A 55925-nucleotide genomic window follows, 5' to 3' on the forward strand; every position below is an offset into this window, starting at 1 on the left:
GCTGCGGGGCGACCATCGAGCGCACCGCATCCATCACGCGCTTGTAGTTGGCGAGCGGCTCGCCCATGCCCATGAAGACGATGTTCGAGACGCGCTCCATCGAGTGGTCGTCGGACTTCTTGCCACCGAGGCCGCCCTCGGCGATCAGACGGTTGGCGCGGACGATCTGCTCGATGATCTCGGCCGTCGACATGTTGCGCGTGAGGCCGGCCTGGCCGGTGGCGCAGAACGGGCAGTTCATGCCGCATCCGGCCTGCGACGAGACGCAGAGCGTGATGCGACCGGGGTAGCGCATCAGCACCGACTCGACCAGGGCGCCGTCGTGCAGACGCCACAGGAACTTGATCGTGTCTCCGCGGTCGGTCTTGAGGCGACGCACCTCGGTGAGCAGCGGCGGCAGCATGCCGGTGACGAGCTGCTCACGGGTGTCGGCGGGGAGGTCGGTCATCTCCGCGGCATCCGACGTGTAGTGGCGGAAGTAGTGGGTCGAGAGCTGCTTCGCGCGGAAGCCGGGGAGGCCGAGCTCCTTGACCTTCTCGATGCGCTCAGCCGGCGTGAGGTCGGCGAGGTGCACCGGAGGCTTGCCGCGCTTGGGGCTCGCGAACTGCAGCAGCGGGCGCCCCTCGGCATCCTTCTGCTGGGTCCATCCCTCGGTCGCCGGACGCACCTGGGCGACGCCGGTGGAACGGACGGCCCCCGAACGGGACGACGCGGGTGCCGTGGCGGGGCGCGTCTCGCGCGTGCGGGAAGTCTCGGTCATACCTCCAGGGTACGCGGTGCCGGGTGGGAAGGCCCTGGGGCCGGCGCGCCCGCATCCCTAGACTGAGCGAATGGACATCATCATCGCTGTCGGCGCGGTCATCGCAGCTGTCGTCGTCGGAGTGGTGATCATCGGCGCAGCGCTGCGGTCGATGCGCCCCCAGGCGCCCGAGCCCCACGTCTTCACCCCTTCGCCCACGATGGCCCGCTCGGTGGCCTCCACGTCGACGTCGACCGCCTCGGCGTCGCAGCTGACTCCCGCGGCGATCGCCGAGATCGACCGGCTCGTCGCGGCGGGGCACAAGATCAACGCCATCAAGCTCTACCGGCAGCACACGGGCGTGCGCCTGCAGGAGGCGAAGGATCGCATCGACCACTGGTCGGTCAGCACCACGGCCCCGCATCTCGCGGCCGTGTCGAACGCCTCGGCCGTGCACTCGTCGATCACGGCGACGCCGTCGTCGGTGCGCGGGGCACTGCCGGCGTCCGTCTCGTCGGAGGTCGACCGGCTCGTGTCCGCCGACCAGAAGATCCAGGCGATCAAGCTCGTGAGGGTGCACACGGGCCTGGGACTCAAGGAGTCGAAAGACGTCGTCGAGGCGTGGCCACGACCGCGTCAGTTGTAATTACAGGTTGCGGTCGGGGAGAATGGATGCGATCCCCCCACTGAAGGAGCACCGATGTCCGACCGTCTCTCCCGCGCCCGCGCCACCGGCGTCCTCGCCGTGCTCCGCGCGCCCTCCCCCGAGCTCGCGCTCGAGGCGTCTGAGGCGATCATCCGCGGCGGCGTGACCGGCATCGAGGTGACCTTCTCGACACCCGACGCCCCCGCCGTGATCCGCGAGCTGATCGCTCGCCACGGTGATGCCGCGTACATCGGCGCCGGCACCGTCACCACCGCCGCGCAGGCCGCACTCGCCGCCGACGCCGGTGCGGAGTTCCTCGTGAGTCCCGGCACCCTCCCCTCGCTGACGCGCGCGATGCTCGACACCGGCCGCGTCGTGATGACCGGCGCGATGACCCCGACCGAGGTCATGGGCGCGCTCGAGCTCGGCGTGGATGTCGTCAAGATCTTCCCCGCCTCGCTCGGCGGCCCCTCCTACCTCGGTGCATTGCGCGGACCCTTCCCCGACGCCCCGCTGATGCCGACCGGCGGCGTCAGCCCCGATAACCTCGCCGAGTGGTTCCGCGTCGGTGCCGTCGCCGTCGGCGCGGGTGGCGACCTGGCGAACGGCGCCTCGCTCGCCGCCTCCGACTGGGCCGACATCGAGCAGCGCTCGGCTCGATTCGCTGCAGCGCTCGCCGCCGCTCGCCGCTGATGTGATCGAACTCGCACCCCTGGCGTGGGCCGCGCTCGGCCTCGCCGCGGTCACGATCGGCATCTCGAAGACCGCGCTGCCCGGTGGCAGCATCCTGGCGATCGCCCTGTTCGCGACCGTGCTGCCCGCGCGCACGTCGACCGCCGCGATGCTCCTGCTGCTCATCGTCGGCGACGTGTTCGCCCTGATCACCTACCGCCGCCATGCGCACTGGCCGACTCTGCTGCGCCTGGCGCCGGCCGTGCTCGCGGGGCTGCTGGCGGGGTTCGCGTTCCTCGCGATCGCGGGCGACGGGATCGTCCGACGAGCGATCGGGGTGATCCTTCTCGCGATGATCGCCGTCACCCTGTGGCGGCGCTGGCGACAGAATCGGGCGGATGCCGTGGCGCCCGCGCCGGGCGGCATCGTGCTCTCGGGCGTCTACGGAACGCTCGGCGGGTTCACCACGATGGTCGCGAACGCCGGCGGCCCGGTCATGTCGATGTACTTCCTCGCGACCCGCACACCGGTGCAGGTGTTCCTCGGCACCTCAGCCTGGTTCTTCGCGATCATCAACCTCGTCAAGATCCCGTTCCTCGCGGGACTCGGCCTGTTCGAGGGGCACGTGCTGCTGATGGATGCCGTGCTCGCGCCGCTCGTCGTGCTCGGCGCACTGGCCGGCATCCGGCTGGCGAAGCGCATGAACCAGGTGCTGTTCGACCGCATCGTGATCGTCCTGACGATCGCCGGCGCCGTCTACCTGCTGTTCTGAGCATCCCGCCGGAGCACAAGCGCCTCAGTCGAGGAAGATGTCGGGGAACAGCCGGTCGTCGGGGGTTCCCGGCACGGCGGCGTACTGCGAGAAGTCGGTGACGCCGTCGGCTTCGAGCACGTCCTCGACGATCAGCGTCTGGCCGGTGTACTCGGCCGCGGGCTTGAGCAGCACGGCGTAGGCGGCATCCGCATAGATGTCGGGCGTGCGGCTCGCGGCCATGACCTTGTCGCCGCCGAGCAGGTTCTGCACTGCGGCGGTGGCGATCGTGGTGCGCGGCCACAGGGTGTTCGCGGCGATGCCGTCACGGGCGAACTCCGACGCGAGGCCGAGCGTCACCATGGTCATGCCGAACTTGGCGAGCGTGTACCCGGTGTGCGCGCCGAGCCACTTCGGCGAGGGGTTCAGGGGCGGCGACAGCGACAGGATGTGGGGGTTCTCCGCATCCTTGAGGATCGGGATCGCCGCGCGGGACAGCATGAAGGTTCCCCGCACGTTCACGTCCTGCATGAGGTCGTACTTCTTCGCGCCGAGGTCGAGCGAGCGGGAGAGGTCGATGACGCTCGCGTTGTTGATGACGATGTCGATGCCGCCGAACTCGCCCTGCGTCTTCATCACGGCCTCGGTGATGTCGTCGTCGTCACGCACATCGCCGACGATCGGCAGCGCCTGCCCGCCGGCTGCCCTGATCTGCTCGGCCGCCGAGTGCACTGTGCCCTCGAGCTTCGGATGCGGGGTGTCGGTCTTCGCGAGCATCGCGATGTTCGCGCCGTCGGCCGCTGCACGCAGCGCGATCGCGAGGCCGATGCCGCGGCTCCCGCCGGACATGAGGATGGTCTTGCCTGCCAGTGTGCTCATCGGCCGCCTTCTGGTTTCGAATCGCGTGAATTGCTGTATCCGGGGCTCGAATCGGGTGAGTTGCCCGATTCGAACGCCGCAGGGGTCTACTTCGGTGCCATGCGGATCGCGCCGTCGAGGCGGATCGTCTCTCCGTTGAGATAGCCGTTCTCGACGATCTGCTGCACGAGGGCGGCGTACTCGTCGGGGCGTCCGAGGCGCGAGGGGAACGGCACCTGCTGGCCGAGCGAGTCCTGCGCGGCCTGCGGGAGACCCATCAGCATGGGCGTCTCCATGATGCCGGGGGCGATGGTGCAGACGCGGATGCCATAGCGGGCGAGCTCGCGAGCGACCGGAAGGGTCATCGCGTGCACGCCGCCCTTGGATGCCGAGTACGCGGGCTGACCGATCTGACCGTCGAAGGCCGCCACGCTCGCGGTGTTCACGATCACGCCGCGGTCACCGTCATCTGTCGGCTCGTTCTTCGCGATCAGGGCGGATGCCTGCGAGAGGACGTTGAAGGTGCCGACCAGGTTGATGCGCACGATGCGCTCGAAGTCGGCGAGCACCGCGGGGTTGCCGTCGCGGTCGAGCACCTTGGCCGGCGGGGCGATGCCGGCGCAGTTGACCACGATGCGCAGCGGCGCTGCCGCCTGAGCTGCGGCGACGGCCGCGGCGGCATCATCGGCGCTCGTCACGTCGCCGCCCGCGAAGACTCCGCCGAGCTCGTCGGCGATCTCGGCTCCGGCCGAGGACGGCAGGTCGAGGATCGTGACGACGGCGCCCGCGGCGGCGAGGGTTCGTGCGGTGGCGAGGCCCAGACCGGACGCACCGCCGGTGATGAGAGCACTCGAGCCCTGGATCTGCATGCGGTTCTCCTTCGAAACGTGTGCGACTCAGTGTCAGTTTAGCTGATTCCGAGTTTCAGGCGACACGTCAGGAGTGTGGCATCCGTCGACAGTGTCGATCCCGAGCCTACGCCGCGCACGCCGAAGGGGCGGAGCCGTCATGGCCCCGCCCCTTCCAGGCGACTCGCGAGATCAGACCTCGATCTGCGCGGCGATGCCCTTCAGCTTGTGACGTGCGAGCGCGAGGTTCGCCGACGCGCTGTTGAGCACCAGGTAGATGAAGAGACCGCTTGCGCCGGTGGCGTTGAGCACGTTGATCAGGTGGTACTGCGAGCTCAGGGTGATGAGGATGTCGTCGATCTCGTCGGTGACCCCGAGGTCTCTCATGGTCGCGAGCTTGGCGCGCACGACGTTCGAGTTGCCGGCCGCGGCGATCCCCAGATCGAACGAGGGGTTGCCGCCCTGGGCGAGGGCCATTCCGCTGCCGTAGTCGACGATCGCGGCGCCCGTGGCGCCCTCGATGGCCAGCAGCTGCTGCAGGGCGTCGTCAAGTGAACTCATGTTGTACTGCTCCTCTATGGTGATGCGTGCGCCGGTGTCGTCGGGCGCGGATGCGGATGCGGATGCCGGCACGGATGACTCGGCGTCCTCACTCCAGATCCACTGCACGAACTGGTCGAGATCCCGTTCACCGGACTCCTGCGACGAGATCGCCGGAGCCTTCGGCAGTCCGAACGCGGCAGCCTGAGCGGCGCCCGGACCGGGCACCTCGGATGCGGACGAGGCGGCGTCGGCATCGCTGCCGTGCCGCCGCCACCACTGCGACCGAGACGAAACGCGCACGAAGACCTCTGGGTGTCGAGTGGGATGGATGATGCGGCCGCCGACGGCGACCGGGACTGACACTAACCGCGCATGGCCTCCGAGAACCGGGAAAATACGTGCATTCCGATATACGTTCAGACACGAGGTGAGCGACCCATGAGCATCCCATCCGCCACGACGGACATCCCGCCGATCGTGCGGTCCCTGGCCGCGGGCGCCACGCTGACGCCGGTGTGGCTGAACGGCATCGGCGGGGTCACATTCCGCACCGACGACGGGCGCTACATCAAGTGGGGGCCGCACGACGCCGAGGCGAACATGCGCGATGAGGCTGAGCGGATGCGGTGGGCAAGGCACTGGATCACGGTTCCCGAGGTGATCGATCAGGGCGAGGACGCCACCCACGAGTGGCTCGTCACCGTCGCGCTGCCCGGCCGCAGTGCGGTGGACCACCGCTGGATCGACGACCCGGAGACCTCGGTGCGCGCCGTCGGCGCAGCCCTGCGGACGATGCACGACTCGCTTCCCGTCGAGCAGTGCCCCTGGACGTGGGACCCGGCCTGGAGGATCGCGAACGCCGAAGAGCGGGGCGTCACCGTGCCCGCCGATCTGCACGAGCCGCCCCCCGCCGACAGGCTGGTCGTGTGTCATGGCGACGCGTGCATGCCGAACACGCTGCTCGACGATGCCGGTCGACCGCTCGCACATGTCGATCTCGCCGCGCTCGGCACTGCCGACCGCTGGGCCGACATCGCCGTCGCCTCGATGAGCACCGAGTGGAACTTCGGTCCCGGCTGGGCCGACGTGCTCATCGAGGCCTACGGCATCGCCCCCGATCGGGAGCGGCTCGAGTACTACCGGCGACTCTGGAACGAGACCTGAGCCTCAGCCCTTCGGCGCAGAGGCGCCCGGATCGGCATCCGCGGCGGCATCGACGTCGACGTCCTCGTGCAGAACCACCCGGATCTCGGCGATCCGTCGCCGATCGACCGCAGTGACCCGGATCGTCGCCCCAGGCACCTCGACCGAGTCGCCGACCACCGCGAGGCGCCCGAGCATCTCGGTCACGAAACCGGCGACCGTGTCCGACGCGCCTCGGGGCAGGGCGATGCCGGTGATCTCGGCGAAGTCCTGCAGGTTCAGGCGTCCGTCGAGAGCACCGCCGGCATCCTGCATCCGGTCTTCCGTGTCGTACTCGTCGAAGATCTCGCCGACGACCTCCTCGACGAGGTCCTCGAGGGTCACGATGCCGTCGGTGCCGCCGTACTCGTCGACGACGACCGCGATCTGGTGCCCGGCCGCCCGCATGCGGGTCAGGGTCGGCAGCACGCCCGCGGTCGACGGCACGTACTCGACCGGGCGCATGAGGCCGAGCACCTCGCGCGTCGCGTCGTCGGCTGCGGCCTCGAAGAGATCGCGCACGTGCACGAAGCCCACGATGTCGTCGAGCGACGCGTCGATCACGGGGTACCGCGAGAACGGCAGCTCCCTGACCTGCGAGATCGCCTCGGCCAGCGTCGCCGCACCGTCGAGTGCGACGACCTCCGGACGAGGCCGCATGACCTCGCTCACCTGGCGGCCACGCAGCGACAGCACGTCGTCGAGAATGCGTCGCTCATCGTCGGGGAGGCTCTGATGCGTCGCGACGATGTCGCGCAGCTCTTCCTCGCTGAGCTCGTCGGCGGCCTTGTGCGGATCGCCGCCGAGCAGGCGCACCACCGCGTTCGTCGACACCGAGAGCAGCCAGATGACGGGCCGCATGACGGTGGCGAAGCCGTCGAGCACCGGCGCGACCGCGTACGCGAACTGCGCGTTGCGCTGGATCGCGAGGCGCTTGGGCACCAGCTCGCCCAGCACGAGCGAGAGGTACGCGATCACCAGCGTCAGCAGCACGGTCGCCAGCGTCAAGGCCAGCGGCGCCGCGACGCCGAGGTTCTCGAGCAGCGGCGCGACCGACGGGGCGATCGAGGTCGCACCGTATGCCGCCGACGCGAAGCCGGCGACCGTCACGCCGATCTGCACCGCCGAGAGGAAGGTGTTCGGGTTGCGAGCCAGGCTCGCGACCTTCTCACCTCGTCTGCCGCGGGCGGCGATCGCGTTGATCTGGCTCTCACGCAGCGTGACGAGCGCCATCTCGGTCGCGGCGAACACGCCGCCGACGAGGACGAAGACGAACACCAGGGCGATGTTCACCGCGAGGTCGCCCATCAGCGGGTCACCTCACGAGGTGCGGGGGTGCCCGAGGTCATTCGGGCGCCGGATCTGTCGGGGTCTGCGGACGCGTCGGAGCGGCGCGACTGGTTCACGAGTGTTCCTTCTGGGTGTGGGTGGTGCCGGTGTCGGAGGAGGAAGCGGAGGTCGAAGCGGAGGTCACCGTGGAGTCGGCATCCGAGGCTCCGGGGAGCGCAGCTGCGGCTTCGGTCTCGAGCGCGGTGCGCTTGTCATCGCGTCGCGTCTTCATGAGGCTCGCGATGGTGGCGACGGCGATGGTCGCGCCGATGAAGACCAGCGAGAACCAGATCGGGATCTCGGGCACCCACAGCAGGGGCTCGCCGCCGTTGATGAACGGCAGCTCGTTGACGTGCAGGGCGTGCATCACGAGCTTCACGCCGATGAAGGCGAGGATGACCGCGAGACCCTGGGCGAGGTACACCAGGCGCTGCAGCAGACCGCCGATGAGGAAGTACAGCTGACGCAGACCCATGAGGGCGAACGCGTTGGCCGTGAAGACGATGTACGCCTCTTCGGTCAGACCGTAGATCGCGGGGATCGAGTCGACCGCGAAGATCAGGTCGACGAAGCCGATCGCGATGATCACGAGGAACATCGGAGTGAAGAAGCGCTTGCCGTCGCGCTGCACGGTCAGGCGATCGCCGTTGTACTCGTCGCTCACCGGCAGGACGCGGCGTACGAACCGCATGAAGCGGCCGTTGGCGGGGTCGGACTCGCCGTGCGCGAAGGCCTGTCGGTAGGCGAGGAACAGCAGCAGGGCGCCGAACAGGTAGAAGATCCACGAGAAGTTCTCGATCAGCGTGGCGCCGAGCGCGATGAACCCACCGCGCATGATCAGCGCGATCACGATGCCGATCATCAGCACCTTCTGCTGATAGATGCGCGGCACGGCGAAGCCGGTCATCACGATCAGGAAGACGAAGAGGTTGTCGATCGACAGGGCCTTCTCGGTGAGGTATCCGGCGAAGTACTCGCCGCCGTAGGTCCAGCCGGACACGGTGCCGATGCCGACACCGAACAGCAGCGCGAGGCCGATGTAGAAGGCGGACCAGCGGGCGGACTCGCCGATGGTCGGCTCATGGGGCTTTCGCACGTGGGCGAAGAACTCGTACACGAAGAAGGCGATCGTGACGGCGATCGTGATGATCCACACGAGAGGCGTGATGTTCAAGAGGTCTCCAGAAGACGTAGGCGTGACGATGTCGACGCCAAGGTCTTCTCCATCCTCGAGAACGAGAACCGGGGACCCGGGATGCAGGGACATCCGTAATGACGAGCCGCCCGTGGTGGAGTACTCCCCTTGGGTTCACTCGATGCTAGCGAATACATCGGCATTCCAGCTATGAGAAAGCTGAGTGGATGCTGCGGGTCCGTCTCGTTCGGGCGCCTCAGGCGGTCGGGCCGAGGATGAAGTTCCACGCACCGGTGAGCACAGCCACAGCGATCGCCACCGCCGGGATCACCGCCGCGACGACGACCAGCACCGTGTCCCGTCGATCCCACCTCGACTCCCTCGCCCACGAGCGGGGCGCTGTGCCGCCGAAACCACGCGCTTCCATCGCGGTGGCCAGGGAGGATCCGCGTCGGATGGCCAGCACGAACAGCGCGAAGGCCATGCCGAACGCTCGGCGAACCCGCCCTTCGTCGGCGACGCCGCGAGCCCTCCGCGCGAGTGCCAGTGCGCGCCAGTCATCGGCGAGCAGGCCCAGCATCCGCATTCCCGCGAGCGCGCCGACGACGAACCGCGCCGGCAGCTTCACCCGTTGAGCCAGATCGTCGGCGAGATCGGTGGGATCGACCGTGACGAAGAGCACCACGGCCGGCAGCCCGATCGCGAGAACGCGCACGGCGGTCGCTGCGGCGAGGGCGAGCGACCCATCGCTGACGCGCATGACCAGCCACTCGAAGTGCACCGTTCCGCTGGTCGCGCCGTAGAGCGCGATGGTGACCGCGCTCAGCGGCGCTGCGATCCACAGCACGGCGGTGCGGGTCCAGAATTCCTTGGCCCGCAGGCCGGCGAGAAGGAGCAGCGGGATCTCGAGCAGCAGGGCGACGGATGCCGAGACGACTTCGATCGTCAGCACGAGCGGCAGCGCGATCAGCAGCGCCGCGGCGAGCTTCGCGAGCGCTGAGCGAGGGGCGATCGGCCCCGGTCTCTCGATGCGGGCGGTCAGCGGATCGATCATCGGCCGACCTCCAGGCGCCGCGCATGCAGGGCCTTCAGCACGGCCTCGTCATGGCTGATCGCCACGATCGCCGTGCCCTCGTCACGCAGGCGTGCGATCAGGCCGACGAGTTCGGCCCAGGTCGTGGCGTCCTGCCCGAAGGTGGGTTCGTCGAGCACCAGCATTCGCGGCCGGGTGGCGAGGGCCGCGGCGACCGTGAGCCGCCGCTTCTCCCCGCCGGACAGCGTGTACGGGTTGGCTCCGGCGAGCGAGGTGAGCCGCAGTCGTTCGAGGAGGTCGTCGACACGAGCGGTGATCTCGGGCTCGGAGAGCTTCAGAGCTCGGGGGCCGACAGACAGCTCGTCGCGCACGGTCTTCGCGAGCAGCTGGTGCTCGGGAGTCTGCATGACCGATGCGATGCGGGTGAGCAGCGCGCGCGACGACCAGCGGATGGGGTCGGGCTTCTCTCCGGCGGCGAGCGCGGGCAGAGCCGCGACCCGGCCGTCCTCGGCGGGGATGAGCCCTGCGAGCGTGAGTCCGAGCGTCGACTTTCCTGCGCCGTTCGCGCCAGTGACGCCGAGCACCTCGCCCGCGCGAACCTCGACATCGAACGGCCCGGCGACCGCGAGCCCCCGTCGCCGAGCGACCGTGAGGCCGCGCGCTTCGAGGAGAGACTCCCCCGGCTGGTGCGCCGGCGCGGGCGGAACGGCGGGCGGGTGGCCGGGAACCCACACACCGGATGCCGCGAGCTCGGCCCCTCGCGCGCCGAGCACCTGCTCAGGGCTCCCGTCGGCGAGGACGACCGTGCCCTCCGGCTCGGCGCCGAGCACGATCACCCGCGTGACGAGCGGCAGCCAGACGTCGATGCGATGCTCGATCACGACGAGGGTGGCGCCCGTGGCGTCGAGGGCGGCGGCGACGGCATCCCGCACGTCCTGCACTCCCTCGGGGTCGAGGTTCGCGGTCGGCTCGTCGAGCAGGATCGCGCCCGGTCGCATCGCCAGCACGCCGGCGAGCGCGAGACGTTGCTTCTGACCGCCCGACAGCGCGGCCGTCGATCGATCGAGTGCGACATCGAGCTCGACGGCGTCCAGCGCCGCGCGCACCCGCTGCCAGATCTCCTCGCGGGGGACGCCGAGGTTCTCGCAGCCGAATGCCACGTCGTCGCCGACCCTCGCGAGGATCGTCTGCGTGTCGGGGTCCTGCAGCACCATGCCGACTCGACCACGCGCCTGTATGGGCGGCACGCCGTCGACGAGCAGCCCTCCGTGCGTCTCGCCCTCGTCCGCCCCTCCCAGCACCCCGCCGAACCCCTGCAGCAGGGTCGACTTGCCCGAGCCCGACGCCCCCAGCAGCAGCACCCGCTCGCCCGGTTCGATGCGCAGGTCGACGTCGCGCACCGCCCACCGCAGTCGCGTCGCGTACCGCCACCCCCAGCCGCGGGCTTCGAGGGTGGCGGGCGTCGTGGTCGAGGTCACACCCGTGCGGTGACCTCGCGGCCGGCGGCGAACCGGCTGAGGGCTCCCGTCGCCGCGAGTCCTCGGGCGATCAGCCACGCGCCGAGTCCGGCGATCACCGCACCCGAGATGGTGGTCGAGACGATGTAGACGGTGGTGAAGAGCGTGTCTGCTCCGGCGTACCAGAGGATGCGGTCGTTGATGCCGCACGCGAGTCCCGCTCCGGCACCCGCCAGCATCGCGACGGGCAGACGCCAGACGCCGTAGAGGAACACGAGGAAGATCAGTTCGGCACCGAGACCCTGCACGAGCCCCGAGACGATGGTCAGCGGACCCCAGGCGTTGCCGACGAGGGCCGAGATGATCGCGGCGACCAGCTCGGTGTAGAGCGCGGCGCCCGGCTTGCGGATGATCAGCGCGCCCAGCACACCGGCGATGAGCCAGGGGCCGGCGAGCAGGCCCTGCACGCCGGGGAGCAGCGGCTTCAGGATGCTGCTGGGCACCTCGTAGCCGACGTTCCAGAGCAGGAAGATCAGCGCGCACGCGACGGCGATGACGCTGGCGACGACGATGTCGACGACCCGCCAGCGCCAGAGCTCAGGGCGACCGAGGCCCTTCGAGGCGCGCGAGACGGCTGCGGATTCCGTGGTGGATCCGGACGTGGATGTACTCATCAGTGACTCCTCCCTGCGCTGGCATTACCCAGATCAGGTTCGACGGTCGAAGCGCGATTCGCTCCCTCTCAGCCCGGCTCGCCGGACTCCCGTGGTTGTTCTGACGATCTTACCCAGTGACGACACTCACGTCTGCTCCTGTTGCAGCGACACTGATCCCTGCGCGAGTTCGGTACCGTGAGGAGGTGACCGCTCCTGACTCCGCCGAGGCCACCGCCTCCGCCGTTCCTGCGGGCGATGCGTCGACGCCCGATGCGACAGCGCCTCATGCGTCAGCGCCTGCCGGTGCCACGGCTGACTCGTCGGAGCCCGCCGGTTCGCCTGCGGCGCTTCCTGATGCCGACGTCTCGTCGGCCGGCACGACGGATGCGGCGCCCAGAACAGATGCGGATGACGACGCCCCCGGGCTCATCGCTCTCGAGGCGGCTCTCGAGACTCCCGAGACGACTCCCCACGCCCAGTGGGCAGAGGGTGCCAGCGGTGGGACGCCCCTGACGTGGGTCGACGCGGTCGAAGTCGCGCGGCACCCGGCGACCGAGGCGCTCGATGACACGCCTCCCGCCGCGAGCGGCGGCGCACTTCTGACCGGAGCCCATCTGCGCCCGGCGATCACCCGCCCCGGCGTGCTGGTCCCGCTCGGCGTTCTCGTCGGATTGCTCGGCACCTATGTCGGGTCGGCCATGCTGTGGCCGTTGCACGAGGTGGCGCCGACCGTGCAGGCAGTGGAGCTCTCCACGGTCGCCGCGCCCGCAGCCGCCATCACCTGGCCCACCCAGGGAAGCGCCGCCGTGGGAATCGGCGGCATCGGCACGACGTCGTCATCGCTCGATGCGGCGGCGATCGCGAGCGTCACCAAAGTGGTCTCGAGTCTGATGGTGCTCGATCGGATGCCTCTCGCCGTGGGCGAGCAGGGCCCGGAGTTCTCGTTCACGCGGGCGGACAACCTGGCGTACTGGGACTACCGCCGCTCCGACCAGTCGGCGCTCGACGTGCCCGTGGGCGGCACTCTCACCGAGTTCCAGCTCCTGCAGGGAACGCTGCTCGGTTCGGCGAACAACTACATCGACCGCCTCTCTCAGGAGATCTGGGGCTCCCCCTCGGCGTTCACCGCTGCGGCGGAGGTGTGGCTGCGCGACCGTGGCCTCGACAGCATCACGATCGTGACCCCATCGGGGTTCGACGCCCGCAACACGGCCACGCCCGAGTCGCTCGTCGCGCTGGCCGAACTGGCGATGCAGAACCCCGTGTTCGCCGGCATCGTCGGCACTCCGTCTGTCGATCTTCCGGGCGCCGGCACAGTGGTGAACACGAACGGGATGCTGGCGGATCCTGGCGTGGTCGGAGTCAAGACCGGCACGCTCGGCGACAGTTGGAACCTGTTGACCGCGAAGGTCATCACAATCGACGACACGACCGTGCACCTCTATGCGTCCGTTCTCGGGCAGGCCGACGATGAGCAGCGCCTCGCCCAGACCCGTTCGCTGTTCTCGCAGGTCGAGACGGCATTGGAGCAGCAGGCCCCCGCTGTCGCGGCCGGCACGGTCGTCGGCACGGTCACGACGCCGTGGGGCGCTACCGCCGATGTGGTGACGGATGCCGACGCCGACATCGTGCTGTGGAACGGCGCGATGGCCGAGGCCTCGGCGGACTTCTCCCTGGGCGACAACCGCGAGTCGGGCGACGAGGTCGGCACGTTGACGAGCTCAGGACCGTTGAACACGGTGACGACGTCGCTGTCGCTCGCCGATGACGTCGATGCCCCGAGCCCGTGGTGGCGCCTGACCCATCCGCTCGAGCTCCTCGGCATCACCGAAGCTCAGCGCTGACGACAGCAGAATGCCCCGCCCCCGGATGAACGGGAGTCGGGGCATTCTGCTTCTCGGCCGTCGTGCTTCCCGGCCGACGTGCGGGTCGGCCGTCGTGCGGGTCGACCGTCGTACGGATCAGCCCTTCTGGCCCCCGTCATCCGAGCGTTCGACGACGGACTGTGCCGCAGCGGCTTCGGCGGCAGGAACCTGCGCCCCCACCGAGACCCCGACCTGTGCCGCCGCCGCAGCTTCTTCGGCGTCGCCGCTGACGACGACAGGGGTCGAACCCGTGAGTGCGTCCTCTGCGTCGATGTCGGTGGCCGCCTGCTCGAACTGCGACTGGTAGAGGCGCCAGTACGCGCCCTGCGCCGTGATGAGCTCGTCGTGCGTGCCCTTCTCGACGATGTCGCCGTGTTCCATCACGAGGATGAGGTCGGCGTCGCGGATCGTCGACAGTCGGTGAGCGATCACGAACGAGGTGCGTCCCTGTCGCAACGCCGCCATCGCGTGCTGCAGCAGCACCTCGGTGCGGGTGTCGACCGCCGACGTCGCCTCGTCGAGGATCAGGATCGACGGCTGAGCGACGAACGCTCGCGCGATCGTGATCAGCTGACGCTCACCCGCCGAGACGTTCGACGCGTCCTCGTCGAGCACCGTGTCGTAGCCCTCGGGGAGCGAGCGCACGAAGCGATCGACATACGTCGCCTTCGCCGCCTCGAGAACCTCGTCGTCGGTCGCCGTGGAGCGTCCGTATCGGATGTTCTCGCGGATGCTGCCGGCGAACAGCCACGGGTCCTGCAGCACCATGCCGGTGCGTGAGCGCAGCTGCTCGCGTGTGACCTCGGAGATGTCCTGACCGTCGAGCAGGATCCGCCCGCCGTTCAGTTCGTAGAACCGCATGATCAGGTTGACGAGCGTCGTCTTGCCCGCTCCGGTCGGACCGACGATCGCGACCGTCTGACCGGGCTCGACCCGGAAAGAGAGGTCTCTGATGAGCGGACGCTCGGGCGTGTACGAGAACGCGACGTTCTCGAACTCCACGACGCCCTTGCCGTCGGCGAGCTTCGGAGCATCTGCCGCGTCGGCCTCCTGCTCTTCGGTGTCGAGCAGCTCGAACACCCGCTCGGCGGACGCCGTTCCCGACTGCACTACCGCGGCCATTCCACCGAGCTCCGAGAGCGGCTGCGTGAACTGCTGCGAGTACTGGATGAACGCCTGCACGTCTCCGAGACGCAGCTGCCCGCTCGCGACCATGAGACCGCCGAGCACGGCGATGCCCACATAGGTGAGACTGCCGACGAAGGTCATCGCCGGCATGATGATGCCGGAGAGGAACTGCGCCTTGAAGCTCGCCTGGAACAGCTCCTCGTTCTCGTCCTTGAACTTCTCCAGCGCATCCTGCTCGCGACCGAAGACCTTGACCAGCGCGTGGCCGGAGAAAGCCTCCTCGACGCGGGCGTTCAGGCGACCGACCTTGCGCCACTGGGTGCCGAAGGCCTTCTGCGACCGAGGGCCGATGACACCGAAGATCACACCCATGAGCGGGAGCGCGACCAGCGCGACGAGCGCGAGCTGCCACGAGATCGAGAACATCAGCACGAGCACTCCCACAACGGTGAGAACGGCCGTGATCGCACCGGACAGCGACTGCTGCATGGTCTGCGTGATGTTGTCGATGTCGTTGGTCACCCGGGAGATCAGGTCTCCGCGCTGCACCTTGTCGAAGTACGACAGGGGCAGGCGGTTGATCTTCGCCTCGACCGCCTCGCGAAGGCGCCACATGGTGCGGACCATGATGACGTTGATCACGTAGCCCTGGAGCCAGCTGAGGAAGGCGGCGGTGATGTAGATCGCCAGCACGGCGATGATGACCCAGCGCAGCGCGTCGAAGTCGACTCCGTCACCGACCCTGAAGCTGCCGAGAGCCTCGACCTGGTTGGCGAAGTCGTCCTGCCCGCCCTGACGGAGCGCGGCGACGACATCGTCCTGCGGGGTGCCGGCGGGGAATCCGGGGAAGTCCCCGTTCGCCTGCGCGAGCTGCACCGAGATGAAGCCCTTGTAGATGAGGTTCGTGGCCTCGCCGAGCACCTTCGGCGCGGCGACCGTCAGCACGACGCCGACGGCGCCGGCGATCGACACGAGGATGAACCACACGGCCGACGGCTTGAGCAGCCCGATCATCCGACCGAAGCTCTTGCCGAAGTTGTCGGCCTTGCCGGGTGCGACGCTGTCCCAGCCGCCGCCGTCCTGGCGCGCCTTCTCGGCGAGCTCGGCTTCGTACTTCTCTTCTTCGGTCATCTCGGGCTCGACCGCAGTGGTCGCGGCCGTCGCCTTGGCTGCACGACCGCGGCGGGTCTGGGGCGTGTTCTGCTCGCTCATGCGTCCACCCCCAGCTGCGATTCGACGATCTCTCGGTACGTGGTGCTCGTCTCGAGGAGCTCCTCGTGCGTGCCGACGCCGACCATGGTGCCCCCTTCGAGCACGACGATGCGGTTCGCATCGGTGATGGACGAGACGCGCTGCGCGACCACGATCTTGGTCACGTGCGGCAGCTCACGCCATAGCGCCTGCCTCAATCGGGCGTCGGTGGTGAGGTCGAGAGCCGAGAACGAGTCGTCGAACACCAGGATCTGCGGCTGACGCACGATCGCGCGGGCGATCGCCAGACGCTGACGCTGTCCGCCCGAGACGTTCGTGCCGCCCTGCGTGATGCGCGATTCGAGGCCCTGCGGCATCTCCTCGACGAAGTCGCGGCCCTGTGCGATCTCGAGGGCGTGCCAGAGCTCTTCGTCGGTCGCGTCCTCTCTGCCGTAGCGGAGGTTCGACGCCACCGTGCCGGTGAAGAGGAACGGGCGCTGCGGAACGAGACCGATCGTCGCCCAGAGCGATTCGACATCCGCCTCGCGGACATCCGTGCCGCCGACGAAGACGGCTCCGCCCGAGACGTCGAAGAGTCGCGGGATCAACGACACGAGTGTCGTCTTGCCCGCACCGGTCGACCCCACGATCGCGACGGTCTCGCCGGGCTCTGCAGCGAAGCTGATGCCCTTGAGCACGGGAGAGTCGGCCCCGGGGTAGGTGAACTCGACGTCGTCGAAGGCGACCGAGCCGGGCGTCGGGAAGTCGGTGACGCCGTTCGCCGGACGCTCCATGCTCGACTGCGTGTCAAGGACCTCGCCGATGCGCTCGGCCGAGACCGCGGCGCGCGGGATCATGATCGCCATGAAGCTGGCCATGATGACGCCGCCCATGATCTGACCGATGTACTGCATGAACGCGAAGATCGTGCCGACCTGCACCGTGCCGCTGTTGACCTCGATGCCGCCGAACCACACGACTGCCACGATCGTGACGTTGAGGATCAGCATGAACAGCGGGAACAGCAGCACGAACAGCGAGCCGACCTTGCGGCCGACCACCATGATGTCGGTGTTGGCTCCGCGGAAGCGCTCTTCTTCGATGTTCTCCCGGACGAAGGCCCGCACGACGCGCACGCCGGTGAGCTGCTCGCGCAGCACGCGGTTCACGGTGTCGAGCTTGCCCTGGTAGCTGCGGAACAGCGGAACCATGCGGCTGACGACGAGCCCGGCGACGATCAGCAGCAGCGGCACGGACACGGCGATGAGCCAGCTCAGACCGATGTTCGTCTGCACGGCGAAGATGATGCCGCCGATCGCGAGCAGCGGCGCGGTGACGAGCATGGTGGCGCCCATCATCGCGAGCATCTGCACCTGCTGCACGTCGTTCGTGTTGCGCGTGATGAGGGAGCCTGCACCGAACTGCGACACCTCACGCTCGGAGAATCCGCTGACCTTGGCGAAGACGTCGGCGCGGATGTCGCGGCCCGCGCCCATGGACGCACGGGCGGCGAAGTAGGTGGCGATGACCGAGGCGATGATCTGCCCGAGCGAGACGGCGAGCATGAAGAGACCGGTGCGCCAGATGTAGTCGGTGTCCGACTGGGCGACGCCCTTGTTGATGATGTCTTCGTTCAGGCGCGGGAGGTAGAGGGTGGCGAGCGCGCTGGCGAACTGGAACACCAGGACGGCCGCGAGCAGCCACTTATAGCGGGCGAGATAACGGAGGAGGATTTTTCCCAGCACAGGCGGACTTTCTAGGAAGGATGAATCGGCGGATCTCCCGACGGGCGGACGCAGGCCGACGATCGCGCACAAGCAAGAGTGGCATGAACTTCGGACATTCGTATCCCCCGATGGGCGGACCTTCGCTGACAGCGAACCATTTGGCCCGCAGCCAGCGGTTTATGCACCGCGGCGAACAACCGCAGATATATCGAAATACCTCAGAAGAGCGAGCGTTGGGGCACGAAATCCCGAGCATCGGCACCGGCATCCGACGGGAGCTCGGCGATGGTCGCCGGGTTCCACTTCGGATTGCGGTCCTTGTCGACGACCTGCGCGCGGATGCCCTCGACGAGATCGGGATGCTGCGTCACGAACCACATCACGCGGCGGTACTCGCCCTCGAGAGCGGCGCGCAGGTTCGGGAGTCGACGTGCCTCCCTGACGGCGTCGAGGGTGACGGCGAGTCCGGTCGGCGCCAGGCTCTCGAGCAGGTCCGCGGTCGTCGCGGCATCCGCAGCCTCCTCGGCGCGGAGCCGCGACACGATCTCCGCGATCGTGTCGGACGAGAACGCGCGGTCGATCCATTCGCGTGACGCCGGGAGCGCAGACGGCTCGGGGGTCTCGTCGAACAGCAGCACGATCTCGGCCGGCCCGGTCGGGTCGGCACGATAGGCCAGCGCCTCGCGCAGCGCATCGAGCCGATCGGACGGCACGAGGTGGTCGGCGAAGCCGAGCAGCACCGCATCCGCTCCGTTCATCGTCGAGCCCGTGAGTCCGAAGTACTCCCCGAATCGCCCTGGCATCCGCCCCAGCAGCCACGTGCCGCCGACGTCGGGGGTGAATCCGATGCGCGTCTCGGGCATCGCCAGCTGGGAACGCTCGGTGACGATGCGGATGGCCGCGTGACCCGACAGGCCGACGCCGCCGCCCATCGTGATGCCGTCGGCGATGGAGACGATGGGTTTCGGGTACTCGGCGATCATCGCGTTCAACGCATACTCGGCGCGGAAGAACTCGGCGGTCTCCTCAGTGCGTCCGGCCACGATCTGCCCATGCAGTGCGCGAACGTCTCCCCCGGCGCACAGGCCTCGCTCGCCCGCGCCGTCGATGACGACGATCTGCACATCGGTGTCGTCGCGCCAACGCTCGAGGGCCTCGGTGAGCTGCTGGATCATCCCGGGGTCGAGCGCGTTGATCGCTTCCGGCCGGTTCAGGGTGAGCCTGCCGAGGGCCCCTTCGGTGCGGACGAGGACCCGGGAAGCAGCGCTGGATTCGGTCACGGGTGCCAGGCTACCCGCTCGACGGACCCTTGCATCCGGCCGCGTTCGTAGGGTAAATGCACGATCCTGCGGCTTTTCCGGCAGGATAGACAGAACTGCCCACTGCAACGAGAGGTCGCAGATGCCCGACGGACAGGTGCTCGAGTTCACGCACGTCACGAAGCGCTTCAACGACGTGACGGCGGTGTCCGACTTCTCCGCGCGAGTCGAGCCCGGTGTCGTGACCGCTTTCCTCGGCCCGAACGGCGCCGGCAAGACCACCACCCTGCGCATCCTCCTCGGCCAGGTGCGCGCCACGAGCGGCACCGCCACGATCGGCGGAGTCTCGCATGCAGAGCTGCGTCACCCGCTGCGCACGATCGGTTCCGTCCTGGAGGAGACCGCGTATCGCCCTCGCCGCTCGGCCTCACGCCAGCTGACGATCGCTGCCAAGGCCAACGGCATCCCGCTCTCGCGTGTCGACGAGGTCCTCTCTCTGGTCGGTCTCGAGCACGAGGCCGAAGGTCGCATCGGCAGCTTCTCGCTCGGAATGCGTCAGCGGCTGAGCGTGGCACACGCGCTGCTCGGCGACCCCGGAGCTCTGGTCTTCGACGAACCGGCCAACGGCCTCGACCCTGAGGGCATCCGCTGGATCCGCCTCCTTCTGCGTCGCCTCGCCGACGAGGGCCGCACGGTTCTCGTCTCCTCGCACGTGCTGAGCGAGATCGAACAGGTCGCAGACCACGTGCTCGTGCTCTCGAAGGGCCAGCTCGTTCTCTCGAGCGGCATCGAGACGCTCGCCGACCCTTCTGCCGGTTCTGTCGTGGTCGACGCGGCGGATCGTGCCGCACTGAGGTCCGCGCTCTCGGCAGCGGGCCTCGAGGTCGAGGTGCTCCGATCGGGTCTCACGGTTCGCGGCAGCAACGCGGGAGCCGTCGGCGCCATCGCGGCATCGGCCGGCATCGCCCTCGCCACCCTGGTCCAGCGCGGCCCCACTCTCGAGGACGTCTTCATCGAGCTCGTCCGCGGCGGCAGGCTCGCGCCGCAGGCCATCACCGCCGCGCCGCTCGATTCCGCAGCGCCGGTCGCGGGTGTCGGAGCGCCTGTCGTCGATTCCGTGGCGCCATCCGAGTCGTCGGACGTGGCCGACTCCGACCACGCCGATTCCGAGACCCTTCAGGCTCAGGATGTCGCGGGGCCCGATGTGTCTGAGTCCGATGCAGCTGCGACCGATGCGGATGCGTCGGTTCTCTCCGAATCCGATGCGGACGCGACCGACGCCGCCCGCGCAGAGGCCGACGCGGCGGATGCCGAGGCCGACGACGCGGCTGATGCGGCGGATGCTGCTCGTGACGTCGAGTACGCCGCGGCAGAGCTCCGCTATGCGGCCGATGCCTCGGATGCGAACGACGCGGAAGATGCGGCCGACGTCGCCTCGGAGGCCGCGCATGCGGGCCGCGAGGACGCCCACGGCGATGATGACCCGGCAGGCGGATCGACCGAGCCGCAGACGCCCGCGGACGCCGAAGCGGCGAACGCCCAGCCGTCGTTCGACGACATCCTCTTCGGCACCGCCCCGGCAGACGCGCCGGACGCTCATGCCGCCGACCACACCGACGCCCGCGTCAGCGACGACACCGACGGTCATGTCGCTGACGCGACAGACCAGACTGCGAACGAAGACGGCACCGGCGAGCACTCCGGAGTCGAGTTCTTCGCCGAGGCACACGAGTCCGACGAGTCGCACGATTCCGACGAGTCCGACGAGTCGTCGGATGACGCGACGGCTGAAGCGTCTGGCGACGACGACCCTCGTTCGGCTGCCGTCACCTCGATGCTCGCTGCCGCTGCTCGCGCGTACTACGAGGACGAGCCCAAGGACTACCCGCTCGGAGAAGTCGACGCCTCAGCAGAGGCGGAGACAGAGGCGGATGCCGCTCCCGAGGCGAACGACGGTCGCGATGGCGAGCACCACGAACACCACGAGGGCGACCACCACGAGCACCACGAGGACGCGCACCACGAGCACCACGAGGGCGAGCACGACCGCTCCTGAGGTCACCCCTCGAGGGCACCGACGCGAACGCCCTCCGCGCCGTGAGGCTGCGGAGGGCGTTCGCTCGTTCTCGGATCGCTCAGGCGGGCCGTGGGCGGATCACCGGACGGCGACTCCCCTTCGAGACCGGCGTGGGCGATGTGGCCACGATCTCCTCGACGTCTGCCGGTTCATCCGACACGTCGAGTCGGAGCGCCTGGGTCAGAGCGAGGCCGTGCCTCGTCGTGAGGATCAGTCGTCGGTACTGCTCGTCGCCGGAGAGGTCGATGACGACGCTGGGACGTCGGCGTCGGATGAGGACGAAGTCGACGCTGCCCGCAGCCTTCCACGTTCCGGCGGCGAGCACCCCGGGGATGTGCGTTCCCGGATTCGGCACGCCGCGCAACCAGGTCCATGCGTCGTCGATCAGCTGGACCTTGGTGATGGTGTCGCGCACGAGCCTCACATTGTCGCGGTGGAAGCTCGCCGCACGTTCGATCGGCGAGAGCACGATCTCGAGTTGCGTCTGGTCCAGCAGCAACGTCACCATGCGTCCAGTCTGCCAGCGGCACCCTTCCAGATGTCTGTGTCTTGTTCACAGGAAGGCAACGATCCGTTGTCGGTTCCCACGATTCCACCTTCTTCCATTCCGATGTTCTGCTCGACCTTCGAACAAATCTACTAGAGTCGGAGCATGACATCCGCCACCGATTCCGACCTCGAGCGACGCGCTGAGCTGCTCGACTCGTGGGTCGAGAAGCGGCGACAGATCGCACGCCTCGAAGCCGAGGCGTCCGATCTTCTTGCCGAGCGGATGCGCCTGAGCCGGTCTGACTCCGACGAGAACCCGTTCCACCGCGACGCCATCCACAGGTCGATGATCGCGGAGTACTCCGCGGCGGGCCGCCTCACTCAGGGCAGCGTCGAATACGCGTTCACCGATGCCGGCGTCCTCGCCGCCAGCCACCCCGGTGTGCGTTCGGCTTTCAGGGCCGGCCACATCACGGCGGCGCATGTCCGCGAGATCGTGCGGGCCGCAGGAGTGGTCCGGGAGGCGGTCAACAACGGGCGAGCGGATGCCGATGTGCTGCCGCTGTACGACACGGTCGCGGTCATCGTGGCCGAACGGGAGACCCCTGCGCGAACACGAGCGCACCTGCGCGAGCTGGCCGCCGTCCTGGCAGGCTCCACGGTCACCGAGCGCCATGCGCGCTCGAAGTCGGAGCGCACCGTCACCGTACGCCCGGCAGGAGACGGTCTGTGTGTGCTGACAGTCGTGCTCCCCGAGCATCTCGCGACGGCGATCCTCGACCGGCTCACCCGACTCGCGCACGTCGTCATCGCCGGGCGGAACGACCGTGAGCCGACGCTCGATCCGATGGACGACGGCGAGAATCCGATCTATCCGGACGACATCGCGCAAGACGCCCCTTCGCGTGACGATTACGCGATCTTCGGCGACGGGACTTTCACAACCGATCCGACCGGCCCCGCGGTCGAACACATCCCGTCCGACACCCGCACGATCGATCAGGTGCGGGCAGATCTGCTGATCGACCTCCTGCTCGCCTCCGATCCGAGCGCGGCAAACGGCTCAGGACTCGACAACATCCAGGGGCGCATCCAAGTCACAGTCGCCGCCACCACGCTCGCGGGGTGCGACGATCGCCCCGCGCAGTTCGACGGACACGGGCCGCTGCACCCCGATATCGCCCGCGATCTCGCGGGCCGCAACGGCGGATGGTCCCGATTGTTCCTCGATCCGACCGGGCTTGTCGTCGAGACCGACACCTACCGGCCGACAGAACCCATGCGGCGGTTCCTGCGTGCGCGAGATCAACACTGCCGATTCCCCGGCTGCAGGATGCCGGCGCATCGGTGCCAGATCGATCACACTTTCGATCATGCGAAGGGCGGGCGGACGGAGATCCACAACCTCGCCCATCTGTGCGCGCGCCACCACTCTCTCAAGCATCCAGACGTCGCTGACGACCATCGTTGGACGGCGCAGCAGCTTCCCGACGGCACGATCGACTGGTTCAGCCCGCTCGGCCGCACCTATCGAGACTCACCGTCACGACGAGTCATGTTCGTCTGACGTTCGTCACGCCGTAGTCCGTCTCAGACCTGGGATCGTGCAGCTTACGCCTGTGCGCGGGCAGCAGCCTCGGCCGCGATCGGGAGCGCCGCTTCGATGCGCTGAAGCTCTTCCTCGCCGTGCGCGGCAGTCAGGAACCAGGCCTCGAACACGCTCGGAGGCAGCGCGACGCCCTGCTCGCGCATCGCGTGGAAGAACGGCGCGTACCGGAACGACTCCTGGGCCTGGGCCTCGGCATAGTCGCGAGGCGCTGAAGCACGGAACGAGGCGCTGAAGAGGTTTCCCGCGTGCGCGACGGCGTGGGTGACACCTGCGTCCGCGAGTGCGGCGTCCAGAGCGCCGGAGACCCTGGCTGCGGCGGCATCGACGGTCGCATAGACCTCGGGGGTCGCGAGCCTCAGAGTCGCCAGGCCGGCGGCGACCGACAGCGGGTTGCCCGAGAGCGTGCCAGCCTGGTAGACCGGGCCGAGAGGTGCCAGCAGGTCCATGACCTCAGCGCGTCCACCGAGAGCGGCCAGGGGCATTCCTCCGCCGACGACCTTGCCGAACGTGAAGATGTCGGGCAGGTAGTCCTCGCCGGCCGCGGCCTGGAGCCCCCAGAAGCCTGCGGGGTGCACGCGGAAGCCCGTCAGCACCTCATCGAGGATCAACAGCGCGCCATGAGCGTGTGCAGTCTCGGCCAGCATCCGGTTGAACCCTGGCAGCGGCGGAACCACACCCATGTTCGCGGCTGCGGCCTCGACGATCACCGCGGCGATGCGCGGACCGTGCTCGGCGAAGACGGCCTCGAGCGCGCCCGGGTCGTTGTAGTCGATCACGAGGGTCTGTGCGGCGATCGGCGCGGGCACCCCCGCGGAGCCGGGCAGAGCGAGAGTCGCGACGCCGGAACCGGCCGCGGCGAGGAGACCGTCGGAGTGACCGTGGTAGTGGCCGGCGAACTTGACCAGCAGGTCGCGTCCGGTGGCGCCGCGGGCAAGGCGGATCGCGGTCATCGTCGCCTCTGTGCCGGTCGAGACGAGCCGCACTCGCTCGATGGGCCGGGTCTCCCCGAACCGCACACGATCCGCGATCAGCTGAGCGAGTTCGACCTCGCCCTCGGTCGGGGCGCCGAACGAGAGTCCTCGAGTCGCCGCCTCCTGCACGGCGGCGACGACCTCAGGCTGCGCATGGCCGAGCAGGGCCGGACCCCACGACGCGACGAGGTCGACGTACTCGTTGCCTGCGGCATCGGTCACCGTCGCACCCGCGGCCGACGCGAGGAAGCGCGGCGTGCCCCCGACCGAACCGTATGCGCGCACGGGTGAGTTCACACCACCGGGGATCACCGTGCGGGCAGCGGAGAACAGGTCATCATTGCGGTCGGTCACAGCACACTCCTCAGCGATGCACGGAGCTCTCCCGGCATCCCCTCCAGGCTAGTCCGCAGAGCTGAGGGAGGGACTCAGACGACCTCGTCGAGTCGACGGACCGCTATCAAGGGCGTAGCCAGCGAGCGGCTTCTTTCGCCCAGTACGTCAGGACGACATCCGCGCCAGCGCGGCGGATCGACAGCAGCGACTCGAGGATCGACGCGCGGCGATCGATCCAGCCGTTCGCGGCAGCGGCCTCGATCATCGCGTACTCGCCGGACACCTGATATGCCCACACCGGAATGTGCACGGTGTCTCGCACCTCACGCAGCACGTCGAGGAAGGCCATGGCGGGCTTCACCATGACGATGTCCGCGCCCTCCTCCTCGTCGACGACAGCCTCTCGCACGCCCTCGCGGCGGTTGCCGGGGTCGAGCTGGTACGTGCGACGGTCGCCCTTCAGCTGCGAATCCACGGCCTCACGGAACGGACCGTAGAACGCGCTCGCATACTTCGCGGCGTAGGCGAGAAGCAGGGTGTCGGTGAAGCCCTCGGAATCGAGCGCCTCGCGGATGACGGCGACCTGGCCGTCCATCATTCCCGAGAGGCCGAGCAGCTGAGAGCCCGCCCGGGCCTGAGCCAGGGCCATCGACGCGTAGCGTTCGAGCGTCGCGTCGTTGTCGACGGTGCCGTCAGGCGCGAGCACGCCGCAGTGCCCGTGGTCGGTGAACTCGTCGAGGCACAGGTCGGTCTGCACCACGAGGGCGTCCCCGACCTCGGCCGCGAGCACCTCGGTGGCGACGTTCAGGATGCCTTTGGGATCGTCGGCACCCGAGCCCTGCGCGTCTCTGACTGCGGGGACTCCGAACAGCATCACACCGCCGACACCCGCCTCGGCGGCCTCGGTGGCGGCGGCACGCAGAGAATCGAGCGAATGCTGCGCGACTCCGGGCATCGACCCGATGGGGGCGGCCTCGGTGAGTCCCTCACGGACGAACAGCGGGAGCACCAGCTGCCGCGGCTCGAGGGAGGTCTCACGCACCAGACCCCTGACGGCAGGGGACTGCCGCAGTCGGCGCAGTCGGACGTCGGGGAAGCTCACGGCGCCAGCTCGTCCGCCGCGTGCGGGAGGGTGTAGCTCGACACGGCATCGATGAGCGCGTCGACCGTCTGACGATCGGCGACGACCGTGATCGGAAGACCTGCCTTGTCGGCATCCTTCGCAGTCCTCGGACCGATCGCAGCCAGCAGCGTCTCATCGGGGATCAGCGGGAACTGCTCGCGCACCTGCTCGGCGACCGAACCGCTCGTGATCAGGATCGCGTTGATGCGTCCGTTCTCGACGTCGCGCTTGATGCGGTCGGTGACCGGCACGCCGACGGTCCGGTAGGCGACGACGCTGTCGACGTCGTGACCGGCCTCCTGCAGAAGGACGCTGAGCACGGGCTTCGCGATCTCGCTGCGCAGAGCCAGGATGCGACGCGGCTCGGCCTCGAGGGCGATGAGCTGCTCGGCCATGCCCGCAGCCGAATTGTCTTCATCCGGCACCATCGCGACTTCATACCCGACGGCCTGCAGAGCGGCTGCGGTCGTCTCTCCGACTGCCGCGATCTTCGTACGACGCGGCACCACAGCGCGGTGCGCGAACATCACGTCGACGGTCGTCGCACTGGTCACCGTCAACCAGTCGTACTCGCCAGCAGCCAGCCGGGTGAGCGCCACGTCGAGCGCGGCCTGATCTGTGGTGGCCGCGAAATTGATCAGCGGCGCGACGACGGGCACCGCTCCCCGCGAACGGAGACTGGCGGCGACGCCGTCGCCCCACGGGCCTCCCCGGGGTACGAGGATGCGCCAGCCGTCCAGCGGTCGGTCCTGCTTCGAATTGGTCATGATGAGGAATGCTCTCGGGAGACGAGGTCGGCCGCCCCTTGCTCGAGCAGCCGATGGGCGACAGACAACCCGAACTCGCGTGCTGTGCGCATCGGGTCTGCACCACCGGCAGCATCCGCTCCATTGCCGCTGCCGTTCCGACGAATATACTCCCCGTTCAGAGTCTCCGTGACGTCGAGGCCGATCCGGCGACCGCCATCGGTCGAGTAGACGACCGTCCTGACGCGGATCTCATCGCCGTCCACGACCGCATGAGCGGCCATCGGCGCCTGGCATCCGGAGTCGAGTCCTTCCAGAATCCCGCGCTCGACCGTGATGGCCAGCCGGGTGTCGTGGTCGTCGAGTTCGGCGAGCGCGGCGAGGAGCTCAGCCGGAGCGTCGGACCGGGTCTCGACCGCGAGCGAACCCTGACCCGGTGCGGTCGGCCATTCGGACAGCCCCAGCTCTTCACGGCGAAGCGGCGAGTCGGTGCCGAGGCGCGAAAGGCCGGCGGCAGCGAGGATGACGGCGTCCAGCTCACCCGACGCGACCCGCTGCAGACGCGAGTCGACGTTGCCGCGGATGTCGACGACTTCCGCGTGCGGAGCCCTGCGGTGCACCTGCGCGATGCGGCGAGGTGACCCCGTGCCGACCTTGCTGCCGGTGCGCAGCTCGTGCAGCGGCGTGCCGCCGCGCGTGATCGCGACATCGCGCGCGTCCTCACGCACCGGAGTGGCGGCGATGACAAGCCCCTCGGGGATCGCGGTGGGAAGGTCTTTGAGCGAATGCACGAGGATGTCGCACTCCCCCGCGAGCAGCGCCTCACGCAGACGCGTGGCGAAGATGCCCTGGCCGCCGATCTCCGACAGCGACGCGCGATTCGTGTCGCCCTCGCTGGTGATCGGCACGAGCTCGACGGGGCGCCCCGAGATCTTCTCGAGGGCGGCGGCGACATGACCCGACTGCGCCTGCGCGAGCGCGCTGCGGCGAGTGCCCAGTCGGATCGGGACGGCAGTGTGACTCTGAGTGCTCATCGTCGACCTACTGCAGCACGTCCGCGATCTCGTCGAACCGGAGGCGACGGCCCGTGTAGAACGGGATCTCCTCCTTCACGTAGAGACGCGCGTCGGTGTAGCGCAGGTCACGCATGAGGTCGACCAGCTCGGTGACCTCGTCGGCTTCGAGCGGCAGGATCCACTCGTAGTCACCCAGAGCGAATGCGGCGACCGTGTTGGCGATGACTCCCTTGAAGGCAGCGCCCTTGCGACCGTGATCGGCGAGCATCTTGCGACGCTCCTCCTCCGGTGCGAGATACCACTCGGGTGTGCGGACGAACGGGTAGAGGCACAGCCAGTCCTTCGGCTCGACACCGCGGAGGAACCCGGGCACGTGCGCACGGTTGAACTCGGCATCCCGATGCACGCCCATGACGTTCCACACAGGCAGCAGAGTGCGCAGCAGCTCGGTGCGCCGCAGGCGCCGCAGGGCCTTCTGCAGATCTTCCGCAGTGTCCCCGTGCAGCCACACCAGCAGGTCGGCGTCGGCCTTCAGGCCCGAGACGTCGTAGAAGCCGCGGACCGTGACTCCGGAATCCTCGATGTAGGAGACGATCGTCTCGAGTTCCGTGGAGTCGGACTCGGTGACCGCGACATCGGGGTTTCGTCGCCAGACGGCCCAGAGGGTGAAGCCGGACGGGTTCTCTTCGCGTGCATCGGACATGGATCCAGTCTGCCCCCTTTGTGAATCACTCGCGAACGCGAGTCAGGATGCGAGGATGCGCCTCCGGTCAGCGAGAAAGCGCGCGGGCGATCGCCCAGACGGCTCCGCCCACGATCACGGCGACTCCCACCGCTCCGGCGATGGCGGCGGCAGGGTTGCGGTCGGCGAAGACCCGCGCCTTCGCCGCAGCGCGCTTCGATGCCTTGTCGATCCGCCGAGGGAAGTTGCCCTTGACCTCGATCGCCGCGAGCGCGGCCTTGAGCTCGGCGCGGGCGGACTGCACCGGATCGACGATCCCTGCGGGGACAGCCGTCTTGGGCAGCGGCCTCGTGATCTCAGAGTTCGTCATAGCCGGCTTCCTTCACGAGTCTGATGTCCTCGCCCACCGCCTGGGCGGGGTTCTTCCGAGCGAGCACCTTGCGGAACTTCAGGATGCCGAGCAGCGCGAACAGCAGCACGGCGAGGATCAGGATTCCGAACACTGCCAGCGCGGAGAGCCAGACCGGCCACCACGACGACAGCCCGGCGATCGCGAAGACCAGGATCACCGGCACTGCCCAGAACAGGAAGAAGAGCGCGACGAGGAACCAGACGGAGCCGATTCCGGCATCCTTCGCCGTCTTCGAGATCCAGGTCTTGGCCGCGTTGATCTCGGCCTTCACGAGGCTGCTGATGAGCTCGGGAAGATCGCCGATCAGGGACAGCAGGCTGTCCTCGGCACGATCGCGGTATCCGCGGGGCATGTCAGCTGCCAGACTTCGCGGCGGTGGAGCGCGAGGATGCCGGCTTCTTGGCCGCGGGCTTCTTCGCGTCGTCCTTCTTCGCGGCGTCCTTGACCTCTTCGACAGCGTCTTCGGTGGCGTCGACGATGTCGTCAGCGGCCTTGCGTCCGGCAGCGACAGCGGAGTCGAGTCGCTGACCTGCGGTCTTGTCGCCGCCGCTGGCCGACTTGACGACCTTCTGCACGCCGGTCCAGATCGCACCGGGCACTGCTGCGGCCTTGTCGCCGACGTAGCCCTTGACCTTGTCGACCTGATCCTGCACGGGGTCGAGGTTCCAGACCTTCAGCCACTGCGTCTTGATCTGCTCGTAACGCTCGCGTCCTGCGCGCGTTCCGAGTACGTATCCCACGCCGATTCCTACGACGAGTCCGATCTTCCCCTTCATGGGGTCTCCTCACGTTGTTCCGGTGTGAACGCCTGGGGCGAACCGACGACACGGAGCCGCCTGCCAGGTGTCCAGCGTAGCCCCGTATGCCGATTTCGGCATCTGTCAGGCAGAGGGTTGACAGCAGGGCGACTTTCGGGTTGACCTCAGGGTGCGCGTCACGCTCTCGGCCGCGCCCGGAACGCAGCCCCACGCCACGCGTGTCAGTCCCAGATCAGAGAGCGCCGCAGCCGATCGGCTTCCTCGCGCGCATCGGGGATCACCTGCGCGAGTCCGGTGCCGGCGAGCCACGCACCCACCGCCGCGAGGCCGGGAACGGCCCGGATGGCCGCGCGCGCCGCCTCCCGCCGCTCGCCCGAGCCGATGATCGACGCGGGCTGCGACTGGACGAACCGCGAACGGTGCGCACCGATGAGATCGCCAGGGGCGAGCGGAACGCCGAGAAGAGCGGATGCCTCCCGGAGCGCGAGCTGAGCAGTCGCGTCATCGTCGAGGCCTGCGGTGGCGGCCGGTTCTCCCTGAGCGCCGAAGGAGACGCGCACCAGATGCCGATCACCGGCGGCGGCCCTGAGCCATTCCCACTTCGCCGTCGAGTGCGTGAGCGCCTTCGCTGTGTGGCTTCCTGGAACTGTGAGGACGCCCGTTCCCCGAGGAGCACCCTGCAGTGCGGAGGCCCGCAGCAGCAGCGTGACGATCTCGATCTCGGGCGCATCCGCCGCCGTGGTCTCGGCGAGTGCGGGTGCGATGTTCTCGAGCAGATGCCGTGCCCCGGCCTCCGAGGTTCCCAGCACCACGCCGTCGGCGCTGAACTCGAGTGCCTCCGTGGCCGACTCCGCATGGGCATCCGAATCCGCGAGCGCTCGCCCTTCGGCACGCACCGTCCAGCTCGCAGCGGACTGCGCGATCTCAGACACCCGCACGCCCGTGCGGACGACGCCGCCGAGCTTCTCGATGTCGGCGACCAGTGCCTCGATCAGCACCATCATGCCGCCGGCGATGCCTTCCACGGCCGCACCGGGCGCCTGCGCCGCAGCCGCCTGCGCCGCACGCGCCGCGCTCTCGTCACGCAGAGCCTGCACAGCACCCGACAGAGAACCGACGCGCGTGAGGGCGGCGTTGAGCCCGGGCGCAGCGATGTCGACATCGACGTCTTCGGGTGATGCGGAGTACACGCCCGTCGTCACCGGAGCCACCAGCCGGTCTCGCACCTTGACGCCCATGCGCGAGGACACCAGCTTGCCGAGGCTCTGGCTGTGGCCGATCGTGAGGGGCGGGCGCACGCGGTCGAGGTAGGCACGCCACACTCCCGACCAGCCGATGATGCGGCGCACGTCCTCTTGGAACGGGTTGCTCGGGATGCCGAGGATGCCGCCGACCGGCAGCGGTGCGGCCCCGACGCCGGGGATGCCCGCGAGCCAGGCGCTGCCCGCCGCGGGGGCGACGATGCGATCGGTGAGGCCGAGTTCGTTGAGGAGCGCTCGCACCCGTCCGCCCCGCGTCGCGTAGCTCTCCGCCCCGGCATCCACGACGACGCCGTCGATCTCGGCCTGACGGATCGCGCCGCCGACGGCATCCGACGCCTCGAGCACGGTGACGTGCATGCCGACCTTGACGCATTCGCGAGCCGCGATCAGCCCCCCGATGCCACCGCCGATGACGACGATGTGGCGCGTTGCCGCGCGGGCTGCCAGCGTGGCGGGCTCGGCTCGGGACGACTCACGGTTCGCGGGATTCGACGGCATACGTCAATCCTTTCACCCGCGACCTGGATGCCTCGCCGGTTGCGACCGGAGAAACGGGCACGGTGCGGAGATCCATCCGGGGGCCGCTCAGTCGAGGATGCGCCGGCTCAGGCCTCGACGTCCGCAGCGGCGGCACGCCCGGAGCCGCGCTTGCGCACCTCGCGGAGCACGATCTGCTCGGGGCACACGGTCGAGAGGAAGTCGCCGACGGAGAGCGCGAGACGCTCGCCGACGAGGGAGTACAGGATGCGGTTGGCATTGCGACGCTCACTGACGAGGCCCGCCTGGCGCAGCACGCTCAGGTGCCGCGAGATCGTGGGGCCGCTCGCCGAGAACCGCGAGGCGATCTCACCCGCCGCGAGCTCGCCGTCCTTGAGGTCCTGCAGGATCTGACGACGCGTCGGATGGGCCAATGCCGCGAAGATGTCTGACGCACTGTCTGTCATGTTCGCAATATAGCACTCATGCTAGATAGCGTCCTGCGTCCGAGATGATGACGTCGGAGCGAACCGCCCCTGGCTGTCAGATCGAGTGGACCGGTTCTGTCAGATCGAGTGCACCAGTTCGACGATGCGGGTGAGCTGATCGGGGTCGGTCTCGGGGGGAACGCCGTGTCCGAGGTTGACGATGTGGCCCCTGGCCGCGCGCCCGCGCTCGACCACGTCGCGCACGTGCGTCTCGAGCACCGACCACGGCGCCGAGAGCAGCGCCGGGTCGATGTTGCCCTGCACCGAGACGTCGGGTCCGAGGATCGCCGCGGCCTCATCGAGCGGCAGGCGCCAGTCGACGCCGACGCCGTCTGCGATGCCACCCAGGCGCATGTCATCGAGGAAGGGCCCGGTGCCCACGCCGAAGTGGATGCTCGGCACGCCGATGCCGTCGAGCGCGACCTTCGAGTGCGGAGCCACGAACGCGCGGTAGTCAGCGGTGCTCAGGGATCCGGCCCACGAGTCGAACAGCTGCACCACGGATGCGCCCGCGTCGCGCTGGATCTCGAGGAACCGGCGCGAGACCTGCGCCAGCCAGCCCGCGAGACGGTTCCACGAGTCGGGGTCGGCGTGCATCATGGCGCGGGCCCGCAGGTGCTCCTTCGACGGGCCGCCCTCGACGAGGTAGGCGGCCAGCGTGAACGGAGCGCCGGCGAAGCCGATCAGCGGGGTCTCCCCGAGCTCTGCGGTGACGATGCCCACGGCCTCGGCGATCGCGGAGCCGTCGAGCGAGAGGGGATCGATGGAGGTGATGCGATCGACGTCACCCGCGGTGCGCACGGGATTCGCGAACACCGGACCGCGTCCGGCCTCGATCTCGACCTCCACGCCCGCCAGTCGCAGGGGGATGACGATGTCGCTGAAGAACACCGCAGCATCGACGCCGTGACGCCGCACCGGCTGCAGAGTGATCTCGGCGGCGAGGTCGGGCGTGAGGCAGGCGTCGAGCATCCGCGTTCCGACGCGCAGCTCGCGGTACTCGGGCAGCGATCGGCCGGCCTGGCGCATGAACCACACGGGGGCGTGCTCAGGTCGGGGGCCGGTGAGGGCGCGCAGCAGCGGAGCGTCGGAGAGAGGCATGCATCCATCCTCCCATCCGCCCCTGGGCCGACCTGCATGAAGCCTCAGGTAGAATCGAAAGGTGCTGCTGGTTGTCACGGCGAGTCACAAGACCGCCCCCTTCGAATTGCTCGAACGCCTGAGCCGCACCCCCGACGACGTCGCCTCCACGGTTGTGGACATGGCGTCCTGCGTGCAGGGTGCGGTCGTTCTTGCTACCTGCAACCGCTTCGAGGCCTACGTCGAGATGGACGAGCCCGTCACCGCCGCAGGTGCGATCGGCGTCGAGGCAGTGCTCGAGGCTGTCGAGGCGTCCACGGGCATCCGCGCCACCGAACTCGACGGCGCCTATGAGGTGCACTCCGGCCGCCGTGTCGCAGAGCACCTCTTCTCGGTCGCATCCGGCCTCGAGTCCGTCGTGTCGGGCGAAGGCGAGATCGCCGGCCAGGTGCGTCGCGCGCTCAAGTCCGCACGCAAGGGGGGCACGACCTCTCCCGAGCTCGAGCGCCTCTTCCAGCGGGCCAGCCAGGCGCAGCGCAAGGTCAAGAACGTCACTGCGCTCGGCCGCGCCGGTCGTTCACTCGTGCGCCTCGCTCTCGAGCTCGCCGACAGCCGCATCGTCGACTGGTCGACCGAGCGCGTGCTTCTCGTCGGCACCGGCGCCTATGCAGCCGTCACCCTCGCGACGCTGCGCGAACGAGGAGCCGTGAACATCTCGGTGTACTCGCCCTCGGGACGCGCTGAGAAGTTCGCCGCGAAGCACGGCATCCGCCCGGTCTCCGCCGAGGACTACGCGCGCGTCGCCTCGCGATCGAGCCTGCTGATCACCTGCACGACGGCGGCCGCTCCCGTGCTCACCCCCGAGCACCTGCAGGCGCCGACCGGAATCGCCCCCGAGGGCTGCCCCGTCGCATCCCACAACCAGATGGTCGTCGACCTCGGCATGCCGCGCAACGTCGACCCCGCTGTCGCTGCCCTCGAGGGAGTGGCTCTGCTCGACCTCGAGACCATCAGCCTGCACGCACCGCTCGAGGAGCTGCAGGCGACGGATGCCGCGCGCACCGTCGTGCGCGAAGCCGCCGACACCTTCCACGTCGTCGGCAGCCGACAGAGCGTCACCCCCTCGGTCGTCGCGCTGCGGTCGCACATGTTCGCACTGCTCGAGTCCGAGATCGCCCGAGCCCGCGCCAGGGGCGACGACGACGGCAAGGTCGAGCAGGCCCTGCGCCACCTCACCGGCGTGCTGCTGCACGTGCCGACCACGCGCGCGCACGAGCTCGCCGCCACCGGCCGGGCAGACGACTTCGCCGCCGCGCTCTCGACGATGTACGGCATCGAGCCGATCGAGCCCGCGCAGGCGTCTGACGCAGACGACGCCGCGACCGCCTGAGGGCCTCACCCTCACTGCACGATCAGCCTCGGCGGAGACCTCTCCCCCGGCTCCGTGGATCTCGGCTCCGAAGCCTGCACGCATCGTCCGTGCTTCATATCGTCGAACCATGACAAATCCCTTCCCCGAACGCAGACTGGGAGGATGCTCGTGGATCCGGATGTGATCGGCATCATCATCGCCCTCTTTGCGTTCACCGCGACCGTGCTCGGCGGAGTCTCCAGAATGCTCGCGAAGCAATCCCGGGGACTTGGACACCCGCTTCGACAGCATCGATGAGAGGTTCACGCGACTCGAGACGCAGATCACCGAACTCAGGATCGAACTCAAAGGCGACGTCGCCGACGTGAGAGTGTCCATCGCACGCCTCGAGGGTCCGCTCCCGAAGCTGCAGCGCATCTGACCCCGCTGCCGCCATCGGGGATGCCAGACTGGACGCATGGCCCTTCACATCACCGGAGACACCGCCGCCGACGCACTGCTCACCGACAATCCGCTCGCACTGCTGGTCGGGATGCTGCTCGACCAGCAGGTCCCGATGGAGACGGCGTTCGCAGGACCCCTCAAGATCGAGCAGCGCACCGGCGCGACCGATGCGGCCACCATCGCGGCGATGGACCCCGACGAGTTCCTCGAGGCGTTCAAGACGACCCCAGCCGTGCATCGGTTCCCCGGTTCGATGGCGACTCGCGTGCAGACGCTCTGTCAGGAGATCGTCGATCAGTGGGGCGGAGACGCCTCGGCACTCTGGACCGAAGGCGACCCGTCGGGCGCCGAGGTGCTCAAGCGACTCAAGGCTCTCCCCGGCTTCGGCGAGCAGAAGGCGAAGATCTTCCTGGCTCTGCTCGGCAAGCAGTACGGGTTCACCGGCGCCGGGTGGCGCGAGGCCGCGGGCGACTACGGTACCGAGGGTTCCTACCGCAGCGTCGCCGACATCGTCTCGCCCGAATCGCTCACCAAGGTGCGCGAACACAAGAAGGCCATGAAGGCCGCGGCGAAGGCGAAGGCATGAAGCCCACCGGCGACGACGTCGCCGGGCTCATCGCCCGATCCACTCCGGCGGTCCGACGTCGGGATGCCGAGACCCTGACCGCCCTGATGCAGGAGATCACAGGCCGCGACCCTCAGACCTGGGGCACGATCATCGGCTTCGGCAGCTGTCACTACCGCTACCCGACCGGCACCGAGGGCGACAGCGGACTCCTCGGCTTCGCCCCCCGCAAGGCGGCTACGACGATCTATCTGTTCGACGGCGTCGACGCACACTCCGAGGCACTCGAGAAGCTCGGCCCGCACAGCACGGGCGTCGGATGCCTCTACATCAAGGACCTCGAGAAGATCGACCTCGACGTGCTCCGCGGCATCCTCGAGCGTTCGCTGGCCTGGGTCGAGGCGGGCGGCACCGATCAGGTGCAGCTGACCGTCACCGGCTGACGCGAGAGGCCCGCCGTCCTGTCGGACAGCGGGCCTCTCGTTCTGATCGTCCGAGCGTCACGCGCCCTTGAGTCGCTCAGCCAGGTACTGGTGCAGCTCGTCGATCGAGACGCGCTCCTGCGCCATGGTGTCGCGGTCGCGCACGGTCACGGCACGGTCGTCGAGCGAGTCGAAGTCGATCGTGACGCAGAACGGCGTGCCGATCTCGTCCTGTCGGCGATACCGGCGACCGATCGCACCCGCGTCATCGAAGTCGACGGCCCACGAGCTGCGCAGCGTGTCGGCGACCTCGCGAGCGAGCGGCGACAGCCGCTCGTTGCGGCTCAGCGGCAGCACGGCCGCCTTGACCGGGGCCAGACGCGGGTCGAGCTTGAGCACCGTGCGCACGTCGGTGCCGCCCTTGGCGTTCGGCACCTCCTCTTCGCGGTACGCGTCGACGAGGAAGGCCATCATGGCGCGGGTGAGGCCGAACGACGGTTCGATCACGTACGGCGTGTAACGGTCGCCCGTGGCCTGGTCGAAGTAGGTGAGGCTCTGACCGGACGCCTCGCTGTGGCTCGACAGGTCGTAGTCGGTGCGGTTGGCGACGCCCATGAGCTCGCCCCACTCCTTGCCTGTGAAGCCGAAGCGGTACTCGACGTCGATGGTGCCGGCGGAGTAGTGCGCGCGGTCGTCTTCGGGCACGTCGAACTGACGCATGTTCTCGGGGTCGATCCCGAGATCGATGAACCAGTTCCAGCACGCCTCGACCCAGTGCTCGAACCACTGCTGCGCGTCAGCGGGGGGCGTGAAGAACTCGATCTCCATCTGCTCGAACTCACGCGTGCGGAAGATGAAGTTGCCGGGGGTGATCTCGTTGCGGAACGCCTTGCCGACCTGGCCGATGCCGAACGGCGGCTTCTTGCGGCTGGCCGTCAGAACGTTCGAGAAGTTGACGAAGATGCCCTGTGCCGTCTCCGGGCGGAGGAAGTAGAGGCCCGACTCATCGTCGACCACACCGAGGTACGTCTTCACGAGACCCGAGAACGACTTCGGCTCGGTGTACTGGCCCTTGGTGCCGCAGTTGGGGCACGGCACGTCGGCGAGGCCGTTCTCCGCCTTGCGACCCTTGCGCGCCTCGAAGTCCTCGATCAGAGTGTCGGCGCGGAAGCGCTTGTGGCAGCTCAGGCACTCGACCAGCGGGTCGGTGAAGGTCGCGACGTGGCCAGAGGCCTCCCACACGCGCTTGGGCAGGATGATGCTCGAGTCGAGTCCGACCATGTCGCCACGGCCGCGCACGAACGTCTGCCACCACTGGCGGCGGATGTTCTCTTTGAGCTCCGTGCCGAGGGGCCCGTAGTCCCACGCGGACCGGGAACCGCCGTAGATCTCACCCGCCTGGAAGACGAACCCGCGGTGGCGGGCAAGGGCGATGACCTTGTCAAGACGGGACTGTTCGGCCACGGTGGCTCCAATGGTCGCATGCGGGAAAGCCCGTGATCACGGGCACATCAATCTTATCCGCGACCGGTTCGCCTCAGGACCCTGGCCAGGTCGGTCCGAGCCCTCAGGCCGTGAAGAGGTAGCCCTTCTCGACATCGAACCCCGAGAGCGTCAGGCCGCTGCTCAGCAGACCTTCCATCTGCGCACGCAGACGGGTGCGCCATTCGTGCGCAGCATCCGGATCCTCGACGCGGATGCTCTCGATGTCGCTCGGGATCTCCAGCGTCTCCACAACCTCGTCGGATGCCGGCGACTTGGCGATGTCGGCGAGCGCCCATTCGACGTCGAGCCGGTCGCTCTCGTCTCCGGCATCGCCTCCGCCGAAGATGCCGTAGCGGTTCACCGAGTACCCGGTCACGCGGGCACCGAGCACTGTGAGGAAGAAGTGCGCGTTGCGGGCGACCAGCGGATCGAACGTCCAGGTGATGCGACCGACGTCCCGCGAGAACGCCCATTGGCGCTGGTGCTCTTTGAGCTCTCGTCCCCAGCCGCGTCCGCGGTACTCGGGCAGCAAGGCCGTGATGTGCGAGTGCATCGCGCGGCGCCCGGGGGCGCCGAAGAAGGCGATCGAGGCACCCACCATCCGCTCTTCCCCGTCCTCGGCATCGAAGAGTCCGACGACGTAGTTGCCCGACTGCTGAAGAGCTCGCAGAGTGCCGGCGTCGATCACGCGCTCGGGGCCGCGGATGGAGTCGAGCAGGCCCTGCGCGGCGATGATGAGTTCAACGGTGTCCAGATCACGGATGGTTCGCACGCCCCCAGTCTGCCCCTCCGGTCGCAGATATCGGAATCGAACACGTGCGAGTGGGCTGGGAACCACGTCGCGACCGGGCGTACCGTGGAGGAATGGCAAGCAGCGACACGACGGCCGAGAAGTCCGACACCCGATTCTTCGGGCAGCCCTGGGCACTCGTCCACATCTTCGGCGTCGAGATGTGGGAGCGGTTCAGCTTCTACGGCATGCAGGGCATCCTGCTCATCTACCTGTACTTCTCGGTCACCGAGGGGGGCCTCGGACTCTCCCAGGCCGTCGCCGGCGGGATCGTAGGCGCCTACGGCGGGTCGGTCTACCTCTCGACGATCCTCGGTGCCTGGATCGCCGACCGGATGCTGGGCTCGGAACGTGTGCTGTTCCTCAGCGCGATCGTGATCGTCGCAGGGCACGTCGCCCTCGCCCTTCTCCCCGGATTCATCGGCGTCGGGGTCGGCCTCGTGCTCGTCGCGCTCGGCTCGGGCGGCCTGAAGGCGAACGCGACCTCCGTCGTCGGCACCCTCTACAGCGCAGACGACACCCGTCGGGACGCCGGATTCTCGCTGTTCTACCTCGGCATCAACCTCGGCGCCTTCATGGGTCCGATCCTCACCGGCATCCTGCAGTCGACCCTCGGATTCCACTACGGCTTCGGGCTCGCCGCGATCGGCATGACGCTCGGACTCGTGCAGTACTCCTTCGGCCGCAAGGCGCTGCCGGATGAGGCACGACGCGTGCCCAATCCGCTGCCCTCCTCGCGCTATCCGCTCGTCGCGATCGTCGCGGTCGCCGCCGTCGCCCTCATCGCGGTGCTGGTGCTCGTCGGCGTGGTCAGGGCCGACAACCTGGCGTCCATCGTGATCATCGGAACGATCGTCGCGACGGTGGCCTACTTCGCGGTCATCCTCAGCAGCCGCCGGATCGACGGCACCGAGCGCTCGCGCGTCTGGGGGTTCCTGCCCCTCTTCGTCACGAGCGTCGCCTTCTGGTCGCTCTACCAGCAGCAGTTCACCGTGCTCACGGTCTACTCCGACGAGCGCCTCGACCGCAACATCTTCGGATTCGAGATGCCCGTCTCATGGGTGCAGTCGATCAATCCCGTGTTCATCATCATCCTGTCCGGTGTCTTCGCGGCGATCTGGACCCGCCTGGGCCGCCGTCAGCCCTCGACGCCGGTGAAGTTCGCACTGGGCGCGATGATCATGGGGGCGGCGTTCCTGCTGTTCCTGCCGTTCGCGGGCGGGGGCGCCAACTCCACCCCGTTGATCGCCATCATCGGCATCCTGTTCGTGTTCACGGTCGCCGAGCTGCTGATCTCGCCGGTCGGGCTGTCTGTCACCACGAAGCTCGCCCCGAAGGTCTTCCATACCCAGATGGTCGCGCTGTTCTTCCTGTCGATCGCGCTGGGCACGGCGATCTCGGGCTGGCTCGTGCAGTTCTACGACCCGAAGAACGAGGTGCCCTACTTCTCGATCCTCGGCGCCATCGCGATCGTGGTCGGCCTCGGACTGCTCCTCGCCGTCAAGCCGGTGCTGCGACTGATGAAGGGCGTGAGCTGACGATCGCACCACGCGGGCTCGCGCCTCGGGTGTCTCAGACGCCGATAGCCTGAAGCGATGGGAGAGAACGATGATCGCGCGCGCAGAAGACTCTCCCGGACATCACCGAAGTGGGCGATCGTCGCGGTGCTGGCGTTCGCCGGTCTGTGCTCGTCGTTCATGTTCACACTGGTCGTGCCGCTGCAGGCCGAGCTTCCTCACCTGCTGAACGCATCCCGCGAGGACACCACCTGGGTCGTCACGATCACGCTGCTCGTCGCCGCGGTCGCCACCCCGATCTCGGGCCGACTGGGCGACATGTACGGCAAGCGCCGCGTCGTGATCGTCCTGCTCGGACTGCTGATCCTCGGGTCGCTGATCGCCGCGCTGTCCGGCTCGATCGTCGGCGTGATCATCGGCCGGGCGCTGCAGGGGGCGGTGACCGGTGTGGTCCCGCTGGGCATCGCTATCATGCGCGACGTGCTGCCGCCCGAACGCCTGGGCACCGCCGTCGCCCTGATGAGCGCGACGATGGGCGTGGGCGGTGCGATCGGGATGCCGGTGGCCGCCCTGCTCGCGGTGAACGCCGACTGGCACTGGCTGTTCTGGCTCGCGGCCGCTCTCGGCGTCATCGGCCTCGCCCTCGTGCTGCTGGTGATCCCCGAGGATGTGCTGCGGTTCCCCGGGCGCCTCGACGTGATCGGCGCGGTCGGACTCGCGATCGGCCTCACCGGCATCCTGCTGTTCGTCTCGCGCGGCGCGGAGTGGGGCTGGACGGCACCGCTGACCCTCGCATGCATCATCGGAGGCGTGGGGGTGCTGCTGGTGTGGGGGTGGTATCAGCTGCGCACGAAGGATCCGCTGCTCGATCTGCGCGTCGCTGCCCGCCCCGCCGTGCTGTTCACCAACATCGCCGCGATCGGCATGGGCTTCGCCCTGTTCGCGTCGAACGTGACTTTCCCGCAGCTGCTCGAGGGCCCGACCGCCTCCGGTGCGGGCTTCGGACTCGACATGGTCGCTGCCGCACTCGTGATCATGCCGGCGGGTCTCGTGATGATGGTGATCTCGCCGCTGTCTGGCTGGCTCGAGCGCACCGTCGGGCCTCGCCCGCTGTTCACCGTCGGCGCTGCGGCGATCGTGCTCGCCTACGTGTTCGTGCTGCTGTGGTCGAGCGAGGTCTGGCACATCCTCGTCGGCAACCTGCTGATCGGCGTCGGCATCGGATTCACGTTCGCCGCCATGCCGATGATCATCATGCGATCGGTGCCCGCGAACGAGACGGGCGCCTCGAACGGACTGAACGCGCTCTTCCGCTCGATCGGCACGTCGAGTGCGTCCGCCGTGATGGGCGGGGTGCTCGCCGCCATGAGCATCGACGTCGGCGGAGTCTCGGTGCCCACGCGGGCAGCGTTCGATCTGTGCTTCTGGCTGGCGATCGGGGCCGGGATCGTCGCTCTGGTGCTGTCGCTGTTCATCCCCCGGCAGCGTGCAGCAGAGCAGCATCCGTCGCTGCCGGGCTAGCCGTCAGCCCGGATCGCGATCAGAGCACGCGCGGATCGAGATCGCCCGTCGTCGGCGCTCGCAACCGCGCAGGGATCGGCCACTCGAGCACGTACTGCTGCACGGGCGGACGCGCCATGTCGCCGAAGTCGTCGATCTTCACGACGATGCGTCCGGGAACGCCTTCGTCGTCGGGAGTGACCTCGAGGATGCGCACGCGAAGGGGCCTGTCGGCTTCACCCTCGAGCATCCACGGATCGGCGAGCCAGCCGATCCCCCGCTCCTCGAGCGCGGTCTCGGCGTCGAGCCACTCGGTGGGACCGGAGACCGGGCGACCCAGCACGTCGACGGCCACCCACTCGTCGCCGTCGGGGCGGATCCATCCGAGCAGCTCTCCGTCGTCGCGGCGGTGCGGAGTCCAATCGGCGCGGGGCATGCCTCCAGGCTAGCGACGCTGGGGCGAGGGCGCCCGTGAGCTCAGTGCGTGTACTCCATGAGCTCGACCCCGAGCACGCGGAAGGCATCGTGCGCACGAAGCCGGTGCGTGATCGACAGGTCGTCGAAGCAGACGATCAGGGAATAGGCGACGCCGGCGCGTGGCCCGGCGAGGACTCCCGCCTCTGCCCGCACGCCGCGATCGCGCCCGGTCTTGTTGATGAACAGCAGACCGTGGGCGTCGTGGTCGTGAGCGAAGGGATCGAGGCCCGTCGACGAGGCCACCAGGCTCAGGTCCTGGTTCAGACTGAGCCACTCGGACACCTGAGCGCTCACCGAGGCGCCCACCACCTGCGAGTTCACGAGTGCCGAGAAGAGTCCGGCGAATTCGCGCGCGGAACCCACGGCGACCTGGGGCGCGTCGTCGGGACCGCGCTCGTCGCGGAATCGATCGAGAAGGGCTGTGCGGCGGAGTCCGAGGGCCTCGATGCGCTCACGCACGCGATCGTGACCGACCCGCTGCAACAGGGCGTTGACTGCGATCGGGTCGCCGGCTGTCGCTGCGAGCACGGCGAGATCTTCGAGCGGCAGCGCGGGCGCATGCAGGTGTCGCCAGAGACCCGAGGTCGACACCGACTCGACGGCGGTGCGCTCGACGATCTCGAGCGGGTCGAGGGTGCCTGCATCGAACGCTGCCGCCACCTCGATCAGCAGCGGTACGACCCCGAGCCCCGCGACAGGCATGGTCACATGGTCATCGCCGGAGAGGACATGCGTGTGGTTGTCGAGATCGACGACGTGAACCGACACCTGCGCGCCCGCGTCCGCGAGCTGTTCGAGCGCCCGGAGGGTCGAAGTGAACGACCGACGCCCCGAGGCCGCACGACGCGGCAAGCGTCGGCTGGGCCGCTGAGAGCGGCGCAGCGAGGCCAGTGGCGGGCCGTCGGCAGGCTCGGAAGCACCCACGCGTGATCCTTAATAGGGGGGTTGGATTGGCGGGATGCTGCGGTGTCCATCCTCCGCAGCACCGATATCGTAACCCCGTCAGGTGAGGATGCCCTACATACTCCGGTATACGGTCATCAGATCGTCATCCAGGAGACAGCAGGGCACCCGTCGAGACCTGATCGGCTACGCGGAACGACTCACCAGATCGTCACTCGCGAACCCTGCGGCAGCCACAGCGCGTCGGATTCGGAGACGTCGAACGCCTCGTAGAAGGCGTCGATGTTGCGGACGATCTGGTTGCAGCGGAACTCGTTCGGCGAGTGCGGGTCGATCGTGAGCAGTCGCAGCGTCTCGGCGTCGCGGCTCTTCTGCTGCCAGACCTGCGCCCACGATAGAAGAAGGCGCTGCACGCCCGTGTAGCCGTCGATGACCGGCGCCTCCTCTCCGCCGAGCGCGATCTCGTAGGCCTTGAGCGCGATGCCGAGGCCGCCCAGGTCGCCGATGTTCTCACCGATCGTCAGGGCGCCGTTGACGTGATGCTCGGCGTCGAGGCCTTCGGGCACGAGCTCGTCGTACTGCGCGATCAGTGCCTTGGTGCGCTGCTCGAACGCCGTGCGATCCGCATCCGTCCACCAGTCCTCGAGCTTGCCGTCTCCGTCGTAGCGGCTGCCCTGGTCGTCGAATCCGTGACCGATCTCATGGCCGATGACCGCGCCGATCCCGCCGTAGTTGGCAGCCGCATCACGCGACGCATCGAAGAACGGATACTGCAGGATCGCCGCCGGGAACACGATCTCGTTCATCGACGGGTTGTAGTACGCGTTGACCATCTGCGGCGGCATGTGCCACTCGTCCCGGTCGATCGGCTTTCCCACCTTCGCGACGTTGCGGTCGTGCTCGAAGATCGCCGCTCGCCGCACGTTGCCGAACAGGTCCGCGCGGTCGATCTCGAGGCTCGAATAGTCGCGCCAGACGGCGGGGTGGCCGATCTTCGGCGTGAACGAGTCGAGCTTGGCGAGAGCTCGCTCGCGGGTCTCGGCCGTCATCCACTCGAGGTCGGTGATGCTCTGCCGATAGGCCTCGATGAGGTTCGCGACGAGCTCGTCCATCGCCGCCTTCGCCGTCGGCGGGTAGTGCCGCTCGACGTACACCTTGCCTATCGCCTCGCTCAGCGCGCCCTCGGTCACCGAGACGCCGCGCTTCCACCGCTCGCGGATCGAGGGGACGCCGGTCAGCTCGGTGCCGTAGAACGAGAAGTTCTCCTGCACGAAGTCGTCGGTCAGATACGGAGCCGCGGCGTGAATGACCTGCGCGCGCAGCCAGGCCTTCCAATCGTCGAGGCGCTCGGGGGTGAGCAGCGATCCGAGCCCTTCGAGGAAGCTCGGCTGCGAGACGACCACCTCGGCGAAGGCCTCGGGGTGGGCCGGCGCGACGGAGTCGCGCCACGGCTCGAGGTCGACACCGGCGAGCTCCTGGATCTCGGCCCATGTCTTGAGGTTGTAGGTGGCGACGGCGTCGCGACTGCGCACGTTGTCCCAGTGGTGGCCCGCGAGCTCGGTCTCGAGGGCGATCGAGCGGTCGGCGGTGCCCGCGGCATCGGCGACACCGGCGAGCGCCAGCAGACGCTCGAGGTGGGCGCGGTAGGCCGCTCGGGTCTCGGCGAAGGTGTCGAGTCTGAAGTAGCTCTCGTCCGGCAGCGACAGGCCGGACTGCACGATCACCGGAAGGTAGCGCTCGGGATCTCCGGGGTCGCCGTCGACGTAGAACCCGATCAGGTGCGCGCGACCGTCGCGGTCGTAGGCGCCGACGGTGCGCAGGAACGCGGGGATGTCATCGATCGCCTCGATCTCGGCGAGGGTCTCGGCGAGCGGCGCGACACCGGCCTCGGCGATGCGCTCGGTGTCCATGAAGCTCGCGAACAGGTCGCCGATCTTGCGAGCGAGGGTGCCCGGTTCGGCATCCTGCGACTCCTCGATGATCGCCCTGACGTCCTTCTCGGCCTGCTCGGCGAGCAGATGGAACGAGCCCCAGCGCGCCTTGTCGCCGGGGATCTCGGTGCGGGCGAGCCATGCGCCGTTGACATGGCGGTACAGGTCATCCTGCGGGCGGATGTCGGAGCTGAACTCGGAGGTCTCAAGGCCAGAGGGAAGCACGTCGGTCATGCCGACCAGCCTAGGCGTCGCTCCGACATTCGGGCGGGAACGGGCTGGCGGTCCTCGCCGACCTCAGCCCCGGCGACGGATGCCGAAGCGACGCGTGCGCGGCTGGATCGGCTCCGGCGTCGGCCGGGCGGCCAGGCGCGCCGCACGACGCTCGGCCCACGCGGCCACCTCGGCGTCGATGTCGCGAGGCTCCGTCACGACGGGCGGTCCGCCCTGCAGCTGACGTCGAGCCTCGATGACCCGACGGTTGAAGTCCTCGAGCACCTCCCGCACGTCGACCTCGCGACCGAGCAGGTCGAGCTGGTCGTCGAGCTCTCGGTTCTCGGTCCGCAGCAGGATGGCGGGCGGGCCGAGACCCGTCAGGTTCTCCTGCTCGATCTTGCGCCGGATCCACCAGTCCGGGTCGTGGTGCGTGCCGAGACCCTCGAGCGGCTTGCCGGCTCCGGGGAGATCGTCGAAGTCGCCCCTGCGGATCGCGACCTGGATCGCCGTCTCGATGAAGGCGGCCCGGTCGGTGGCTGCGGCGATGCCCGGTGCCGTGCCGGATTCGGCATCCTCGCCGTCGTTCTCACTCTGCTGTCGCGCGCGGTACCTCGCCGCGGCCTCTCGTGGATCCGTCATGGGCGCCTCCGTCGCATCCGGGATTCCTCCAGGGTACGACTGCACGGGATCCGGCGGGCCGAGTGCGGGCGCGCTGGATGCTCTGAGGTCGGCGCCAGCCCATAGGCTCGGAGGATGACCGAGCGCACTCTCAATCGTGAGATCCTGCGCCTCGCCGTCCCCGCGCTCGGCGCCCTGATGGCGGAGCCCGCGTTCCTCATCGTCGACGCCGCCCTGGTCGGGCACCTCGGCACGACGCCGCTCGCCGGGCTCGGCATCGCGGGTGCGGTGCTGCAGACGATCGTCGGACTCATGGTCTTCCTCGCCTACTCGACGACCCCGGCCGTCGCCAGGCTGTTCGGCGCCGGCAGGCCGGGCGAGGCCGTCTCGGTCGGGATCAACGGCATGTGGCTGGCGCTGGCGATCGGGGCCGTGCTCGCCGCGGCCGGGGCGGTCGCCTCGCCGTGGCTCGTGTCGCTGTTCGGCGCGAGCGAGGCCGTGGCCGCCGATGCCAACGCCTATCTGGTCGTCTCGATGTGGGGGCTCCCGGCGATGCTCATCGTGTTCGCCGCCACCGGACTGCTCCGCGGGATGCAGGACACCATGACGCCCCTGTGGATCGCCGGCATCGGCTTCGGCGCGAACGCGCTGCTCAACGTGCTGTTCATCTACGGGCTGGGCTGGGGCATCGCCGGGTCGGCGGCCGGCACGGTCGTCGCCCAGTGGGGCATGGTCGGCGCCTACGTGCTCGTGATCCGGCGCCTCGCCGCGAAGCACGATGCGTCGCTGATGGCGCAGCGAGCGGGCATGGGCAGCACTGCGCGTTCGGGCGGCTGGCTGTTCCTGCGCACGGTGAGCCTGCGGGCTGCGCTGTTGGCGACCGTCGCGGTCGCCACGGGCATCGGCACGGAGGAACTCGCCGGGTGGCAGATCGTCTTCACCATCTTCTCGGCGGCCGCGTTCGCACTGGATGCCCTCGCGATCGCGGCCCAGGCACTGATCGGCAAGGAGCTCGGCGCGGGCGACGAACGGCAGGTGCACCGGGTGCTCAGACGCACGGTCGCCTGGGGAGTGTGGTTCGGCGTCGTGGTCGGCGCGCTCATCGCGGCGCTCTCGGGTGTGCTCGGCATCGTGTTCACGGGCGATCCGTCGATCGCCGCGCTCGTGCAGCCTGCGCTCCTCATCCTCGCGGTCGCGCAGCCGATCGCGGGTGTCGTCTTCGTGCTCGACGGGGTGCTGATGGGTGCGAACGACGCGCGCTATCTCGCGATCGCGGGTGGCCTGAACCTCCTGCCGTTCCTCCCGGCACTCTGGGTCATCGCCGCGACCGGCGTCGACGACACCGCAGGTCTCGTCTGGCTCTCGGTCGCGTTCTTCGGGGTGTACCTGCTCGCTCGGCTGGCCACCCTCGGCTGGCGCGTGCGCTCGGGACGCTGGGTCACTGCCGGCGTCTAGCACTGCACGATCACTGCGAATCCGGAGTTCTGCACGTATCCCGGAATCTCGGAAACTCTCCCGTCGCAGCCCTGGCATTCTCATCGGAAGCGAACGAGAATCGGAGCGTGCTGACCATGAACGAGCCTCAGGTGTGGGTCCTGATCGGCGTCTTCGCCGCCGCGATGTTCGGCATGGTCACGGTCGTCTCGACCTTGTTCATCCATGTCGTGAAGACTGAGATCCAGAGCGTGCATCGCCGGATCGACACGCTCGACCGCGATGTGACGGCCCTATACCGGAACACGTTCGGCATAGATCGCGACTGAGGACGCCGCGAGAGGTCAGGCGTTCTCGAGTTCGGCGATCACGATCTTCTTCATGTGCATGAGCGCCTGGATCTGCTCCGGCCTCTGCTGCAGCAGATCGAGGCCTGCGGGCACGACCTGCCAGCTGACGCCGAACCTGTCCTTGCACCAACCGCACGCCTCCGACTCCGGCACGGCCGAGAGCGCCTGCCAGTAGTGGTCGATCTCGGCCTGGTCCTCGCATCCGATCACGAACGAGATCGACTCGTTGAACGCGAACTCAGGTCCGCCGTCGAGGCATCCGAACGGCGAGCCGTTCAGCGTGAAGTCGCCGTTGAGGACCTTGCCGGTCATCCCTTCGAAGTGTCGATCGAGCGATTCGTCGGGGTAGAGCACCACCTGGTCGATCGACGAGTTCGGGAACACCGAGACGTAGTACTCCATCGCCTCCTGCGCCTGACCGTCGAACCAGAGGAACGGGCGGATGCGACTGATCTCTGCCATGTCGACCTCCTCAGATCGGCACTCACGCTACGCCCGCGCAGCCGCCGTGTCGAGAGGGTCCGCCCACCTGTCAGCCCGCGTGCCTCCGGCACCACTCGTACATGATCACGGCGGCTGCCGCGCTGGCGTTGATCGATCGCGTCGAGCCGTACTGCGTGATCTCGATATGGGCCGACGCCGCGGCGAGCGCGGCATCCGACAGCCCCGGCCCCTCCTGTCCGAACAGCAGCACGCAGCGCTGCGGCAGGTCGGCGCGGTCGACCGGCACTGCGCCGTCGACGTTGTCGACCGCGATGACCGGCAGCCCCTCTGCCGCGGCCCAGGCGGTGAACGTCTCCACGTCCTCGTGGTGCACGACGTGCTGGTAGCGGTCGGTGACCATGGCGCCCCGTCTGTTCCAGCGGCGCCGCCCGATGATGTGCACGGTATCGGCGAGGAACGCGTTGGCGCTGCGCACGATCGAGCCGATGTTCATGTCGTGCTGCCAGTTCTCGATCGCGACGTGGAACGGATGCCGTCTGGTGTCGAGGTCGGCGACGATCGCGTCCATCCGCCAGTAGCGGTAGCGATCGATCACATTGCGCGTGTCGCCGACCGTCAGCAGCTCAGGGTCGTACTGCTCTCCCGCGGGCCATTCCGCCTCGCCTCCGGGCCACGGCCCCACTCCGTAGCCGGGCTGCGCCGACGATCCGCCTGTCTCTGCTGCATCCGCGGCCGCCTGCTCTTCCATTCCGCCAGGCTATCCGCCGAGCCCCGCACAGCATATTTAGGTACACCGAAAAATCCGCTACGATTTCGGCATGCCTAAAAATTCCGCACTCGAGACGGCTGCGCCGACCGCTCGCGCCACCGCGCCCCGCAGCCTCTGGCTTCTCGGCCCCGCGCTGGTGGCCGGCGTCGCGTATCTCGATCCGGGCAACGTCGCGAGCAACATGACCGCGGGCGCTCAGTACGGGTACCTGCTCGTGTGGGTCGTGGTCGCCGGCAACATCATGGCCTGGCTGATCCAGTACCTCTCGGCCAAACTCGGAGTCGTCACCGGTCAGAGCCTGCCCGAAGTGCTGGGAACGCGACTGAAGAACCCGTGGGCACGACGCGCGTACTGGCTGCAGGCCGAGCTCGTCGCGATGGCGACCGATCTGGCCGAGGTCATCGGCGGCGCCGTCGCTCTGTATCTGCTGTTCGACATCCCCCTGCTGCTCGGCGGGATCATCACCGGGGCGGTGTCGATGATCCTGCTGGCGGTGCAGAGCCGCCGAGGGCCCCGACCCTTCGAGTTCGTGATCATCGCGCTCATGGTGATCATCACCGTGGGTTTCATCGCGGGCCTCTTCGTCGCCCCGCCCGACGCCTCGAGCATCGTCGGCGGCCTCGTGCCCCGCTTCGAGGACACCGGATCGGTGCTGCTCGCCGCATCCATCCTCGGTGCCACGATCATGCCGCACGCGATCTACGCGCACTCGTCGCTCACCCGAGACCGCTTCGGCTCGACGACGACCGATGCGCCGACGGAGGCCGTGCGCACGGAGACCTCGCGCATCCGTCGCCTGCTCACCGCGACCCGGTGGGACGTCTCGATCGCGATGGTCATCGCGGGTACGGTGAATCTCGGCATCCTGCTGCTCGCGGCCGCGAACCTCGCCGGTGTCGAGGGCACCGACTCGCTCGAAGGCGCGCACGCCGCGCTGGCCACAGGGCTCGGTCCTGTCGTCGCGACGTTCTTCGCGGTAGGGCTGCTGGCCTCAGGCCTCGCCTCGACGTCGGTGGGCGCCTACGCGGGGGCCGAGATCATGCACGGACTGCTGCACGTGCGCATCCCGCTGCTCGCGCGTCGGCTGGTGACTCTGATCCCCGCGCTCGTGATCCTCGGCATCGGCTTCGATCCGACGCTCGCCCTCGTGCTCAGCCAGGTCGTGCTCTCGTTCGGCATCCCCTTCGCCCTGATCCCGCTCATCGCGCTCACGGCTCAGCGCCGCACACTCGGCGTCTGGGCGAACCGCCTGTGGACGACGGCGGCCGGCATCATCGCGTCCGTCCTGCTCATCGCCCTCAACGGCGCCCTGCTCTGGCTGGTGCTCACCGGCGCCTGAACCGCAGCCCCTCGAGCAGACAGGCACCGGGACGCAAGACGCAGGGGTCAGGACGCAAGACGCAGGGCGCACAGAACCGCCCCGAGCCGGCACGGGAAGAGTCGACTCGGGGCGGCGATCTGTCACCGAGAGCGGAGGTTCTCCGTCCATCGCGAGGTCGCGCCGTCGGCGATGCGGTAGCCGGCGTCCGGCACCGCCACGACGGTCACCTCACCGGTGACCCGCACCTTGCCGCCCGGCGATTCGACCTTCTCGCCGTTCACGTAGTAGCTGACGCCCTTCACGTTCGTCGGCACCTTGACCTCGTCGCGAGAGGTGCCCGGCTTGTCGGTGAACTTCGGCGCCTTCGGCTCCGTCGGGGCCGTCAGCACCGGCACGTTCGCCCAGTCGAGGTCACTCGCGAGATAGAACGAGGTGTACGCCGGCTGGTTGTAGGTCGTCTGCTGACGCGCGGTCTCAGCCCGGTACTGCACATCGTGCATGAGGGTCGTGAGCTTGTGCGCCGTGGGCTCGGTCGTGGTGAAGAACCGCAGCGCGCTCGAGTCGGCCGTGCGCACCAGCAGCTCCTCGCGCCAGTCGCCCAGCACATCGGCGACGAGCGAGGGGTTGCCCTTCGTGCCGTTGTTGGTGAGCGTGCCCGTCGCGGTGAGCACAGTGCCTCGCGTCCAGTCGTCGATGGTCGGCGTCTGGTCGCCGCTGCCGTTGACGAGCTGCGTCGTCAGGTCGCCCGCCCAGCGGATCGACATGTTCGTGCCGGGCGTCTGCGCCTGCAGCACCTCGCCCCTCGCACTGAGCAGACCGCTGCCCTCCGTGCCGCCGGGCATGCTCGACCACACCTCGATGCCGGGCACGTCCGGCCGCACGTCGCCGATCATCGCCCGACCCGTGTCTCGGCCCGAGTAGGCGCCGAAGAGGGACTCTCCCGTGGCGGCGTCACGCATCACAGACCCGTAAGGTGCGCTGGTCGCGCCCTCATGGGCTGTCCAGATCTCCACACCGGGGCGGCTCGGATCGATGTCTGTCACGTGCATCGCGTCGCCGTGTCCCAGGCGCACCGATGCTCCGGGATCCGCACTGCCCTCGGGGAGCACGTCGAACGAGCTGTACAGCAGGCTGCCGTCGTCGTCGATCGTCGCGGAACCGTAGACGAGCTCCTGCCTGCCGTCGCCATCCACGTCGGCGAAGCTCAGCGAGTGATCGCCCTGCGTCGTGATGGTGCCGAACTCGGGGTCGGTGCCGTCCCTGCCGTGCGGGGAGTCGTTGAACGGGTTGGTCATGGGCACGTGGCCGCTGTCGACATCCCAGCGGGCCTTCAGCCGCTTGCCGTCCCAGTCGAAGGCCGCGACGGTCGTACGTGTGTAGTAGCCGCGGTCGAAGACCGCGGACGGATGCTGACCGTCGAGGTATCCGACTCCCGCGAGGAAGCGGTCGACGCGGTTGCCCGGCTCGATGCGCGACATCGCGTAGTCGCCCCACAGCAGGCCGTCGTCGCCGCGCTCGGTCGGATACGGGATGGTCTGCAGCTCCTTGCCCGTCGCGCTGTCGAAGACGGTGAGGTACTCGGGCCCGTCGACGATGAACCCCTCGAACTCTCGCAGCAGGTTGCGAGCGCTGCGACCGGGCGCGTACACGTCGATGAAGGTCCTGGCGAGCTCCTGCGCCGACTCGGGAGAGAGCGGATACTCGTGCGCGACGGGCATGCCCCACGCCTCTTCGAGAGTGGCCGGCCACTGACCCGACACGACCTCCTCCCGCTCACTCCAGCCGAGGAACATCTCGACGAGGTGCTGCTCGTAGTCCGCGGCGCTGAGTCGGTAGTCGTCGTCGTTCGAGTAGCCCGCCTTGCGGTCGTCTTTCGGCAGCGTGATGTACGACTCGCTCGCGACGCTGCCGTCGGCGGTGTACTGCACGGACTTCGTGCCAGGGGCCGTCTTCAGCATCGTCTCGGAGCGTCCGTCGCCGTCGAAGTCGTAGACGAGGAACTGCGTGTAGTGCGCACCGGCGCGGATGTTCACGCCGAGATCGAGGCGATTGAGCAGCGTGCCGTCGAGCTCGTAGGTGTCGAGGTAGACGGGGCCCGTGTAGCCGCGCTGCGAGACGTCCTTCGAGTTCGAGGGGTCCCACTTCACGACGTACTCGTATTGCCCGTCGCCGTCGACGTCGCCGACCGACACGTCGTTGGCCGAGTAGGTGTAGGCCTCGCCCTTCGGTGTGACGCCGTCGGCGGGCTTCTGCAGCGGAAGATCGTAGTGCCCCTCAGCCCACGCAGACACGGACGGCGATGCGGATGCCGTCAGCTCGACGCCGTTCACCACCGGGACCACGGAGTACTGCGATGCGGCCGCGCCGTCGGCATCCGCGTAGTTCGTGCTGTCGGTGATCGTGGCGATCTTCGCTCCGTCGCGGTAGACGGCGAAGTCGGGACCCGCGAGCCCCGTGGCGGTCGCACCGCTCGCCTCGGTGGCGAGCAGTCTCCAGCTGAGGAAGACCCCGCCGGCGGTCGAGACGGCGACAAGACCGCGGTCGAGCGTCTCGAGCTGTGGCGTCTTCGGACCGGAGTCATGGCGACCGGCCGTCGGCGCTGTGGGCGACGCCGCCGTCGCACTCTGCGCGCCTCCCACGAGGAGGCAGCCGACTGCGGCCACCGCCACGACGGCGCGGAACGATTGGTGTCGGATATTCATCGTCGAAATCCTTCTCTGGGCATGGCGCCCGCTCGGATAGCGTTTTCCCGTGCCCGGTCGAAGCTACCCGCAGAGCTCGTCCCCCGTCAAGGAATCCGGGCCGATTGACACGATTCACAGCGTGCGCGGCGGAGTGCTCCGACGGTTAGGCTCGAAGGATGTCTGCCGAAACCGCGCGCCGCAACGTCCGCATCCTCACCTGGATCGGCATCGCGACCGGCGTGATCGGCGGGCTGCTCGTCGCCTTCCCCACCGTGCTGCCCTTCGGCGGTCCCTGGGTGCAGCTCGCCCTGGGCATCGCGACCCTCGTGCTGGCCTTCCGCGCGCGCAAGATCGGCATCGCCGAGATCGAGGGGTTCGACGGTCGGCTCTCGCTGTTCGCCGCGCTGCTCGGGTTCCTCATCGTGTTCTTCGCGGGCCAGGTCGCCTTCGGGATCCTCGTCGACGTCGCGAACCCCTGATCTAGGCTGGACCCGTGGCATCCCCTGCAGCAGACGACTACCTGAAGACCGTCTACGCGCACACCGAATGGCAGGACGCGCCGATCACCCCCTCGGTGCTCGCGGCGAAGCTCGGCATCGCCCCGTCGTCGGTGACCGAGATGGTCAAGAAGCTCGCCGCCGCCGGGCTCGTCTCGCACGTTCCCTACGGCGCGGTGCGCTTGACGGATGCCGGCACGCAGCGAGCTCTGGCCATGGTGCGTCGACACCGCCTGATCGAGACCTGGCTGGTGCAGGAGTTCGGCTACGGATGGGACGAGGTGCACGACGAAGCCGAGGTGCTCGAGCACACGATCAGCGACCGTCTGCTCGAGGGCATCGACGCACGCCTCGGACGCCCGCGGTTCGACCCGCACGGCGACGCGATCCCCGATGCCGCAGGTGTCGTCGAACGCGAACCTTTCGTGCTTCTCGCCGATGCGCCGTCGGGGCACGTCGGACGCGTGCTGCGCGTCGATGACCGAGACCCGGAACTGCTGCGTGCTCTCGAGGGGGCGGGCGTCACCGTCGCCGCGAACATCACGACCACCCCCACGGGCATCGAGCTCGAGGGCACCGCGACCGAGCTCCCCGACGGCGCCGCGCAGGTCGTCTGGCTCAGCGCCTGAGAACCTCGTCAGAACCTGACACCTGCCCGTAACCGCCGCCGCATAGGCTGTGCACATGGCACACCGCGACAACATCGAATGCTGGCTGACCGACATGGACGGCGTGCTCGTTCATGAGAACGATGCCATCCCCGGAGCGTCCGAGCTGCTCGCAGGGTGGGAGCAGAACGAGATCCCCTACCTCGTGCTGACGAACAACTCGATCTTCACTGCTCGTGACCTGTCGGCCCGCCTTCGCGCCAGCGGTCTCGTCGTGCCCGAGGAGCGGATCTGGACCTCGGCACTGGCGACGGCCGACTTCCTCGCGCAGCAGCTGCCCGGCGGCTCGGCCTTCGTGATCGGCGAGGCGGGCATCCTCACAGCCCTGCACGAGGCCGGCTTCATCATGACCGAGACGAACCCCGACTTCGTGGTCGTCGGCGAGACCCGCAACTACTCGTTCGAGGCGATCACCAAGGCGATCCGGCTCATCATCAAGGGCGCGCGCTTCATCGTCACGAACCCGGATGCCACCGGGCCGTCAGCCGACGGCGTGATGCCGGCGACGGGCGCGATCGCGGCCCTGATCACCAAGGCCACGGGCAAGGAGCCGTACGTCGTCGGCAAGCCGAACCCGATGATGTTCCGCTCGGCCCTCAACAAGATCGGCGCGCACTCGAAGAAGACCGGCATGATCGGCGACCGCATGGACACCGACATCATCGCCGGCATCGAGGCAGGACTGCACACCGTGCTCGTCATGACGGGCATCAGCGACGAGGCCGAGGTCGAGAAGTACCCGTTCCGCCCCGACGAGATCGTCGACTCGGTCGCCGATCTGCTGCCGACGGTCACCGAGTCGATTCCGACGCTCGACGAGGACTGAGATGGGCGCGCTCGACGAAGGAGAACGGGTCGTCGCAGCGGATGCGGCCGCTTGGCGCGCCTGGCTCGAAGAGCATCACGAGCGCACCTCCGGCGTCTGGCTGTTGAGCGTGCGCGGTCAGAACGAGGGCAGGGTGGGATACGACGACGCCGTGCGTCAGGCTCTGTGCTTCGGATGGATCGACGGCCCCGTGCGCACGTTCGACGACGAGACCGTGGGTCAGTGGTTCTCGCCCCGCCGACGCGGCAGCGGGTGGGCGGCGACCAACAAGGCGCGGCTGATCGACCTCGAGGCCGCCGGGCTGCTCGCGCCCGCCGGCATCCGCGTGCTCGAGACCGCCAAGGCCGACGGGTCGTGGACACTGCTCGACGGCCCGGAGGCGGGCATCGAGCCGCCGGAGCTGACCGAGGCGCTGGATGCCGTGCCCGCTGCACGAGCCAACTGGGACGCCTTTCCGAAGTCGGTCAAGAAGTTCGGCCTGACGCACATCGCGATGGCAAAGCGTGCAGAGACGCGATCCGCGCGGATCGCGAAGATCGTGGCGGATGCCGCCGAAGGGAAGCGCCCATGAACCAGTCCGACCTGCTGTTCCTGGTGATCTTCGTGATCCTGCTCAGCTCGCTCACCGTGTTCATCGTGCAGGTCGTCCGCTCCCGTCGCCGCGGCGGAGGCGACGGCGACGGCCGCGCCGGCTGGTGGGAAGGCCCCTGGGACGACGACGACCGCAAGCGCTGACCGGCGGCGCTTCGCACCCGACGTGGATCAGCGCAGCGTCAGGCTGCGCACGCGCTCGACGGGCTCGGGCATGCGCAACGGCCCGGCGCCCGGTGTGATCGTGCCGAGGATGCGCGGCTCGCGAGCTCCCGTGCCGCCGGGCGTCACCGCGGCGACTCCGTGCAGGGTGCACCACCCGATCAGGGCGAAGAGGATCGCCTCCTTGCTGTCGACCGGGGCACCGAGCTCATCGGCGAGCACGACCTCGACGCCGGGGAGCGCATCGCGCAGTCCCTGCATGATCAGCGGGTTGTGGCATCCGCCACCGGAGACGGCCAGGAATCGGATGCCGGCGGCACGCACGTCCTGAGCCACCGTGCGGACGGTGAGTTCCGTGAGGGTGCGCACGAGGTCTTCCGCTGCGATGTCGTGCTGCGCCCGGTCGACGTGGCCGCGCACATAGTCGAGGTGGAAGTGCTCCTTGCCCGTGCTCTTCGGGGCGGGGAGCGCGTAATAGGGGTCGGCGAGGAGCGTGGCCAGCAGCGCCTCGTCGACCGATCCGGTGCGGGCGATCGCGGCGTCCGCGTCGTACCCGCGCTCGTTCAGCCCTTCCGCCACGACGACGGCGTCGACCAGCGCGTTCGCCGGACCGATGTCAAACGCCGAGAGCCCGTCGGCGCCCACCACGGTCATGTTCGCGATGCCGCCGAGATTGACCGCCGCCGACACCCCGGCGCGGCCGCGCAGCAGCAGTTCGTCGAGGAACGACACGAGCGGGGCCCCGTGGCCGCCTGCGGTGATGTCGCGGATGCGGACGTCAGACACGACCGGCGCGCCGACCCGCTCGGCGATCCATGCCGGCTGGCCGATCTGCAGCGTGCCGAGCGCGTGGCCGTCGGCGACCCAGTGGAAGACGGTCTGGCCGTGCGTGCACACGGCATCCACTCCCCCGACCGCGTCGGATGCCGCGGCGGCGACCTCGGCGAAGGCCTGCCCGATCAGAGTGTCGAGCTCGCAGACCTCGGCGAGGGTGGTCGGTGCGGGTGGCAGCGCGGCGACGAGTCGGGCACGGAGGTCTGGCGAGTACGGGATGCTGTCCTCGTGCAGCACCGTGCCGTGCAGCGCGCCCTCGCTCTCCTCGAAATCCACGACCGTGACGTCGATGCCGTCGTGCGAGGTGCCCGAGAGCAGTCCGAGCATGCGCATGTGTGTTCCTTCCGTCGCCTGCTACGAGCGTAAGGCCGATTTGTTAGGGAGGCGAACGGAATTCATGACGGAACGGGGTTGCTGCTCGGTTTCCGAAAGCTCGGCAGGAGCCTTGATGCACTCGAGGCGGATATCGGGGCTGCCCTCGACAGATTGGCGAAGTGCGGCGCTGACGTCAGCGCAGGACGAGCGCCGCGGCGCCGATGAGCGGCCCCTCGTCACCGAGT

56 protein-coding genes and 1 riboswitch (2 of these 57 cut by a window edge) are annotated in these 55925 nt (G+C 68.6%); of the genes, 21 read left to right on the forward strand and 35 right to left on the reverse strand.

Translation table 11 applies throughout. The features are described 5' to 3' along the window. Positions 1-760, reverse strand: the 5' portion of a protein-coding gene (rlmN, locus tag MRBLMI13_RS17900; protein WP_367824353.1) for a 23S rRNA (adenine(2503)-C(2))-methyltransferase RlmN. It extends 530 nt beyond the left edge of the window; 760 of the gene's 1290 nt are visible here — the first part of the coding sequence; it begins with the start codon at positions 758-760; the stop codon falls past the left edge of the window. 70 nt (positions 761-830) lie between these two features. On the opposite strand from rlmN, the gene MRBLMI13_RS17905 reads away from it, so the two are divergent. From MRBLMI13_RS17905 to MRBLMI13_RS17915, 3 genes are read left to right on the forward strand one after another with little or no spacing between them, the layout of a single operon-like run. Then, complete coding sequence (locus MRBLMI13_RS17905; protein ID WP_367824354.1) at positions 831-1385, forward strand: ribosomal protein L7/L12; 555 nt, start codon at positions 831-833, stop codon at positions 1383-1385. 54 nt (positions 1386-1439) lie between these two features. Further along, entirely contained in the window at positions 1440-2078 is a 639-nt protein-coding gene (locus MRBLMI13_RS17910; protein WP_079113666.1) for a bifunctional 4-hydroxy-2-oxoglutarate aldolase/2-dehydro-3-deoxy-phosphogluconate aldolase, read from the forward strand. A gap of 1 nt (position 2079) precedes the next feature. Continuing rightward, positions 2080-2829: a sulfite exporter TauE/SafE family protein gene (locus MRBLMI13_RS17915; protein WP_079113667.1), complete on the forward strand. Its 750-nt coding sequence runs from the start codon at positions 2080-2082 to the stop codon at positions 2827-2829. Between the two features lie 24 nt (positions 2830-2853). On the opposite strand, the gene MRBLMI13_RS17920 is transcribed toward MRBLMI13_RS17915, so the two are convergent. The 3 genes from MRBLMI13_RS17920 to MRBLMI13_RS17930 all read right to left on the reverse strand — a co-directional run bounded on the left by MRBLMI13_RS17920 (position 2854) and on the right by MRBLMI13_RS17930 (position 5357). Next, positions 2854-3687, reverse strand: a complete 834-nt coding sequence (locus MRBLMI13_RS17920; protein ID WP_079113668.1) for an SDR family oxidoreductase — start codon at positions 3685-3687, stop codon at positions 2854-2856. Between the two features lie 86 nt (positions 3688-3773). After that, positions 3774-4535, reverse strand: a complete 762-nt coding sequence (locus MRBLMI13_RS17925) for an SDR family NAD(P)-dependent oxidoreductase (protein ID WP_367824357.1) — start codon at positions 4533-4535, stop codon at positions 3774-3776. A 171-nt stretch (positions 4536-4706) separates the two neighbouring features. Next, positions 4707-5357: a hypothetical protein gene (locus MRBLMI13_RS17930; RefSeq protein WP_367824359.1), complete on the reverse strand. Its 651-nt coding sequence runs from the start codon at positions 5355-5357 to the stop codon at positions 4707-4709. Between the two features lie 138 nt (positions 5358-5495). Here MRBLMI13_RS17930 and MRBLMI13_RS17935 point away from each other — a divergent pair, with 138 nt between their 5' ends. Next, positions 5496-6221: a phosphotransferase gene (locus MRBLMI13_RS17935; protein WP_367824361.1), complete on the forward strand. Its 726-nt coding sequence runs from the start codon at positions 5496-5498 to the stop codon at positions 6219-6221. Between the two features lie 3 nt (positions 6222-6224). On the opposite strand, the gene MRBLMI13_RS17940 is transcribed toward MRBLMI13_RS17935, so the two are convergent. The 5 genes from MRBLMI13_RS17940 to MRBLMI13_RS17960 form a co-directional block, all read right to left on the reverse strand. Beyond that, positions 6225-7547, reverse strand: a complete 1323-nt coding sequence (locus MRBLMI13_RS17940) for a hemolysin family protein (RefSeq protein WP_309691644.1) — start codon at positions 7545-7547, stop codon at positions 6225-6227. A gap of 94 nt (positions 7548-7641) precedes the next feature. After that, positions 7642-8742, reverse strand: a complete 1101-nt coding sequence (locus MRBLMI13_RS17945) for a TerC family protein (RefSeq protein WP_056374495.1) — start codon at positions 8740-8742, stop codon at positions 7642-7644. Between the two features lie 217 nt (positions 8743-8959). Further along, positions 8960-9757, reverse strand: a complete 798-nt coding sequence (locus tag MRBLMI13_RS17950; RefSeq protein ID WP_367824364.1) for an energy-coupling factor transporter transmembrane component T family protein — start codon at positions 9755-9757, stop codon at positions 8960-8962. Then, positions 9754-11214, reverse strand: coding sequence for an ABC transporter ATP-binding protein (locus MRBLMI13_RS17955; protein ID WP_414686006.1), 1461 nt, complete (start codon positions 11212-11214; stop codon positions 9754-9756). The genes MRBLMI13_RS17950 and MRBLMI13_RS17955 overlap by 4 nt, the downstream gene beginning before the upstream one ends. After that, positions 11211-11867 (reverse strand): ECF transporter S component, encoded by a 657-nt coding sequence (locus tag MRBLMI13_RS17960; protein WP_309691649.1) that lies wholly within the window; start codon positions 11865-11867, stop codon positions 11211-11213. The genes MRBLMI13_RS17955 and MRBLMI13_RS17960 overlap by 4 nt, the downstream gene beginning before the upstream one ends. Next, positions 11861-11970, reverse strand: a riboswitch (TPP riboswitch). Its footprint overlaps the gene before it by 7 nt. A gap of 82 nt (positions 11971-12052) precedes the next feature. Between MRBLMI13_RS17960 and MRBLMI13_RS17965 the strand changes: the two genes are divergently transcribed. Continuing rightward, the gene (locus MRBLMI13_RS17965; RefSeq protein WP_367824366.1) at positions 12053-13693 is read left to right on the forward strand and encodes a D-alanyl-D-alanine carboxypeptidase family protein; all 1641 of its coding nucleotides are present in this window, start codon (positions 12053-12055) and stop codon (positions 13691-13693) included. Positions 13694-13810: 117 nt separating this feature from the next. Here MRBLMI13_RS17965 and MRBLMI13_RS17970 read toward each other — a convergent pair whose 3' ends face one another. From MRBLMI13_RS17970 to MRBLMI13_RS17980, 3 genes are all read right to left on the reverse strand, one after another. Then, positions 13811-16054 carry an ABC transporter ATP-binding protein gene (locus tag MRBLMI13_RS17970; RefSeq protein ID WP_079113674.1) on the reverse strand — a complete coding sequence of 748 codons (2244 nt, stop codon included), beginning with the start codon at positions 16052-16054 and terminating at the stop codon, positions 13811-13813. Continuing rightward, positions 16051-17778: an ABC transporter ATP-binding protein gene (locus MRBLMI13_RS17975; protein ID WP_367824369.1), complete on the reverse strand. Its 1728-nt coding sequence runs from the start codon at positions 17776-17778 to the stop codon at positions 16051-16053. The genes MRBLMI13_RS17970 and MRBLMI13_RS17975 overlap by 4 nt, the downstream gene beginning before the upstream one ends. Before the next feature lie 200 nt (positions 17779-17978). Continuing rightward, positions 17979-19040 (reverse strand): enoyl-CoA hydratase/isomerase family protein, encoded by a 1062-nt coding sequence (locus MRBLMI13_RS17980; RefSeq protein WP_367824371.1) that lies wholly within the window; start codon positions 19038-19040, stop codon positions 17979-17981. Between the two features lie 121 nt (positions 19041-19161). Here MRBLMI13_RS17980 and MRBLMI13_RS17985 point away from each other — a divergent pair, with 121 nt between their 5' ends. Next, positions 19162-21075 carry an ATP-binding cassette domain-containing protein gene (locus MRBLMI13_RS17985; RefSeq protein WP_367824373.1) on the forward strand — a complete coding sequence of 638 codons (1914 nt, stop codon included), beginning with the start codon at positions 19162-19164 and terminating at the stop codon, positions 21073-21075. Positions 21076-21154: 79 nt separating this feature from the next. Here MRBLMI13_RS17985 and MRBLMI13_RS17990 read toward each other — a convergent pair whose 3' ends face one another. Beyond that, complete coding sequence (locus MRBLMI13_RS17990) at positions 21155-21604, reverse strand: hypothetical protein (RefSeq protein WP_056374511.1); 450 nt, start codon at positions 21602-21604, stop codon at positions 21155-21157. 144 nt (positions 21605-21748) lie between these two features. Between MRBLMI13_RS17990 and MRBLMI13_RS17995 the strand changes: the two genes are divergently transcribed. Next, the gene (locus tag MRBLMI13_RS17995; protein ID WP_367824376.1) at positions 21749-23152 is read left to right on the forward strand and encodes an HNH endonuclease signature motif containing protein; all 1404 of its coding nucleotides are present in this window, start codon (positions 21749-21751) and stop codon (positions 23150-23152) included. A gap of 44 nt (positions 23153-23196) precedes the next feature. Here MRBLMI13_RS17995 and MRBLMI13_RS18000 read toward each other — a convergent pair whose 3' ends face one another. The 11 genes from MRBLMI13_RS18000 to hemE form a co-directional block, all read right to left on the reverse strand. Continuing rightward, the gene (locus MRBLMI13_RS18000; protein ID WP_367824378.1) at positions 23197-24519 is read right to left on the reverse strand and encodes a glutamate-1-semialdehyde 2,1-aminomutase; all 1323 of its coding nucleotides are present in this window, start codon (positions 24517-24519) and stop codon (positions 23197-23199) included. 106 nt (positions 24520-24625) lie between these two features. Then, complete coding sequence (hemB, locus tag MRBLMI13_RS18005) at positions 24626-25603, reverse strand: porphobilinogen synthase (RefSeq protein ID WP_367824380.1); 978 nt, start codon at positions 25601-25603, stop codon at positions 24626-24628. Beyond that, the gene (locus MRBLMI13_RS18010) at positions 25600-26391 is read right to left on the reverse strand and encodes a uroporphyrinogen-III synthase (protein WP_056374518.1); all 792 of its coding nucleotides are present in this window, start codon (positions 26389-26391) and stop codon (positions 25600-25602) included. Before MRBLMI13_RS18010 ends, hemB begins: the two co-directional genes overlap by 4 nt. Next, on the reverse strand, positions 26388-27404 hold the full coding sequence (hemC, locus tag MRBLMI13_RS18015; protein ID WP_367824382.1) for a hydroxymethylbilane synthase: 1017 nt from the start codon (positions 27402-27404) through the stop codon (positions 26388-26390). The genes MRBLMI13_RS18010 and hemC overlap by 4 nt, the downstream gene beginning before the upstream one ends. A gap of 7 nt (positions 27405-27411) precedes the next feature. Then, complete coding sequence (gene hemQ, locus MRBLMI13_RS18020) at positions 27412-28089, reverse strand: hydrogen peroxide-dependent heme synthase (RefSeq protein ID WP_042541315.1); 678 nt, start codon at positions 28087-28089, stop codon at positions 27412-27414. A gap of 67 nt (positions 28090-28156) precedes the next feature. Beyond that, positions 28157-28438 carry a hypothetical protein gene (locus MRBLMI13_RS18025; RefSeq protein ID WP_042541313.1) on the reverse strand — a complete coding sequence of 94 codons (282 nt, stop codon included), beginning with the start codon at positions 28436-28438 and terminating at the stop codon, positions 28157-28159. After that, positions 28425-28832, reverse strand: coding sequence for a phage holin family protein (locus MRBLMI13_RS18030; protein ID WP_056374522.1), 408 nt, complete (start codon positions 28830-28832; stop codon positions 28425-28427). Before MRBLMI13_RS18030 ends, MRBLMI13_RS18025 begins: the two co-directional genes overlap by 14 nt. Before the next feature lies 1 nt (position 28833). After that, entirely contained in the window at positions 28834-29256 is a 423-nt protein-coding gene (locus MRBLMI13_RS18035; protein WP_042541310.1) for a hypothetical protein, read from the reverse strand. Between the two features lie 203 nt (positions 29257-29459). Beyond that, positions 29460-30998 carry a protoporphyrinogen oxidase gene (hemG, locus tag MRBLMI13_RS18040; RefSeq protein WP_367824385.1) on the reverse strand — a complete coding sequence of 513 codons (1539 nt, stop codon included), beginning with the start codon at positions 30996-30998 and terminating at the stop codon, positions 29460-29462. A 107-nt stretch (positions 30999-31105) separates the two neighbouring features. Beyond that, positions 31106-31444 carry a metalloregulator ArsR/SmtB family transcription factor gene (locus tag MRBLMI13_RS18045; protein ID WP_367824387.1) on the reverse strand — a complete coding sequence of 113 codons (339 nt, stop codon included), beginning with the start codon at positions 31442-31444 and terminating at the stop codon, positions 31106-31108. Positions 31445-31543: 99 nt separating this feature from the next. Further along, the gene (gene hemE, locus MRBLMI13_RS18050) at positions 31544-32566 is read right to left on the reverse strand and encodes a uroporphyrinogen decarboxylase (protein WP_079113684.1); all 1023 of its coding nucleotides are present in this window, start codon (positions 32564-32566) and stop codon (positions 31544-31546) included. A 61-nt stretch (positions 32567-32627) separates the two neighbouring features. On the opposite strand from hemE, the gene MRBLMI13_RS18055 reads away from it, so the two are divergent. From MRBLMI13_RS18055 to MRBLMI13_RS18070, 4 genes are all read left to right on the forward strand, one after another. Beyond that, a complete protein-coding gene (locus tag MRBLMI13_RS18055) occupies positions 32628-33935 on the forward strand; it encodes a glutamyl-tRNA reductase (RefSeq protein ID WP_367824390.1) in 1308 nt (435 codons plus the stop codon). Positions 33936-34185: 250 nt separating this feature from the next. Next, entirely contained in the window at positions 34186-34338 is a 153-nt protein-coding gene (locus MRBLMI13_RS18060) for a hypothetical protein (RefSeq protein WP_367824392.1), read from the forward strand. A gap of 36 nt (positions 34339-34374) precedes the next feature. Further along, positions 34375-34947 carry an HhH-GPD-type base excision DNA repair protein gene (locus tag MRBLMI13_RS18065; RefSeq protein ID WP_079113687.1) on the forward strand — a complete coding sequence of 191 codons (573 nt, stop codon included), beginning with the start codon at positions 34375-34377 and terminating at the stop codon, positions 34945-34947. Continuing rightward, positions 34944-35369, forward strand: coding sequence for a DUF1801 domain-containing protein (locus MRBLMI13_RS18070; RefSeq protein WP_042541300.1), 426 nt, complete (start codon positions 34944-34946; stop codon positions 35367-35369). Before MRBLMI13_RS18065 ends, MRBLMI13_RS18070 begins: the two co-directional genes overlap by 4 nt. A 57-nt stretch (positions 35370-35426) precedes the next feature. Here MRBLMI13_RS18070 and MRBLMI13_RS18075 read toward each other — a convergent pair whose 3' ends face one another. Both MRBLMI13_RS18075 and MRBLMI13_RS18080 read right to left on the reverse strand, forming a co-directional pair. After that, positions 35427-36812, reverse strand: coding sequence for a glycine--tRNA ligase (locus tag MRBLMI13_RS18075; RefSeq protein WP_042541298.1), 1386 nt, complete (start codon positions 36810-36812; stop codon positions 35427-35429). 103 nt (positions 36813-36915) lie between these two features. After that, positions 36916-37605 (reverse strand): GNAT family N-acetyltransferase, encoded by a 690-nt coding sequence (locus tag MRBLMI13_RS18080; protein ID WP_042541296.1) that lies wholly within the window; start codon positions 37603-37605, stop codon positions 36916-36918. Positions 37606-37697: 92 nt separating this feature from the next. Here MRBLMI13_RS18080 and MRBLMI13_RS18085 point away from each other — a divergent pair, with 92 nt between their 5' ends. Together MRBLMI13_RS18085 and MRBLMI13_RS18090 are read left to right on the forward strand one after the other, a co-directional pair. Next, complete coding sequence (locus MRBLMI13_RS18085) at positions 37698-39161, forward strand: peptide MFS transporter (RefSeq protein WP_367824395.1); 1464 nt, start codon at positions 37698-37700, stop codon at positions 39159-39161. 57 nt (positions 39162-39218) lie between these two features. Then, positions 39219-40661, forward strand: coding sequence for an MFS transporter (locus MRBLMI13_RS18090; protein ID WP_367824397.1), 1443 nt, complete (start codon positions 39219-39221; stop codon positions 40659-40661). A gap of 19 nt (positions 40662-40680) precedes the next feature. Here the strand turns inward: MRBLMI13_RS18090 and MRBLMI13_RS18095 are convergent, their stop codons facing one another. The 4 genes from MRBLMI13_RS18095 to MRBLMI13_RS18110 all read right to left on the reverse strand — a co-directional run bounded on the left by MRBLMI13_RS18095 (position 40681) and on the right by MRBLMI13_RS18110 (position 44806). Continuing rightward, positions 40681-41076 carry a hypothetical protein gene (locus tag MRBLMI13_RS18095; RefSeq protein WP_367824399.1) on the reverse strand — a complete coding sequence of 132 codons (396 nt, stop codon included), beginning with the start codon at positions 41074-41076 and terminating at the stop codon, positions 40681-40683. 41 nt (positions 41077-41117) lie between these two features. Continuing rightward, on the reverse strand, positions 41118-42041 hold the full coding sequence (locus tag MRBLMI13_RS18100) for a serine hydrolase (protein ID WP_042541288.1): 924 nt from the start codon (positions 42039-42041) through the stop codon (positions 41118-41120). Positions 42042-42220: 179 nt separating this feature from the next. Then, on the reverse strand, positions 42221-44185 hold the full coding sequence (locus MRBLMI13_RS18105) for a M13 family metallopeptidase (RefSeq protein ID WP_367824401.1): 1965 nt from the start codon (positions 44183-44185) through the stop codon (positions 42221-42223). Between the two features lie 63 nt (positions 44186-44248). Further along, complete coding sequence (locus tag MRBLMI13_RS18110) at positions 44249-44806, reverse strand: DUF1992 domain-containing protein (protein WP_309691692.1); 558 nt, start codon at positions 44804-44806, stop codon at positions 44249-44251. A 114-nt stretch (positions 44807-44920) separates the two neighbouring features. On the opposite strand from MRBLMI13_RS18110, the gene MRBLMI13_RS18115 reads away from it, so the two are divergent. Together MRBLMI13_RS18115 and MRBLMI13_RS18120 are read left to right on the forward strand one after the other, a co-directional pair. Further along, on the forward strand, positions 44921-46240 hold the full coding sequence (locus tag MRBLMI13_RS18115; RefSeq protein ID WP_056374550.1) for an MATE family efflux transporter: 1320 nt from the start codon (positions 44921-44923) through the stop codon (positions 46238-46240). 116 nt (positions 46241-46356) lie between these two features. Beyond that, a complete protein-coding gene (locus tag MRBLMI13_RS18120; RefSeq protein ID WP_367824478.1) occupies positions 46357-46548 on the forward strand; it encodes a hypothetical protein in 192 nt (63 codons plus the stop codon). Positions 46549-46563: 15 nt separating this feature from the next. Here MRBLMI13_RS18120 and MRBLMI13_RS18125 read toward each other — a convergent pair whose 3' ends face one another. Both MRBLMI13_RS18125 and MRBLMI13_RS18130 read right to left on the reverse strand, forming a co-directional pair. Continuing rightward, positions 46564-47031, reverse strand: a complete 468-nt coding sequence (locus MRBLMI13_RS18125; RefSeq protein ID WP_153302259.1) for a VOC family protein — start codon at positions 47029-47031, stop codon at positions 46564-46566. Between the two features lie 70 nt (positions 47032-47101). Beyond that, on the reverse strand, positions 47102-47761 hold the full coding sequence (locus MRBLMI13_RS18130; protein WP_194285970.1) for a TrmH family RNA methyltransferase: 660 nt from the start codon (positions 47759-47761) through the stop codon (positions 47102-47104). A 70-nt stretch (positions 47762-47831) separates the two neighbouring features. Between MRBLMI13_RS18130 and MRBLMI13_RS18135 the strand changes: the two genes are divergently transcribed. After that, entirely contained in the window at positions 47832-49121 is a 1290-nt protein-coding gene (locus MRBLMI13_RS18135) for an Nramp family divalent metal transporter (protein ID WP_367824403.1), read from the forward strand. Between the two features lie 122 nt (positions 49122-49243). Here the strand turns inward: MRBLMI13_RS18135 and MRBLMI13_RS18140 are convergent, their stop codons facing one another. Then, positions 49244-51805: a rhamnogalacturonan lyase gene (locus tag MRBLMI13_RS18140; RefSeq protein WP_367824405.1), complete on the reverse strand. Its 2562-nt coding sequence runs from the start codon at positions 51803-51805 to the stop codon at positions 49244-49246. Between the two features lie 158 nt (positions 51806-51963). Between MRBLMI13_RS18140 and MRBLMI13_RS18145 the strand changes: the two genes are divergently transcribed. Genes MRBLMI13_RS18145 through MRBLMI13_RS18165 form a run of 5 tightly spaced genes read left to right on the forward strand, consistent with a single transcriptional unit; the run spans position 51964 to position 54513 of the window. Further along, positions 51964-52266, forward strand: a complete 303-nt coding sequence (locus MRBLMI13_RS18145) for a hypothetical protein (protein WP_056374557.1) — start codon at positions 51964-51966, stop codon at positions 52264-52266. A 14-nt stretch (positions 52267-52280) separates the two neighbouring features. Continuing rightward, a complete protein-coding gene (locus tag MRBLMI13_RS18150; protein WP_042541275.1) occupies positions 52281-52913 on the forward strand; it encodes a metal-dependent transcriptional regulator in 633 nt (210 codons plus the stop codon). Positions 52914-52968: 55 nt separating this feature from the next. Further along, positions 52969-53778 carry an HAD-IIA family hydrolase gene (locus tag MRBLMI13_RS18155; protein WP_056374561.1) on the forward strand — a complete coding sequence of 270 codons (810 nt, stop codon included), beginning with the start codon at positions 52969-52971 and terminating at the stop codon, positions 53776-53778. Between the two features lies 1 nt (position 53779). Beyond that, on the forward strand, positions 53780-54349 hold the full coding sequence (locus MRBLMI13_RS18160; RefSeq protein WP_042541271.1) for a YdeI/OmpD-associated family protein: 570 nt from the start codon (positions 53780-53782) through the stop codon (positions 54347-54349). Then, positions 54346-54513 (forward strand): hypothetical protein, encoded by a 168-nt coding sequence (locus MRBLMI13_RS18165; protein WP_367824408.1) that lies wholly within the window; start codon positions 54346-54348, stop codon positions 54511-54513. The genes MRBLMI13_RS18160 and MRBLMI13_RS18165 overlap by 4 nt, the downstream gene beginning before the upstream one ends. 27 nt (positions 54514-54540) lie before the next feature. On the opposite strand, the gene MRBLMI13_RS18170 is transcribed toward MRBLMI13_RS18165, so the two are convergent. Together MRBLMI13_RS18170 and MRBLMI13_RS18175 are read right to left on the reverse strand one after the other, a co-directional pair. Beyond that, positions 54541-55698: an anhydro-N-acetylmuramic acid kinase gene (locus MRBLMI13_RS18170; RefSeq protein ID WP_367824410.1), complete on the reverse strand. Its 1158-nt coding sequence runs from the start codon at positions 55696-55698 to the stop codon at positions 54541-54543. Between the two features lie 175 nt (positions 55699-55873). Then, on the reverse strand, positions 55874-55925 hold the 3' end of the coding sequence (locus tag MRBLMI13_RS18175) for an ROK family protein (RefSeq protein WP_367824412.1). Its footprint extends 851 nt past the window's final position; only the last 52 of its 903 coding nucleotides appear in the window; its start codon lies beyond the right edge, outside the window — the gene reads right to left on this strand; its stop codon occupies positions 55874-55876.

Origin of the sequence: Microbacterium sp. LMI13-1-1.1 (assembly GCF_040815625.1) — a bacterium.
In the GTDB taxonomy this organism is placed as follows: Bacteria; Actinomycetota; Actinomycetes; order Actinomycetales; family Microbacteriaceae; genus Microbacterium; species Microbacterium forte.

Coding starts and splice junctions, on each gene's coding strand:
- MRBLMI13_RS18160 (WP_042541271.1), top strand. CDS start 53,780: ATGGGCGCGCTCGACGAAGGAGAACGGGTCGTCGCAGCGGATGCGGCC.
- MRBLMI13_RS18030 (WP_056374522.1), bottom strand. CDS start 28,832: ATGCCCCGCGGATACCGCGATCGTGCCGAGGACAGCCTGCTGTCCCTG.
- MRBLMI13_RS18170 (WP_367824410.1), bottom strand. CDS start 55,698: ATGCGCATGCTCGGACTGCTCTCGGGCACCTCGCACGACGGCATCGAC.
- MRBLMI13_RS17935 (WP_367824361.1), top strand. CDS start 5,496: ATGAGCATCCCATCCGCCACGACGGACATCCCGCCGATCGTGCGGTCC.
- MRBLMI13_RS18065 (WP_079113687.1), top strand. CDS start 34,375: ATGGCCCTTCACATCACCGGAGACACCGCCGCCGACGCACTGCTCACC.
- hemG (WP_367824385.1), bottom strand. CDS start 30,998: ATGCCGTCGAATCCCGCGAACCGTGAGTCGTCCCGAGCCGAGCCCGCC.
- hemC (WP_367824382.1), bottom strand. CDS start 27,404: ATGAGCACTCAGAGTCACACTGCCGTCCCGATCCGACTGGGCACTCGC.
- hemQ (WP_042541315.1), bottom strand. CDS start 28,089: ATGTCCGATGCACGCGAAGAGAACCCGTCCGGCTTCACCCTCTGGGCC.
- MRBLMI13_RS18010 (WP_056374518.1), bottom strand. CDS start 26,391: ATGACCAATTCGAAGCAGGACCGACCGCTGGACGGCTGGCGCATCCTC.
- hemE (WP_079113684.1), bottom strand. CDS start 32,566: ATGCCTCTCTCCGACGCTCCGCTGCTGCGCGCCCTCACCGGCCCCCGA.
- MRBLMI13_RS18070 (WP_042541300.1), top strand. CDS start 34,944: ATGAAGCCCACCGGCGACGACGTCGCCGGGCTCATCGCCCGATCCACT.
- MRBLMI13_RS18145 (WP_056374557.1), top strand. CDS start 51,964: ATGTCTGCCGAAACCGCGCGCCGCAACGTCCGCATCCTCACCTGGATC.
- MRBLMI13_RS17990 (WP_056374511.1), bottom strand. CDS start 21,604: ATGGTGACGTTGCTGCTGGACCAGACGCAACTCGAGATCGTGCTCTCG.
- MRBLMI13_RS18085 (WP_367824395.1), top strand. CDS start 37,698: ATGGCAAGCAGCGACACGACGGCCGAGAAGTCCGACACCCGATTCTTC.
- MRBLMI13_RS18130 (WP_194285970.1), bottom strand. CDS start 47,761: ATGGAAGAGCAGGCGGCCGCGGATGCAGCAGAGACAGGCGGATCGTCG.
- MRBLMI13_RS18120 (WP_367824478.1), top strand. CDS start 46,357: ATGAACGAGCCTCAGGTGTGGGTCCTGATCGGCGTCTTCGCCGCCGCG.
- MRBLMI13_RS18105 (WP_367824401.1), bottom strand. CDS start 44,185: ATGACCGACGTGCTTCCCTCTGGCCTTGAGACCTCCGAGTTCAGCTCC.
- MRBLMI13_RS17920 (WP_079113668.1), bottom strand. CDS start 3,687: ATGAGCACACTGGCAGGCAAGACCATCCTCATGTCCGGCGGGAGCCGC.
- MRBLMI13_RS17925 (WP_367824357.1), bottom strand. CDS start 4,535: ATGCAGATCCAGGGCTCGAGTGCTCTCATCACCGGCGGTGCGTCCGGT.
- MRBLMI13_RS18095 (WP_367824399.1), bottom strand. CDS start 41,076: ATGCCCCGCGCCGATTGGACTCCGCACCGCCGCGACGACGGAGAGCTG.
- MRBLMI13_RS17960 (WP_309691649.1), bottom strand. CDS start 11,867: ATGAGTACATCCACGTCCGGATCCACCACGGAATCCGCAGCCGTCTCG.
- MRBLMI13_RS18135 (WP_367824403.1), top strand. CDS start 47,832: ATGCCTAAAAATTCCGCACTCGAGACGGCTGCGCCGACCGCTCGCGCC.
- MRBLMI13_RS18025 (WP_042541313.1), bottom strand. CDS start 28,438: ATGACGAACTCTGAGATCACGAGGCCGCTGCCCAAGACGGCTGTCCCC.
- MRBLMI13_RS17970 (WP_079113674.1), bottom strand. CDS start 16,054: ATGAGCGAGCAGAACACGCCCCAGACCCGCCGCGGTCGTGCAGCCAAG.
- MRBLMI13_RS18045 (WP_367824387.1), bottom strand. CDS start 31,444: ATGACAGACAGTGCGTCAGACATCTTCGCGGCATTGGCCCATCCGACG.
- MRBLMI13_RS17905 (WP_367824354.1), top strand. CDS start 831: ATGGACATCATCATCGCTGTCGGCGCGGTCATCGCAGCTGTCGTCGTC.
- MRBLMI13_RS18125 (WP_153302259.1), bottom strand. CDS start 47,031: ATGGCAGAGATCAGTCGCATCCGCCCGTTCCTCTGGTTCGACGGTCAG.
- MRBLMI13_RS18115 (WP_056374550.1), top strand. CDS start 44,921: ATGACCGAGCGCACTCTCAATCGTGAGATCCTGCGCCTCGCCGTCCCC.
- MRBLMI13_RS18035 (WP_042541310.1), bottom strand. CDS start 29,256: ATGAAGGGGAAGATCGGACTCGTCGTAGGAATCGGCGTGGGATACGTA.
- MRBLMI13_RS17950 (WP_367824364.1), bottom strand. CDS start 9,757: ATGATCGATCCGCTGACCGCCCGCATCGAGAGACCGGGGCCGATCGCC.
- MRBLMI13_RS18140 (WP_367824405.1), bottom strand. CDS start 51,805: ATGAATATCCGACACCAATCGTTCCGCGCCGTCGTGGCGGTGGCCGCA.
- MRBLMI13_RS17995 (WP_367824376.1), top strand. CDS start 21,749: ATGACATCCGCCACCGATTCCGACCTCGAGCGACGCGCTGAGCTGCTC.
- MRBLMI13_RS17910 (WP_079113666.1), top strand. CDS start 1,440: ATGTCCGACCGTCTCTCCCGCGCCCGCGCCACCGGCGTCCTCGCCGTG.
- MRBLMI13_RS17940 (WP_309691644.1), bottom strand. CDS start 7,547: ATGGGCGACCTCGCGGTGAACATCGCCCTGGTGTTCGTCTTCGTCCTC.
- MRBLMI13_RS18110 (WP_309691692.1), bottom strand. CDS start 44,806: ATGACGGATCCACGAGAGGCCGCGGCGAGGTACCGCGCGCGACAGCAG.
- MRBLMI13_RS18165 (WP_367824408.1), top strand. CDS start 54,346: ATGAACCAGTCCGACCTGCTGTTCCTGGTGATCTTCGTGATCCTGCTC.
- MRBLMI13_RS18155 (WP_056374561.1), top strand. CDS start 52,969: ATGGCACACCGCGACAACATCGAATGCTGGCTGACCGACATGGACGGC.
- MRBLMI13_RS18090 (WP_367824397.1), top strand. CDS start 39,219: ATGGGAGAGAACGATGATCGCGCGCGCAGAAGACTCTCCCGGACATCA.
- MRBLMI13_RS17985 (WP_367824373.1), top strand. CDS start 19,162: ATGCCCGACGGACAGGTGCTCGAGTTCACGCACGTCACGAAGCGCTTC.